Source organism: Psychrobacter sp. MES7-P7E, from assembly GCF_002863645.1.
Lineage (GTDB): Bacteria > Pseudomonadota > Gammaproteobacteria > Pseudomonadales > Moraxellaceae > Psychrobacter.
Map to the genome: position 1 here is coordinate 57,672 of NZ_PJBU01000113.1, position 57,671 is coordinate 115,342.

The 57,671-nt window shown below is 41.9% G+C and carries 48 protein-coding genes, 1 tRNA gene and 1 other RNA gene (2 of these 50 cut by a window edge); 35 read left to right on the top strand and 15 right to left on the bottom strand.

What is annotated here, in order from left to right; translation table 11 throughout:
- From coaD to CXF62_RS12360, 19 genes are all read left to right on the top strand, one after another.
- A protein-coding gene (coaD, locus tag CXF62_RS12270) for a pantetheine-phosphate adenylyltransferase (RefSeq protein WP_102094580.1) crosses the window boundary here: on the top strand, positions 1-467 show its 3' portion. Its footprint begins 52 nt before the window's first position; the window shows 467 of its 519 coding nt (coding positions 53-519); the start codon falls outside the window, past its left edge; it ends in the stop codon at positions 465-467.
- Between the two features lie 95 nt (positions 468-562).
- Positions 563-811 (top strand): YfhL family 4Fe-4S dicluster ferredoxin, encoded by a 249-nt coding sequence (locus CXF62_RS12275; protein ID WP_021814308.1) that lies wholly within the window; start codon positions 563-565, stop codon positions 809-811.
- 61 nt (positions 812-872) lie between these two features.
- Positions 873-2,207 carry an adenosylmethionine--8-amino-7-oxononanoate transaminase gene (gene bioA / locus CXF62_RS12280; RefSeq protein WP_102094637.1) on the top strand — a complete coding sequence of 445 codons (1,335 nt, stop codon included), beginning with the start codon at positions 873-875 and terminating at the stop codon, positions 2,205-2,207.
- Positions 2,204-2,920: a dethiobiotin synthase gene (gene bioD / locus CXF62_RS12285; RefSeq protein ID WP_102094581.1), complete on the top strand. Its 717-nt coding sequence runs from the start codon at positions 2,204-2,206 to the stop codon at positions 2,918-2,920. Before bioA ends, bioD begins: the two co-directional genes overlap by 4 nt.
- A gap of 74 nt (positions 2,921-2,994) precedes the next feature.
- An RNA gene (gene rnpB / locus CXF62_RS12290) (RNase P RNA component class A) lies at positions 2,995-3,361 on the top strand.
- Positions 3,362-3,482: 121 nt separating this feature from the next.
- Positions 3,483-3,559: transfer RNA gene (locus CXF62_RS12295), tRNA-Met, on the top strand.
- Between the two features lie 225 nt (positions 3,560-3,784).
- Complete coding sequence (locus CXF62_RS12300; protein WP_102094582.1) at positions 3,785-4,597, top strand: ABC transporter permease; 813 nt, start codon at positions 3,785-3,787, stop codon at positions 4,595-4,597.
- A 46-nt stretch (positions 4,598-4,643) separates the two neighbouring features.
- On the top strand, positions 4,644-5,315 hold the full coding sequence (locus tag CXF62_RS12305; RefSeq protein WP_101204273.1) for an ABC transporter ATP-binding protein: 672 nt from the start codon (positions 4,644-4,646) through the stop codon (positions 5,313-5,315).
- A complete protein-coding gene (locus CXF62_RS12310; RefSeq protein ID WP_102094583.1) occupies positions 5,284-6,399 on the top strand; it encodes a KpsE/RkpR family capsule polysaccharide export protein in 1,116 nt (371 codons plus the stop codon). Before CXF62_RS12305 ends, CXF62_RS12310 begins: the two co-directional genes overlap by 32 nt.
- Positions 6,400-6,454: 55 nt before the next feature.
- A complete protein-coding gene (locus CXF62_RS12315; protein ID WP_102094584.1) occupies positions 6,455-8,227 on the top strand; it encodes a polysaccharide biosynthesis/export family protein in 1,773 nt (590 codons plus the stop codon).
- A gap of 75 nt (positions 8,228-8,302) precedes the next feature.
- Positions 8,303-10,786 (top strand): capsular polysaccharide biosynthesis protein, encoded by a 2,484-nt coding sequence (locus CXF62_RS12320; RefSeq protein ID WP_228153235.1) that lies wholly within the window; start codon positions 8,303-8,305, stop codon positions 10,784-10,786.
- A gap of 145 nt (positions 10,787-10,931) precedes the next feature.
- Positions 10,932-12,173: a capsule biosynthesis protein gene (locus tag CXF62_RS12325; protein ID WP_180952664.1), complete on the top strand. Its 1,242-nt coding sequence runs from the start codon at positions 10,932-10,934 to the stop codon at positions 12,171-12,173.
- A 363-nt stretch (positions 12,174-12,536) separates the two neighbouring features.
- A complete protein-coding gene (lepA, locus tag CXF62_RS12330) occupies positions 12,537-14,336 on the top strand; it encodes a translation elongation factor 4 (RefSeq protein ID WP_101204270.1) in 1,800 nt (599 codons plus the stop codon).
- A gap of 102 nt (positions 14,337-14,438) precedes the next feature.
- On the top strand, positions 14,439-15,341 hold the full coding sequence (gene lepB / locus CXF62_RS12335; protein ID WP_102094585.1) for a signal peptidase I: 903 nt from the start codon (positions 14,439-14,441) through the stop codon (positions 15,339-15,341).
- Between the two features lie 131 nt (positions 15,342-15,472).
- Complete coding sequence (locus CXF62_RS12340; RefSeq protein WP_228153236.1) at positions 15,473-15,865, top strand: DUF4845 domain-containing protein; 393 nt, start codon at positions 15,473-15,475, stop codon at positions 15,863-15,865.
- 103 nt (positions 15,866-15,968) lie between these two features.
- On the top strand, positions 15,969-16,766 hold the full coding sequence (rnc, locus tag CXF62_RS12345; RefSeq protein WP_057758394.1) for a ribonuclease III: 798 nt from the start codon (positions 15,969-15,971) through the stop codon (positions 16,764-16,766).
- Between the two features lie 346 nt (positions 16,767-17,112).
- Positions 17,113-18,078, top strand: a complete 966-nt coding sequence (gene era, locus CXF62_RS12350) for a GTPase Era (protein ID WP_227526679.1) — start codon at positions 17,113-17,115, stop codon at positions 18,076-18,078.
- 63 nt (positions 18,079-18,141) lie between these two features.
- Positions 18,142-18,933 carry a DNA repair protein RecO gene (recO, locus tag CXF62_RS12355; protein ID WP_102094588.1) on the top strand — a complete coding sequence of 264 codons (792 nt, stop codon included), beginning with the start codon at positions 18,142-18,144 and terminating at the stop codon, positions 18,931-18,933.
- 66 nt (positions 18,934-18,999) lie between these two features.
- Positions 19,000-19,773, top strand: coding sequence for a pyridoxine 5'-phosphate synthase (locus CXF62_RS12360; RefSeq protein ID WP_102094589.1), 774 nt, complete (start codon positions 19,000-19,002; stop codon positions 19,771-19,773).
- A 20-nt stretch (positions 19,774-19,793) separates the two neighbouring features.
- Here the strand turns inward: CXF62_RS12360 and CXF62_RS12365 are convergent, their stop codons facing one another.
- Positions 19,794-20,522 carry a GspH/FimT family pseudopilin gene (locus CXF62_RS12365; RefSeq protein ID WP_102094590.1) on the bottom strand — a complete coding sequence of 243 codons (729 nt, stop codon included), beginning with the start codon at positions 20,520-20,522 and terminating at the stop codon, positions 19,794-19,796.
- A 584-nt stretch (positions 20,523-21,106) separates the two neighbouring features.
- On the opposite strand from CXF62_RS12365, the gene CXF62_RS12370 reads away from it, so the two are divergent.
- The 3 genes from CXF62_RS12370 to mscL all read left to right on the top strand — a co-directional run bounded on the left by CXF62_RS12370 (position 21,107) and on the right by mscL (position 25,315).
- On the top strand, positions 21,107-22,381 hold the full coding sequence (locus CXF62_RS12370) for an OmpA family protein (RefSeq protein WP_102094591.1): 1,275 nt from the start codon (positions 21,107-21,109) through the stop codon (positions 22,379-22,381).
- A 349-nt stretch (positions 22,382-22,730) separates the two neighbouring features.
- Positions 22,731-24,581, top strand: a complete 1,851-nt coding sequence (typA, locus tag CXF62_RS12375; protein WP_057758402.1) for a translational GTPase TypA — start codon at positions 22,731-22,733, stop codon at positions 24,579-24,581.
- 278 nt (positions 24,582-24,859) lie between these two features.
- Entirely contained in the window at positions 24,860-25,315 is a 456-nt protein-coding gene (gene mscL / locus CXF62_RS12380; protein ID WP_102094592.1) for a large conductance mechanosensitive channel protein MscL, read from the top strand.
- A gap of 110 nt (positions 25,316-25,425) precedes the next feature.
- Here mscL and CXF62_RS12385 read toward each other — a convergent pair whose 3' ends face one another.
- The 6 genes from CXF62_RS12385 to cysM all read right to left on the bottom strand — a co-directional run bounded on the left by CXF62_RS12385 (position 25,426) and on the right by cysM (position 33,674).
- Positions 25,426-25,866, bottom strand: a complete 441-nt coding sequence (locus tag CXF62_RS12385) for a hypothetical protein (RefSeq protein ID WP_102094593.1) — start codon at positions 25,864-25,866, stop codon at positions 25,426-25,428.
- Between the two features lie 289 nt (positions 25,867-26,155).
- Entirely contained in the window at positions 26,156-27,097 is a 942-nt protein-coding gene (gene mutM, locus CXF62_RS12390; RefSeq protein WP_102094594.1) for a bifunctional DNA-formamidopyrimidine glycosylase/DNA-(apurinic or apyrimidinic site) lyase, read from the bottom strand.
- Between the two features lie 55 nt (positions 27,098-27,152).
- On the bottom strand, positions 27,153-29,690 hold the full coding sequence (locus tag CXF62_RS12395; protein WP_102094595.1) for a RelA/SpoT family protein: 2,538 nt from the start codon (positions 29,688-29,690) through the stop codon (positions 27,153-27,155).
- A 423-nt stretch (positions 29,691-30,113) separates the two neighbouring features.
- On the bottom strand, positions 30,114-31,670 hold the full coding sequence (rlmD, locus tag CXF62_RS12400) for a 23S rRNA (uracil(1939)-C(5))-methyltransferase RlmD (protein WP_185156657.1): 1,557 nt from the start codon (positions 31,668-31,670) through the stop codon (positions 30,114-30,116).
- A gap of 62 nt (positions 31,671-31,732) precedes the next feature.
- Positions 31,733-32,557 (bottom strand): 3'-5' exonuclease, encoded by an 825-nt coding sequence (locus CXF62_RS12405; RefSeq protein WP_102094596.1) that lies wholly within the window; start codon positions 32,555-32,557, stop codon positions 31,733-31,735.
- A gap of 148 nt (positions 32,558-32,705) precedes the next feature.
- On the bottom strand, positions 32,706-33,674 hold the full coding sequence (cysM, locus tag CXF62_RS12410) for a cysteine synthase CysM (RefSeq protein WP_102094597.1): 969 nt from the start codon (positions 33,672-33,674) through the stop codon (positions 32,706-32,708).
- 591 nt (positions 33,675-34,265) lie between these two features.
- Between cysM and CXF62_RS12415 the strand changes: the two genes are divergently transcribed.
- The 10 genes from CXF62_RS12415 (at position 34,266) to tsf (ending at position 47,863) form a co-directional block, all read left to right on the top strand.
- On the top strand, positions 34,266-37,895 hold the full coding sequence (locus CXF62_RS12415) for an ATP-binding protein (RefSeq protein ID WP_102094598.1): 3,630 nt from the start codon (positions 34,266-34,268) through the stop codon (positions 37,893-37,895).
- 223 nt (positions 37,896-38,118) lie between these two features.
- Positions 38,119-38,931: a crotonase/enoyl-CoA hydratase family protein gene (locus CXF62_RS12420; protein WP_102094599.1), complete on the top strand. Its 813-nt coding sequence runs from the start codon at positions 38,119-38,121 to the stop codon at positions 38,929-38,931.
- 355 nt (positions 38,932-39,286) lie between these two features.
- Positions 39,287-40,546, top strand: a complete 1,260-nt coding sequence (locus tag CXF62_RS12425) for a multidrug effflux MFS transporter (protein WP_101204230.1) — start codon at positions 39,287-39,289, stop codon at positions 40,544-40,546.
- Positions 40,547-40,898: 352 nt separating this feature from the next.
- Positions 40,899-41,768: a transporter substrate-binding domain-containing protein gene (locus tag CXF62_RS12430; protein ID WP_102094600.1), complete on the top strand. Its 870-nt coding sequence runs from the start codon at positions 40,899-40,901 to the stop codon at positions 41,766-41,768.
- Between the two features lie 12 nt (positions 41,769-41,780).
- The gene (locus tag CXF62_RS12435) at positions 41,781-43,961 is read left to right on the top strand and encodes an ATP-binding protein (protein ID WP_102094601.1); all 2,181 of its coding nucleotides are present in this window, start codon (positions 41,781-41,783) and stop codon (positions 43,959-43,961) included.
- A gap of 61 nt (positions 43,962-44,022) precedes the next feature.
- Entirely contained in the window at positions 44,023-44,385 is a 363-nt protein-coding gene (locus CXF62_RS12440; RefSeq protein WP_102094602.1) for a response regulator, read from the top strand.
- Between the two features lie 30 nt (positions 44,386-44,415).
- Positions 44,416-44,865: a chemotaxis protein CheX gene (locus CXF62_RS12445; protein WP_057758427.1), complete on the top strand. Its 450-nt coding sequence runs from the start codon at positions 44,416-44,418 to the stop codon at positions 44,863-44,865.
- Positions 44,866-44,900: 35 nt separating this feature from the next.
- The gene (locus CXF62_RS12450) at positions 44,901-45,350 is read left to right on the top strand and encodes a chemotaxis protein CheX (protein ID WP_057758429.1); all 450 of its coding nucleotides are present in this window, start codon (positions 44,901-44,903) and stop codon (positions 45,348-45,350) included.
- A gap of 464 nt (positions 45,351-45,814) precedes the next feature.
- Positions 45,815-46,606, top strand: a complete 792-nt coding sequence (gene rpsB, locus CXF62_RS12455) for a 30S ribosomal protein S2 (protein WP_057758431.1) — start codon at positions 45,815-45,817, stop codon at positions 46,604-46,606.
- A 375-nt stretch (positions 46,607-46,981) separates the two neighbouring features.
- Entirely contained in the window at positions 46,982-47,863 is an 882-nt protein-coding gene (gene tsf / locus CXF62_RS12460) for a translation elongation factor Ts (protein ID WP_057758434.1), read from the top strand.
- A 171-nt stretch (positions 47,864-48,034) separates the two neighbouring features.
- Here tsf and CXF62_RS12465 read toward each other — a convergent pair whose 3' ends face one another.
- The 4 genes from CXF62_RS12465 to hflX form a co-directional block, all read right to left on the bottom strand.
- Entirely contained in the window at positions 48,035-48,841 is an 807-nt protein-coding gene (locus tag CXF62_RS12465) for a lytic transglycosylase domain-containing protein (RefSeq protein ID WP_102094603.1), read from the bottom strand.
- Between the two features lie 486 nt (positions 48,842-49,327).
- Complete coding sequence (locus CXF62_RS12470; RefSeq protein ID WP_102094604.1) at positions 49,328-50,017, bottom strand: LrgB family protein; 690 nt, start codon at positions 50,015-50,017, stop codon at positions 49,328-49,330.
- A 16-nt stretch (positions 50,018-50,033) separates the two neighbouring features.
- Entirely contained in the window at positions 50,034-50,468 is a 435-nt protein-coding gene (locus tag CXF62_RS12475; protein WP_102094605.1) for a CidA/LrgA family protein, read from the bottom strand.
- Between the two features lie 376 nt (positions 50,469-50,844).
- Positions 50,845-52,272 carry a ribosome rescue GTPase HflX gene (gene hflX / locus CXF62_RS12480; RefSeq protein ID WP_102094606.1) on the bottom strand — a complete coding sequence of 476 codons (1,428 nt, stop codon included), beginning with the start codon at positions 52,270-52,272 and terminating at the stop codon, positions 50,845-50,847.
- A 306-nt stretch (positions 52,273-52,578) separates the two neighbouring features.
- On the opposite strand from hflX, the gene CXF62_RS12485 reads away from it, so the two are divergent.
- Positions 52,579-53,379 (top strand): lysophospholipid acyltransferase family protein, encoded by an 801-nt coding sequence (locus CXF62_RS12485; RefSeq protein ID WP_102094607.1) that lies wholly within the window; start codon positions 52,579-52,581, stop codon positions 53,377-53,379.
- A 173-nt stretch (positions 53,380-53,552) separates the two neighbouring features.
- Here the strand turns inward: CXF62_RS12485 and CXF62_RS12490 are convergent, their stop codons facing one another.
- A complete protein-coding gene (locus tag CXF62_RS12490) occupies positions 53,553-54,593 on the bottom strand; it encodes an aldo/keto reductase (protein ID WP_102094608.1) in 1,041 nt (346 codons plus the stop codon).
- 65 nt (positions 54,594-54,658) lie between these two features.
- On the bottom strand, positions 54,659-55,156 hold the full coding sequence (locus CXF62_RS12495; protein WP_057758447.1) for an FKBP-type peptidyl-prolyl cis-trans isomerase: 498 nt from the start codon (positions 55,154-55,156) through the stop codon (positions 54,659-54,661).
- A 175-nt stretch (positions 55,157-55,331) separates the two neighbouring features.
- Here CXF62_RS12495 and CXF62_RS12500 point away from each other — a divergent pair, with 175 nt between their 5' ends.
- Positions 55,332-56,000, top strand: a complete 669-nt coding sequence (locus tag CXF62_RS12500; protein ID WP_228153237.1) for a DUF1294 domain-containing protein — start codon at positions 55,332-55,334, stop codon at positions 55,998-56,000.
- A 20-nt stretch (positions 56,001-56,020) separates the two neighbouring features.
- The gene (locus CXF62_RS12505; RefSeq protein ID WP_227543694.1) at positions 56,021-56,827 is read left to right on the top strand and encodes a Hint domain-containing protein; all 807 of its coding nucleotides are present in this window, start codon (positions 56,021-56,023) and stop codon (positions 56,825-56,827) included.
- 134 nt (positions 56,828-56,961) lie between these two features.
- On the opposite strand, the gene lspA is transcribed toward CXF62_RS12505, so the two are convergent.
- The gene (gene lspA / locus CXF62_RS12510) at positions 56,962-57,615 is read right to left on the bottom strand and encodes a signal peptidase II (RefSeq protein WP_102094610.1); all 654 of its coding nucleotides are present in this window, start codon (positions 57,613-57,615) and stop codon (positions 56,962-56,964) included.
- On the bottom strand, positions 57,608-57,671 hold the 3' end of the coding sequence (gene ileS, locus CXF62_RS12515; protein ID WP_102094611.1) for an isoleucine--tRNA ligase. 2,798 nt of this gene lie beyond the right edge of the window; the window shows 64 of its 2,862 coding nt (coding positions 2,799-2,862); its start codon lies off the right edge, out of view; the stop codon is at positions 57,608-57,610. Before ileS ends, lspA begins: the two co-directional genes overlap by 8 nt.

Sequence of the window (57,671 nt, forward strand, 5' to 3'; positions counted from 1 at the left end):
ACCCTGGTACCTTTGATCCTATTACCAATGGTCATGTAGATTTGGTCACACGCGCCGTCAAGCTATTTGATGAGGTCGTTATCGCGGTTGCCTCAGGCCACCATAAAAAACCCTTGTTTAATTTTGAAGAGCGCGTTGCTTTGGTCGAAACCGTATTTGCTGACTTACCGCAAGTATCCGTCATTGGATTTGAGGGACTATTGGTTGACTTTATGCGTGAAAAAAACGCGACGGCGGTGCTGCGAGGATTGCGAGCGATGTCAGATTTTGAGTATGAGTTTCAGTTGGCCAATATGAATCGTGAGCTTGATGAAAACTTTGAAGCGGTGTTTTTGACCCCGTCTCAAAATTATTCATTTATCTCTTCTACGATGATTCGTGAGATTGCTAAGCTTGGCGGTGACGTCAATAAATTCGTTCCACCCTGTGTTTTGCAAGCATTCGACAAAAAGTTAAATAGTAAATAAAAGACGCTGCATTAAAGATAAGCTGCTAGCACTTGCTAAAACAGTAAGGAGCAGCCATATATGACTGATATAAGCAAAAATATAAGGAACAGTTCATGGCACTATTAATCACTGATGAGTGCATCAACTGTGATGTGTGCGAGCCTGCTTGCCCCAATGAAGCCATCTCAGAAGGGGATGATATCTATGTCATCGACCCTGATCTATGTACAGAATGTGTTGGACATTTTGACGAGCCACAATGCGTTGTGATTTGTCCAGTCGATTGTATTCCTCACGATCCCAATCATGTCGAGACTGAAAGCGACCTGCTATCTAAATATAAACGTATTACGGGCCAATAGAGTATTTATAAGCGATTGATGACGTTTGGGTTTACAACGTTTTAGGGACAACACGATGACCATGGAAACAATAACCACGCAAACAACCACCACGCAATCCATCCAAGTCGTAAATGACTTTGATCAGCAACACCTTTGGCACCCTTATGCCAGCCTGCCACCCACTTATTCTAATATCGTAATCGATCGAGCTGAAGGTATTTATATCATCACTGAAAATGGTACGCGTCTGATCGATGGTATGTCATCCTGGTGGGCGAGCGTTCATGGTTATAATCATCCAAAACTGAATGAAGCATTGACTCAGCAATTGGGTAAAATGGCGCATGTCATGTTTGGTGGGTTAACCCATCAGCCAGCGATAGATTTGGGCAAAAAACTGCTCGACATTGTACCTACTGGTCTCGATGCGATTTTTTATGCAGATAGTGGCAGTATCGCGGTAGAAGTAGCGCTAAAAATGGCGCTGCAATATCAAGTGGCTGCCAAGCGTCCAAATAAGCAGCAGTTTGCCTCAACCCATTCAGGGTATTACGGAGACACGTGGCATGCCATGAGTGTCTGTGATCCTGTTAATGGAATGCATAGCCTATATGGCAAGCAGTTACCGATGCAGCATTTCGTCCCTGCGCCGCCACTTGGCTTTGATCGCGCCTTGACAGTAGATGAGCGTGAATCGTTGGCTCAGTTTTTTGTAAAGTATGGCGAGCAGCTGGCGGGGTTTATCATTGAGCCGATTATTCAGGGCGCAGGCGGGATGCGTTTTTATAGTCCTGAATACCTACAATTGCTGCGTCAACTGTGTGATGAGCATGATGTACTATTGGTTGCGGATGAAATCGCCACTGGGTTTGGTCGTAGTGGCAAATTATTTGCGTGTGAACATGCAGCTATTAGCCCTGATATCATGACCATTGGCAAGGCGCTGACGGGTGGCTATATGACTTTTGCCGCAACGTTATGTACCCGAAAGATTGCCGATACCATTCATAATAGTGACTATCCAGCGCTGATGCATGGCCCAACCTTTATGGGCAATCCACTGGCTTGTGCGGTTGCGTGTGCATCGATTGATTTGATTATGTCTTATGATATTGAAGCGCGTACCGCAAATATGCAATGTATTATGGAGCAACAACTAGCGCCTGCTGCTTTATTAGAAGGCGTTGCTGAAGTGCGCTGCTTGGGCGCGGTCGCTGTAATTGAGCTGCATGAAGCGGTCGATATGCCCATTTTTCAGTCTTTGTTGATTGATAACGGTATCTGGGTCAGACCATTTGGCAAGCTGGTGTATATCATGCCGCCTTACGTGATTACTGATGCTGAGCTGACTACCTTATCCCAATCATTGCTAAAAGTAGTGCGTACGTATTTAGAAAACCGAGGTCAACTATGAGTGTTTTATTTGTTTCTGGTATCGATACCGATATCGGTAAAACTTATGCTACTGGGCTGCTTGCTAAAGCGCTTATGCAGCAAGGCTTAAATGTCATCACTCAAAAGCTAGTACAAACGGGCGTATCGATCAATCCAGATAATGGTGAGATGAATATCGCTGATGATATTATTACGCATCGTCAACTTATGGACATTCCTTTACAGCAATGTGACCTCGATTTTACGACTTGTGCTCATCGTTATAAGAAGCCAGCGTCTCCTCATCTAGCTACTAAGTTATCAGGGGAAACACTTGATCCTGATATGATTACTAACGCTACCAAGCGACTGCAATCTGAGTATGAGCTGGTACTACTAGAAGGTGCAGGTGGCTTACTTGTGCCGATTACAGAGAATCTACTCACATTAGACTATATTGCTGAGCAAGGCTGTCCAGTTATTTTGGTCACCTCTGGTCAATTGGGCAGCATCAATCATACTTTGCTGAGTTTAGAAGCTATAAAATCGCGCGGATTAATAGTACATAGCGTAATTTATAATCATATCCATGATGATGCTGAGCAAACGGATACTGAGATCGCAAATAGCACTATTGAGTTTCTACGAAAATATTTGGACAATCATTATCCCGAAGCGCATTGGCTGCAGATACCGTATTTGAAGAATAAAGTGGTCAGTAATATTGAAACACTACCAGCAAATTTTGTTTAGCCTATTTATGTTGTCCACAAAAATAAATCCAAAAGACATGCGCAGGCAGTCATAAGTTTGCTATACTAGCGCGCTTGGTAGACTAGGCGATCGCCGCTGCACACTGGCAACAGATGAGCAGGGGAGGAAAGTCCGGGCTACATAGGGCAGCGTGCCAGCTAACGGCTGGGCAGGGTAACTTGACGACCAGTGCAGCAGAGAGTAGACCGCCTTTAGTATCTTAGGGTATTATCGGTAAGGGTGAAAGGGTGCGGTAAGAGCGCACCGCGTGGCTGGTAACAGTTCACGGCATGGTAAACTCCACGCGTAGCAAGACCAAATAGGCATCGGCATGGCGCGGCCCGCGTTCGATGCGGGTAGGTTGCTTGAGCGTATTAGCGATGATACGCCTAGAGGAATGATCGTCCACGACAGAACCCGGCTTATCGGTTTACCAAACCTTTTTTATTGTTTGTTGTAGTAATAGTTGCAATTAATCTGAATTAAATTCGTTTTTTTGCAAAAAATGCTTATTAGGGGTTGACGTTAGTCAACAGCTTAGGCATAATGTGCAGCCTAAAACGGCGATGTAGCTCAGCTGGTTAGAGCGCATGACTCATAATCGTGAGGTCAAGAGTTCAAGTCTCTTCATCGCCACCATATATAGCAGTACTAAAAAACCAATCTATCGAGATTGGTTTTTTTTTGCCCAAAATAAATGTTTTTATAAACTAGAAGCTGTTGATACATAGCATTTTAGGTGTGATTTACTTACAGATTTCTTACTAAATCATAGGTTTATCTGTCTATATACAGATTAATTCTTGTAACTTATGTCGCGCTTACTTATCATAGGGGCTGTTTTCGGTAAAGTCCTGTAACGCCATGTCTGTCCAACTACCTCCTTATCGTCCTATCAAGCATCGCAGTGGCCTTAAAGTCATGGGCGCAGCCTTTCATGCATTGCTCATGCGTGAGTTACAGACTCGCTTTGGTGGATATCGTTTAGGCTACCTTTGGGCACCGCTTGAAGTCCTCTTTCAGGTTCTGATTTTCTTAGTTATATTCGGGGCTATTAGAGAGCGTCTAGTTCCAGGTATGGATTTTTCCTTATTCCTAGTTGCTGGAATGGTTCCTTTTCGGATGTTTCAGAAGATAGCAACGAGAGCTTTAGGAGCTGTTGAGGCTAATAAAGGTTTGTTGATGTATCGGTCAATTAAGCATATTGATGTGATCATCGCACGCTCATTTCTAGAGCTGGTGATTTATTTCTTTACATCGATATTACTACTTTTAGGATTGGCTTTTTTTGATATCTATGCCAATTTGGAAAACCTGCACATTGTACTGTTTTGCTGGATAACGCTATTTATATTTAGCTTTGGTGTTGCTCTGATTATGATGGTTGTTGGCTATTATGGTGGCGAAATCAGTAAAGTAATTACTATATTGTTTACCATACTGTATTTCACATCCGGTATCATTTACCCGATTCATATTATTCCTGAACCATATTTTAGTTATTTACTTTATAACCCTTTTATTCATAATATTGAGCTGATTAGACACGCCTTCGCACCCAATTATCCAGCATATCATATTGATATTTGGTATTTTTTAGAATGGATGTTCGTTGTAAACTTTTTGGGACTTTTACTCTATAAGTATGCTGAACGTGACATGATTCGTTCTCGTTAAGGTGATATCAATAATTATGAGCACTAATATTAAGAAAGGTGAGTAAATGATTGAGATAAAGAATATTTCTAAGTCATTTATGACAAAGAAAGGCCGTCATTACTTGTTCAAAGATCTAAATCTGACTATTGGTGATAAACAAAGTGTAGGCTTGCTTGGTCGTAATGGTGCTGGTAAGTCAACATTGCTACGTATCATATGTGGACTTGATGAGCCAGATCATGGAGAGATTATTACCGACTCGACTATTTCTTGGCCTGTTGGGGTGGCAGGTGGTTTTCAAGGTAGTTTGACAGGTCGTCAAAACGTCCGTTTTGTTTGTCGTTTATATTCAAGCGGCCCTTATATTGATGAAAAAATTCGTTTTGTCGAAGAGTTTGCTGATATCGGTAGTTATTTTGATATGCCAGTAAAAAGCTATTCATCAGGAATGAAGGCGCGCTTAACGTTCGGTTTAAGCTTGGCCTTTGATTTTGATTACTATATGCTCGATGAAGCAGGTGCCGTTGGTGATGCAGCATTCCGTAAGCGTAGTGAAGAGATTTTAGCGGCCCGCCGCGCACAAGCAGGATTTTTAATAGTGTCGCACAATATTGGTGATATCAAACGAAACTGCGATATTGGTATTGTACTAATGGATCAAACAGCACACGTGTTTGACGATACAACAGAAGCGATTGAGGTTTATGAAAAGCATATCCACAAAGCAAAAAAGTAAGATAATTAACTTCTCGCTGTTTATCGGCTTGGTCATCCTTCCTTGGTTGCTCGTTATATACTATGTAATGACACTGGCGCATCCGCGTTTCGTTTCGACTGCTGACGTGGTAGTGAAGCAAGTCAGTGATTCGAGCGTACCATCTGGTGGCGGACTATCAGCTCTATTGGGCGTAAATAGTACCAGTAAAGAAGACGCGACTTATTTGACAGAGTATATTTTGTCGAATGATATGGTGAAGCGACTCGATAGTAAGTTTAAGTTCCGAGACGCTTACTATGTTGATGGTTCAGACCCTATTTATGAAATCGATCCTGATGCGACTCAGGAAGATTTACTTGAATACTTCAAAAAACGGGTTCACATTGATCTTGACGAGCAGAGCTATGTGCTTTCAGTATCAACAGAAGGTTTTGACTCAAAATATGCTTTCGAGCTGAACAAAGCTATCTTAGGAGAATCTGAGCGTTTTGTGAACCGTATTTCACAAGAAGTGGCTCGTGATCAATTGGCGTTTGCAGAGACCCAGTTAGACGAATCAGAAGAGCGTTTAAATGATGCCAAAGAGCAGTTATTAAACTATCAGAATGAAAACGAAATCTATGACCCACAAGCCAATGCGCAAATCGTCAATCAGTTGATTGGCAGCTTGCAAGCGCAATTAAGTTCGTTGCGTACCGAAGAGCGTCAGTTACTCAGTTATCTAAATCCAGATGCGCCGCAAGTGGTTTCACTAAGAAGCCAGATAAAGGCTGTTGAAGAGCAAATCACTCAAGAACAAACCAAGTTGACCTCGCCAAATACAACCAAATTAAACCGTCAAGCGGTACAGTTTGAGACCATCAAGGCAGATGTGGATTTTGCTACCGAGTTGTATAAGTTGTCGTTGTCATCGCTTGAGAAATCAAGACTAGAAGCATTCAAGAAAATGAAAAACTTGATTGTGATCTCAACGCCCTATGAAGCTGAAGATGCAACATATCCGCGCCAAGCATATCTCATTTGGACATCGCTTGCGTTGCTCTTAATGCTATACGGATTTGTGCGTTTGGTAATGGCAGTTGTCCGTGATCACCGTAGCTAATCTTGAAAAACCAGATATCAGTAATGATCGATAGATCAGGAAAGGAATATAACTCATGAATATGAAACCACGTTCTATCGTGATAGCGACAAGCTTGGCAATGGCGGCGACTAGTATGTCTGCAACAGCTGCAAGCAGTTATGCAGATCAAATATCAGGTTCAGGCTTTGGCACAAGCAACAATAACATGAGCCAATCTCAGAACCAGAGCAATATTAACGTTTCTACCCAAGCATTTTCTGGGGCAGTGCCAGGGCAAGCAACGACTCAAGAAGCGGTTAACGCAGCAAGCTTACCAAGCCAGTCAGTTATCAATACAACGCGTCCTTATCAAGATATCAAAACTCAAGATATGATGTTCGGTGAGCAATTGTTCCGTGGAGCATTTTCGACGACTTCAGGCTCTACCTTTAATGATAGTTATGTGATTAACCCTGGTGATAACGTCCAAGTAAGAATGTGGGGCGCTTATCAGTACGCTGCTACCATGACCGTCGATCCACAGGGTAATATTTTCTTACCGAACGTTGGGCCAGTACGTGTCTCTGGTGTGCAAAATGGTAGCTTACAGAATGTGGTAAAAAGTGCCGTCAGCCGTATTTACCGCTCGAATGTAGGGGTTTATGCTTCATTAGAGCAGGCGCAACCCGTTAAGGTGTTCGTCACAGGTTTTGTTAAGCAGCCAGGCTATTACGGTGGTCTAGCAGCAGACTCGGTATTGTCTTATTTAGATAGAGCAGGCGGCGTTGACCCAACACGTGGTAGTTATATCGACATTCAAATTAAGCGTAACGGTCAAATGCTACAGCAAGTCAATTTATATGACTTTTTGCTAGCAGGTAAATTACAGGCATTTTCATTCCGTGATGGTGATGTCATCACTGTGGCACCACAGAAAAAGACATTTGTGGTAAGCGGTCAAGTTCAAAACGAATATACCTTTGAGTTTGATGTGAATGATCTGACTATTGGTGATGTGTTACAAGTGTCTAATCCGGCAGCCAATGCTACTAATATCAGTATCACTCGCAGTGCAGGACGTGCACAAACGGCAGAATACTACTCATTAAGTGAAGCCCAAAATGTTCCCGTCTATAACGGCGATCAAATGGTAGTAACGTCAGATCGTTACGCAGGTACCATCGCGGTGCAGGTAAAAGGTGCACATACTGGTAATGGCGCAATGGTTGTGCCATATGGCGCGCGTCTAAAAGATATCGTGCCACAATTACAGCCAAGTCCGCTGGCAAAATTAACGCATCTAACCATCTATCGTGAATCTGTTGCTGAGCAACAAAAACGCATGATTAACGAGTCACTCGATCGTCTAGAAGAATTGACACTTGCCACTCAGTCAACGACTCGTGAAGAAGCCGCATTGCGTCAAGATGATGCAGCATTGGTTAAGCAGTTCGTCGCTAAAGCTCGCAATGTTCAGACGGACGGTCAAATCGTTGTTGTGCCAAATTCGTGGCAGGATATTATTCTGCAACAAGGCGACATCATTGAGATACCAGCACAAACGTCAGTCATTACAGTCAATGGTCAAGTACGAGCACAAGGCGCACTTACCTTTAATCCAGACTACACCGTTGGCGATTATGTGGCTAATTCTGGTGGTTTCTCTGATAATGCTGATACAAAAGATATCTTAATTATTCATCAAAATGGAGCGAGCCAAGTGGTCAATACTGCGTATCGTATCCAGCAGGGTGACGAGATTATGGTATTACCGAAAGTTAAAACTAAGCGTGTGGAGATTGCTCGCGGTCTATCACAGATTGTTTATCAGTTAGCAATTGCTGCCAAGGTAGTTCTAGACCTATAACGGTTAACTATTCATGATGTAACGATGTCGGCTGAATAGATTTAACCAAAATTAACGAATAAAGGTATTAAAGATATGGCAAAAGAAGTAGCGAATGAAGTCAAGGTATCTACTATGTCTACCTCTGATCATGCGCTACTTTCGCCTTCGTCACAGTACCAATCACCAAAGCAACTGGCAGTGATTGGTAAAGGTATGTGCCGCAATAACTTGCTACTCTCGCAAGTGTTGCAAGCTGATATTCAGCGCTGGTATCCGTGGTCAGGTTTGCAGCAAAGTGTAGTAAATCGCAAGAAAAAACCACAACCTGAGGCATTTATTGGATGGGGGCACAAGAAAAGCTTCCAACGAGCTGATAAAGCTGCCACCCGTCAGGACGTAAATACCTTAAGTATTGAAGATGGATTTTTGCGTTCATTGGATTCAGGTATTAGTAGTCGCCATGGTTTGAGCGTGGTTGTCGATGATATTGGCATCTACTTTGATATGGCGCATCACTCGCGCCTTGAGCAGCTGATTGTTGAGCGTACCAAGAGTACTAGCAATGATCGCGCAGCAGGCGAGGCACGTGCTCGTCATCTGATGGCACGTATATGCGAAGAAAAACTGAGTAAATATAATTCTATAATCGATTGTCCGTCGTTGGATAAATTGATTAATGAAGAAAATATTAACGAAAAAGAAAGCGCTTCACAATTCCATGTCCTATTGATTGACCAAGTAGCAGGTGATGCCTCTGTTAAAGGCGCTGGTGCGAATAAACGTCAATTTAAGAAGATGCTAAAATTTGCATGCCACAACCATCCTAACGCCCATATTTGGATAAAGGCTCATCCTGCGTCAAAATCAGGCTATTTATCCAACTTAAAACTGCCTAAAAACGTTAGGTTATTGACAGAGTTTCTCAATCCTATTGAACTGCTCAAACAAGTAAGTGAGGTCTATACCGTCAGCTCACATATGGGCTTTGAAGCATTGATGCTAGGAAAAAAAGTGTATTGCTTTGGAGTTAGCTGGTACAGTGGCTGGGGGCTGACCGATGACACTAATGCACCTAGAAATCTACTTAAATCAGTTCAGAAGCGTCGTTTAGCATCAGCTAAGATAATCCTCAATAATAGAGATACGTCAAACTTAGCAGTGTTTCCTGCAACTTCACATAAAACGCTTGAAACGTCATTAGAAACATTATTTTATAGTGCTTATATTGATTACAGTCGTTATGTAGATCCAGTAACGAAACAAGCTTGTGATATCGATACAGCCATTGAGTGGTTGGTGACCAATCGGTGGTGGCAAGCGCGTCTTGAAGGCGATTTGACGATATATGAATTTAGTCGTTGGAAGCTGCCATTTGTCAAAGCCTTTATAGACCTACCGCGTACGACATTATTCGTTAAACCAAAACCGCGTCTAAAAAATCTTCTACATCCAGACCATTTCCGTGTCAATTTCAGCCAGCCTTTATTGGTATGGGGTTTGGCCAAACGTCAGCAAGTACAGAAGAAGCTACAGAGTAAACTTGCTGAACAAAGCTCGGACATGCCAGCTATTTATTGTATGGAAGATGGGTTTATCCGATCAAATGGTTTAGGTGCTACTTTACTCGCACCACTGTCTGTTGTCATAGACAAACAAGGTATTTATTACGATGCGACCCAGCCTTCAGACTTAGAAACATTGCTGCAAAATTGTCAGCCACTGAGTTCTGAACAGCGTCTTCGCGTAAAAAAACTGCAAGATAAACTGCTGAATCAGCGGGTAAGTAAATACAATGTTGGGGCTGGTATAGATGTTTCTAGCATCCAAAATAATTCGTGGATGCAGGATGCCAAAATATCTGGGAGACGACGCGTTCTTATTATCGGTCAGGTAGAGGACGATTTGTCAGTACAGTACTGCGGTTCCACAATAAAGACAAACAGTGGTTTGATCGAACGTGTACGACAAGATAACCCAGACGCTTATTTGATTTATAAGCCGCATCCTGATGTTGAGGCAGGACTGCGAGCAGGTAAAGTATCAGAAACTCATCTACAACAAGTTCAAGCGGTTGCCTACGATACTGCCATGCCTGATTGTTTAGAATGGGTGGATGAGGTTCATACGATCAGCTCACTGACTGGTTTTGAAGCGTTGCTGCGTGGATTGGACGTCACCTGCTATGGTTTACCATTTTATGCAGGTTGGGGGTTGACCACAGATATTGACGGGCAGTCGCTACCGAAATATACCTATCTAAAAAGGCGTCAACGAGATATACCTTTGACTCTTGAGCAGCTAATATATGGCGCGCTTATATGTTACCCGTTGTATCGTCTGCCTGATGGCTATGGATTAGCACAAGTAGAACAGGTGATCGATTATTTATACCCTCTCAAAGACTCGCATCTGCTTGCGAATAGTGAAGAATCGCAATCTGAAATGGCTAGTACTTCAAATAGTTCAGCTAAGACTGTGAACTCGTCTTTATCTACAAAGTTTAAACGTCACGCGACCACACGTTTTATGCAGCAACGTCACCAGTGGCAACAGAAATTGCGTAAAATGTCTCGTTAATTTATTAGAGTAGCACCGTATAATTGCATTGCGACAAATAGATGCTTTTTCGGTATAATCACTTTTACGCTATGTGTTTTCACACGGTTGCACGACCTTTCTCATTTTTATTTCTTATTTTCTCATTTAATGGTAGCCCTGTATTATGGCAGCTTCGATGTCTCACTTGCTTACTCATCGACATGTCTTGCTACTACAAGGGAAAATGGGTGGGTTTTTTAATCGCTTTTCGTCATTCTTGCAAACTCAAGATATTAAAGTAAGTAAAATCAATTTTAATGCAGGCGATGCCTTTTTTTATCATCACGACAATACCTACGAATATACCAATACATTAGCGCAATTTTCCTCTTGGTTGCAGGCGTTCATTAAAGAAAATGCCATTGATGCGATTGTATGCTTTGGCGATTGTCGACCGCATCATACTCAAGCAGCGTGTATCAGTGAGAAGCTAGGTATTTCATTTTTTGTCTTTGAAGAAGGGTACTTGCGTCCTGATTACATTACCTTACAAGAGCATGGGATTAATGGCTATTCACGTCTAAACACTGCTGAGATTAAAGCACTTAAGAAAGCCAATGATCAGCCTTTATACACACATAATCGATTTTATCGCTTAAGTATCGCGGCCATCGTCTATTACATCATTGCTTGGCTTTATAAAAGTCGTTATCCACATTATTCGCATTATCGTGGTATGACCGCTTGGCAAGAGGCCATCGCTTGGTTAAAAGCACCGTGGCGGAAGCTACGAGGATATTTGCCAGATAAACAATTGCAAAATAGACTGATCAAGCAAGAAAGTAACAATTACTTTTTGATTAGTTTGCAAGTACATAATGACTCACAGATTACCCATCATAGTGATTATCGTGATGTGGTACAGTTCATTGATGAGTCTATCGCAAGCTTTGCCAAATTTGCTAAGCAAAAACAGTTACTTGTGTTTAAGCATCATCCATTGGATCGTGGTCATAGAGACTATCGGGAGCTGGTAGCTAGCCTAGCTGAGCGCTATCAAGTGTCTCATCGTGTTTTCTATGGTTGCGATATGCACCTGCCAACTTTGATGAAATATAGTATTGGCATGGTGACTATTAACAGTACGACAGGCTTGCAGTCGGTTTATCATAAGAAACCTACTAAGGTTATGGGTCGTGCAATTTACGATATTCCTAAGCTAACAGATCAAAAGCCGCTTGATGATTTTTGGCAGCAGCCTAAGGGCCCAGATAATGAATTTTATTTGAGATTTCGTGAGTACTTGATAGAGCAAACTCAAATAAATGGTGCTTTTTATGGCAGATCGCCATGGATGTATAAGTATCTGTACCAAAATGGCAGTGAAACGACAGACGTAGATATGTCTAAAACCAATTTACCCTAGTCATTTATTCGCTTTTGTTTCTAAGAAGTCATAGTAATTATAATAGTATCTATATAAAGAAACGAAGTTCAACAAGTGTAACGATTGTTGCGTTATCCTTTTTTAGCTTGTCATTTCATCTGTAAGTCACATCTCTTCTAACAAAATCGCCTTACTTTGCAGTGGAAAACTGCTAGAATACTCTTTTATGTCTGCGTATAAGAGTTAATGTGCTTGGCTATGGATTTTAGACGGTAGTATTAGCCGAATTGACTTGTTATAACGGTTGACCTTCAAAGAAGTACAAGCATCTTATCAATTGCATCTGACAATATTTATTTTTTAGTTTTATTATTCTATCACCCTTAATTTAGTAGGCGCTTTGTGACTGCATTAGCCAATATTCGTAACTTTTCAATCATTGCCCACATTGATCATGGTAAGTCGACCCTTGCCGATCGTTTTATTCAGATGTGCGGTGCCTTGCAAGATCGCGAGATGCAGGCGCAGGTACTCGACTCAATGGATATTGAGCGTGAGCGCGGTATCACTATCAAAGCACAGTCAGTAACACTGTTTTATGATCATCCAAATGGTGAGCGCTATCAGCTTAACTTTATTGATACCCCGGGTCACGTCGACTTTTCATATGAAGTGTCGCGTTCATTAGCAGCTTGTGAAGGTGCGCTATTGGTGGTTGATGCCGCTCAAGGCGTAGAAGCGCAGTCAGTAGCCAATTGCTACACAGCCGTTGATCAAGGCTTAGAAGTCATGGCGGTGTTAAATAAGATTGATTTGCCACAAGTTGAGCCTGAACGCGTCATTCAAGAAATTGAAGATATTATCGGTATCGATGCCGTTGATGCACCGCGAGTATCAGCCAAATCTGGTCTTGGTGTTGATAAGCTGCTAGAAGCGTTGGTCGAATTTATCCCGGCACCAACTGGTGACCGTGAAGCACCACTGCAAGCACTAATTATTGACTCTTGGTTCGATAATTATTTGGGCGTGGTCTCATTGGTACGGGTGCGTGAAGGTACTATACGTAAAGGTGACAAATTATATATCAAGTCGACTCAAGAGGCACATCTGGTTGGCTCGATTGGTGTCTTTACCCCTAAGCCTGTAGATACGGGTGTTTTAGAAGCAGGGGAAGTCGGCTTTGTTATTGCGGGTATTAAGGATATTGCCGGAGCACCAGTAGGCGACACTATCACTCATGCTAAGACCCCTGATGTGGATCGTATCCCAGGCTTTAAACAAGTCACGCCACAAGTCTATTCTGGTATGTTCCCAGTAGATTCGAGTGATTTTGAAAAATTCCGTGAAGCTTTGCAAAAACTGCAAATTAACGATGCTTCGCTGTTTTTTGAGCCAGATACGTCGGATGCGCTTGGCTTTGGTTTCCGCTGTGGCTTCTTGGGTATGCTGCACATGGAGATTATCCAAGAGCGTCTAGAGCGTGAATATGATCTGGATTTGATTACTACAGCGCCGTCAGTTATCTATGAAATTGAGAAAAAGAACGGTGATGTAATCTATGTAGATAACCCCTCACATCTACCTGAGCCAAACAATATTGAAGAGTTCCGTGAGCCAATTGCCCGCTGTCAGATTTTAGTACCGCAAGAATTCTTAGGCAATGTAATGACGCTATGTATTGAGCGTCGTGGCGTTCAGGTTGATATGCGTTTTATGGGTCGACAAGTACAGCTTATATTTGATATCCCAATGGGCGAAGTGGTCATGGATTTCTTTGATCGCCTAAAGTCAGTCTCACGTGGTTTTGCATCGCTAGACTATAATTTTGAACGTTATCAAGCCGATAAGTTGGTGAGAGTTGATGTACTAATCAATGGCGATAAAGTTGATGCCTTAGCGATGATCGTGCACGAAACCCAATCACGTTATCGTGGTAATGCTCTAGTTACTAAGATGAAAGAGTTGATTCCACGTCAAATGTTTGATGTCGCCATTCAAGCGGCTATCGGTAGCCAAATCATTGGTCGTAGTACGGTAAAAGCCATGCGTAAAGACGTATTAGCAAAATGCTATGGTGGCGATGTGTCACGTAAGAAAAAGCTACTGTCTAAGCAAAAAGCTGGTAAAAAACGTATGAAGCAAGTAGGTAATGTGGAAATTCCACAAGAAGCCTTCTTAGCTGTGTTGCAAGTTGATAGCTAATCGCTAAACGTAACCTAAGATAGTCATTGTAGATAACAGTCAAATGTAGTGAGTCTTATCGTAAAGGTGTTAGATAAGCCGCTCGTTAATAGGCAATTTGGTATGGATTTTGATTTTAATTTAATTTTAGTGCCGTTAACTATAGTCCTAGGAATTGTTTGGCTGTTAGATAAGCTAGCGCTCAAACAGCGCAAAACTCGTGGTCGAGGTCAGGAAGGCTTACTGGTCCGCTGGGCTTATGACTTTTTTCCTGTGTTAGCAGTGGTATTGATAGTACGCTCATTTTTAATTGAGCCATTTAATATCCCATCATCGTCTATGGTGCCGACGCTATATACGGGTGACTTTATTGCTGTCAATAAGTATGCATATGGCGTGCGCCTGCCGTTAACCTATAATAAGGTGCTGGATACTGGTGAACCTGAGCATGGTGATGTGGCAGTGTTTCGCTATCCTGAGAACCCGAGCATTTATTATATTAAACGCGTTATCGGTTTGCCTGGTGACACCGTAAGCTATAGCCAAGGCACGTTATCTATCAATGATGTACCTGTTGAGACTAAGTCTGTAGATTTCGCGGCAAATGCTGAACTGACCTCACAGCTATACTTACCAGGTCAGGTTGGTCCAGGGCAAGTACTGACTGAGGAGAGTGCTTCTGCAATGGGTCAGCAAGAAGAAGATGTGGCACAATATTTTGAAGAAGTACAAGGTGACAACAAGCATCTCGTGCGCTATTTAGACGGTATGAACAGTTCACAATACGCGCCATTTTTGCAGCAACAATCACCAGAAGTGGTGGAGTCAGAAGGTACTGAGTGGCGTATTGATGTGCCAGAAGATCAGTATTTTGTGATGGGTGATAACCGCGATCGCAGCGCAGACGGTAGATTTTGGGGCTTCGTTCCTGATGAAAACCTAGCAGGTAAGGCTGTTTATATCTGGATGCATAAACCACCTGGTCTTAATCTACCGACCTTTGAACGTAATGGTACTATCAATTAAGATTATGAGATTGTCTAGAGATTGATTGGTTGATAATAGTTTTATGCTAATATCGTTGCTAAATAATTAATAGCTATTTATTATTTATACACTTATTCGAAATAGTCGTTTATCTTTAGAAGGATATCATAATGCAGCAATTATCTGGTTTGGCTATGCAGCGCGGCGCCAGTGTGACAAATGTTGTTCTTATTATTATACTTTTGGGTATTGCGACTAAGTTGACAGTAGCCATCGTACCGGCTCAGATTGGTGACTATCAATTGACCAAAGTATTAAGTGCACAGTTAAAAGAAGCCAATAATAATAAAGAGACAGCCAAACAATTTGTTGAACGTGTCAACAAACAGTTATCTATCAATGCTGACTATGATACCAAGGCAGAAGAAGTATTTACCTTTACTGATAAAAAAACAGGTCAATTGGCTATCTATAAAGAATATGCAGTAACTAATAACTTTTTTAGCAATGTCGATATCGTGAATCGTTTCGAAGGTAACATCGAGATGACGATAGCAGAGTAAGTCGCAATAGTACGACATAGCACCTTCATTATATTCATAAAATATATCAAATAATATTATTAAACTAAATCTGTCAAGCAGAAGGGATAACCACAAACCACGCATGAAACCAACTTCGCACCATTCCCAAGCGGTTCCTACTTCCCAAAAAAATAGTACGTCTGTTGACACGCTTGTTGTTAGCTCAGAATTTATTCAGCGGTTAGCAGTATTAACGCGTAAGTTAGGCTACGAGTTCAATGACTTGAGCCTTCCTAAACTTGCATTAACGCATCGCTCATTTGATAGCAAAAAAAACTATGAGCGCCTAGAGTTTTTAGGTGATGCACTGTTAGGGATGATTGTGGGTGAAGCTTTATATCATCGTTATCCTAGTCAAAATGAAGGGCGCTTAACGCGTATGCGTGCGACATTGGTGCGCCAAGAGTCGTTGGTAATTATCGCTCAAAACTTAGAGCTGTCTAACCATCTTATATTAGGAGTAGGTGAGCGCAAAGGTGGCGGTCGCAATCGTGCTTCCATACTGGCCGATGCCGTAGAATCTCTGATCGGTGCTATTTATTTAGACAGTCAAGATATGGATATTACTCGCAAATGTGTTCTCTCTTGGTATGGTGATCTGATTGATAATGTTAATGACCAAAAAGCATTGAAGGACGCCAAGAGTCGGCTGCAAGAATGGCTACAATCTAAACAGTTTGACTTACCTAATTACGAGCTCATGGAAACGCGTGGTAATGCACCGCATCAAATTTTCGTTGTACGTTGTCATGTCAATATCAATAACTGCCCTGATATTACTGAATCTGGTGAGAGCCGCCGTATCGCTGAACAAAAAGCAGCAGAGCTTATGATTAACCAATTACATAAATTGCCAGGATCTGCCAAAAAACGTGTATAGCCGATGTCTATTTAATGCATTTTTAGATGCAGAGTATTAGCTTAGATTGGTTGTAACTTGGCAAACATACATTAAAACTACCTCACATATTATTTATTTTAAAACTTTAAATGTTTCTAGCTCGTTTTTAATGGTGACTAAATAAATTTAGCATCAACGACTGTTCGGCTAGACACAAACCCTATAGGATTAACTTATGAGCAATCATACTGATTTGCCATCAAACAATGAAGACAGCACCCAAAGTTTGGGTGAAAACACAGATATCGATTTAAGCCAAAACAATATCGAAGTTACCGAAGAGACTGATAGTATTGATGCAGAAGATATTGCATTAGACAATGATATGGCTATTGAAGAATTTTTTGCGCCAAGTGGCAATACTCGGATGGCTGATGATTTTAGAGCAGGTTATGTGGCCATTGTTGGACGACCAAATGTGGGCAAGTCAACTTTGATGAATCACTTATTAGGTCAAAAGCTGTCTATTACTTCACGCAAACCACAAACCACCCGTCATCGTATTCATGGCATTTTGTCAAACCATGAAATGCAAGCGGTGTTTGTTGATACACCAGGTATTCACCGTAACGAAGTACGTGCTATTAACGAACGTATGAATAAAGCGGCGGTATCGGCGTTAGTAGATGTAGATTTAGTACTGTTTGTTGTTGATTCAGATCAATGGCGTGACGATGATTTATTGACCTTGCAAAAGCTCGGTGAGACCAATCTAACAGTCGTATTGGTTATCAATAAGTCAGATACTCTAAAAGATAAAGGCAGCGTGCTACCACTTATCGAAACTTTCAACGATAGTTTCGATTTTGCTGATATCGTTCCTGTATCTGCACTAAAAAATCAAAACTTAGATCGTTTGCAAGAAGTGATTGCCTCACATTTACCAGTGGCTGCTCCTATTTATGATACAGAGCAAATCACTGATCGCTCTGAGCGATTTTTAGCCAGTGAAATTATTCGCGAAAAAATCATGCGTAGTGCAGGCGATGAAGTACCATATGATTTAACCGTACAGATTGATGAGTTTAAAGACGAACCTGCACATACTGATCCAAAAACAGGGCGTCCACGCAAAGCTTGTACTTTCATCGATGCGACTATCTATGTTGAACGTGGTGGTCAAAAAGCCATCGTTATCGGTGACAAAGGTCAGCGTATCAAACAAGTTGGTATGGATGCTCGTAAAGATATGGAGCAGTTGTTCGGTAAAAAAATCATGTTAACTTTGTGGGTCAAAGTGAAACGTGGTTGGTCTGATGACGAACGTGCGTTGACCAGTTTGGGCTATTGATAGCGGTTAAAAACAAACGCTTCAAAAGCACTGCCTGCCTTTTAGCTATTTAGGTAATAAAAAATGCGTAATGAAGCGCTCGTCGGGTATTTATTGCATCAGCGTCCTTATCAAGAAAAGCGCGCTTTGTATTATCTTTTTTCTCAACAACACGGTGTGATACATGGTGTTGGGAAAAAAGGCGCGCCACTATTTATGCCGTTACAGCTTTTTGCTACTGGCAAACGCGACCTAAAAACTTTCAGTCAAATTAATATTGCCTCGCAAGATACGACTCAAGCTGACAGTGTTCAAAAAGACGGTGTTAAAAAAGATAGTAAACCTGCTGTCTTAGAAGCCGTACCTTACGCCAATATCAGCGGTCAACATCAGTATGCCGCACTATATATAAACGAGATTCTGTGGCGGTTGTTACCTACTGAAGACCCAATGCCTGTATTATGGCAGCATTATCAAATCAGTCTACAACAACTCAAACAACCTCTAAGTAATAACGAGCTTCGTCTCTGTCTACGTCAGTTTGAGCAGTATCTATTTACCGAATTAGGATTCACTTTAACGTTAACGCATGACAATGTTGAAAACCCCATCGAGTCTGATTGTACTTACCGCTTTTTACCGGATGTGGGTTTGCTCCCTGTATTGGTACATAATGAAGAATCTGAGCATTTAGCCAGTGAGTCTGGACAGACCGTCTTTAAGGGTGCAGATATCATAGAAATGGCACGCTTAGGTATTACTGAGCAAACGCTGAGCCATTGGTCCAAACTACATCGACATCTTATTGATCATTTGCTTGATTATCAGCCGCTACAAAGCCGTCTGTTATGGCAGCAGCAGCAGCGTTATCAATAACTGCATTCTCAAATATCATCGTAGTATCAACTATATAAGTTAGGCTTAATTGTCCAAAGGATTTTTATGAGTATCTCTGTATCTACCTCATCTGAAAACAATTCAAAAAAACCTTTGTTAGGCGTGAATATTGATCACGTGGCAACATTGCGTCAAGCGCGCGGTGTGAGTTATCCAAGTCCTTTGGCTGCTGCATTATTGTGCGAAAAGGCAGGGGCAGACGGTATCACTATACATTTACGCGAAGATCGTCGTCATATACAAGATGCAGATGTTTATGAAATGGCAGGTCAGTTGTCGACGAGAATGAATCTAGAGATGGCCGCAACTGATGAGATGCTTGCAATAGCCTGCGAAGTTAAACCTTTTTGGGTATGTCTAGTACCTGAAAAGCGTGCAGAGTTAACGACAGAAGGTGGTCTTGATGTTGCAGGGCAAGTCACGTCTCTAAAAGAGTATGTTCATAAACTACAAGCCTCTAATATTAAAGTTTCTTTGTTTATTGATCCTGATGACAAGCAGATTGCAGCCGCGATAGAGTGTGGTGCAGACGCGGTAGAGTTGCATACGGGTGCTTATGCCGAAGCAGGATTAGCAAATGATACTGACGTACAGTTGGCTGAACTTAAAAGAATCGAACATGCAGTAGCTACAGCACAGAGCCTAGACGATAAATTGCTTATTAACGCGGGTCATGGTCTAACGTGTGACAATGTGAATGCCATTGCAAAGATTGATGGTATATATGAATTAAATATCGGTCATGCACTTATTGCAGATGCCGTATTTGTAGGACTAGAAAGCGCTGTAACAATGATGAAAGAGGCCATGTATAAATAGGTTTACATATATGGTATTTATTAACCGCTACATTTCGTAGGGTGGTCTGCATTAAGTTTGTGTTTGACGATGCCAGATTGGTTAAAAGAGATTTGGTACATTGACTTGTTATAAGAAGAGGTAGGGCAGTATTTTATATGGCCGAAGTGTCCTCGCGGTCTGCCACTATCACCCCAAAATTTAGTATAGTGACGCCTACCGCCAACTCGTAACTTCACTGTACTATATCTTAGGTTTAAGGATTGCTGTGTTAATAAGGTATCTACTTGAGAATCAAAATGCTTATTGTTATTTTTATCTACGAATAGCAGAAGCGTTTTATCGCTGTTCCTATGACATTGCTGTGCATCATTCGATAAACAAACCAAGACATCCTGTCGACTTATATAACTTTCGGCCTTTGCTAAGGATAAAGTGTTCTCTAACTGATGCTTGACCCGTTGGGCTTCCATTCGTGCTAAGTGCGTTAAGATACTTGGCGCTGCAATAGCTGCGATAATTCCTAATACCATTGTCGTCACAGTTAGCTCAACGAGAGTAAAGCCGTTTGATTGCTTAGCACTGAGAATATTATTGTTCTGAAGGGATAGTTTCCTATAACTGACTAACTTCAGTAGTTTATTGAATAACCTAGATACAATAGCTACAAGCTTATCAATTCCATACCTGCCTTTTCTGCAAATAGGCAAACAAAAGGTAAAAATGACTATTCTCTTATAATGGGCCAGTACCTTACTAAATAAGTTCATAATGCGCTACATCCTATAGCTATTTGTCATTCAAGTAGAAAACAACGTCTCACACATCCTTGTATTGACTATCTTTTAAGCAGACCAATTGTCCAAATTCTTTAAACTTTCTCTTATTCTACTGTATATAAAACACATACAACACCTAATTACTTGATTTCCAGAAGAATATTGGTTTTTTACAATATATATGTAATATATAGCGACTGTCAAAAAATGTTTCAATTAGTGAAAGAACGACATTAGCAATAGAGAAAAAATTCTAATTGTAATAAAATGCTTCAAGAAAATAGCTATCAATAGACTATTCATCTATCGCAAACTTATGTGTAAAAGATAAGAAGCGTAAGGTGTGTTAGTTCTGGGTAACTTAGACTATTTATTGTGTTTTAGTTACAACATTATCGTGTAATAATGTGTAGCTCGTTAACGAAAAAAGTTGTAAACTGAATTAATAATCGCTAAGCTACTCCTTAATTGGTTTTGCTTTGTAACTTAAAATGCGTAAGAGATGTCTATCTTAGTACGTCTTGAGAATCGGTTTTGCTTAATGCATCACTAAAATTATCCTTTGGAGGAAGTCCATGAAATTGAATAAAATAGCTCTAGCCCTTGTTGCTGTAGCGGCTGCACCGATGGCAGCTAATGCTGGCGTTACTATCAGCCCATTGTTACTTGGTTATCACATGACTGAAGAATTCAGTGATACCTCTGACAAACAGCGTGAAGTTCTTACTACTGGTAAGAACCTGCAAAACAATACAGATCGTGCCGGTAACGACAACGGTGGCGTAGCCAAAGAAAGTAGTTTATACACTGGTGCAGCACTAGGTATCGAACTTACTCCTTCTACTCAGTTCCAAGTAGAATATGGCGTATCTGATGCAAACGGTGAAGCTTCTGAAGATTCAGCGAAGTCTGGCGCTAACCGTTTTGATATCGAACAAGAAATGATTTCTGGTAACTTCTTGATCGGTACTGAAGAATTCACTGGTTATACTGATAGCGCACTTAAGCCATACGTACTAATAGGTGCTGGTCAGTCTAAAATCAAAGTAGAGAACCAAGAACAGTATACTAATTCTAACGGTGAAGTAGTTGCTGCTGGTACTGAAGTATCAAACTCTAAAGACACTATCGGTAACCTAGGTCTAGGTGCTATGTATCGCATCAATGACGCGCTAAGCCTACGTGGTGAAGCTCGTGCGATTCATAACTTTGACAACAACTGGTGGGAAGGCATGGCTTTGGCCGGTCTAGAAGTAGTACTAGGTGGCCATTTAGCACCTACAGTAGCAGTACCACCTATGCAAGAGCCAGTAGTTGACAACACTCCAGTAGTTGTTGTTGAAGCTGATCTTGACTCTGACGGTGATGGCGTACCTGATAGCATCGATGCATGCCCAGGCACTCCAATGAACGTTGTAGTTGATGAGCGCGGTTGCCCAGTACCAGTAGACATTACTGACGAACTGAAAATGGAACTACGTGTATTCTTTGATAACGACAAGTCAGCTATCAAAAACCAGTACAAGCCAGAAATCGCTAAAGTAGCAGAGAAGATGCGTGAGTATCCTAACTCTACCGCTCGTGTAGAAGGTCATGCTTCTAAGACTGGTCCTTCAGCACGTTATAACCAACGTCTATCTGAAGCTCGTGCCGTTGCTGTTAAATCTATGCTAACTAACGAATTCGGTATCGCTCCAAACCGTCTATCAACTGTAGGCTATGGTTACAACAACCCAATCGCTTCAAACGACACTGAAGAAGGTCGTGCTATGAACCGTCGTGTTTATGCCATCATCACTGGTGACAAAACAATGACTGTTGAACAAACTAAAGATATGGTTGTTCAATAAGTATTAGCAAAATAACCGTATAGTTAAATATACAGTTACAAAAAAAGCCACCCAATGGGTGGCTTTTTTTTATTTATGTATTGAGAAAAGTGAGTTATTACATAAATTTATGAATCAATAATGTTATACTACCCACCCAAACATTCTGTAAATTAACAGTATGTACATTAGCATAGCAATCTGTATGATGAATTCGTCAGTATAGATATTTGATTGTATTGAACTTTTTTATTTGATAGCATTCTTTTCTGCGTCATCTTAGATTCAATATCTATCTGATTGATGATGAAAGTTTATTCAGCAGCGCTTACTGCTACTGCATTTTTTTAAGACGAAACGAGCATTTTATATGGCGAACGATATCAAACACCTGCGTAACATTGCAATTATTGCCCACGTTGACCACGGTAAGACAACTTTGGTTGATAAGTTATTACATCAGTCTGGTACTTTTGGCGACCGTGCAAACATTGCTGAGCGTGCAATGGACTCAGGTGATATTGAGCAAGAACGTGGTATTACCATTTTGGCTAAAAACACAGCTATCCGCTGGACAGATAAAACTTCAGAAACTGAATACCGTATCAACATTGTTGACACCCCAGGTCACGCCGATTTCGGTGGTGAAGTTGAGCGTGTAATGTCTATGGTTGATTGCGTACTTTTGGTTGTTGACGCTGTTGATGGCCCAATGCCTCAGACTCGTTTTGTGACGCAAAAAGCATTCGAACAAGGTCTAAAGCCGATCGTTGTTATTAACAAAATCGATCGTCCTGGCTCACGTCCTGACTGGGTAATGGATCAAATCTTTGATTTGTTTGACAACCTAGGTGCAAACGATGAGCAGCTTGATTTCCCAGTTGTTTATGCTTCGGCATTGAATGGTATCGCAGGTCTAGAAGCAGATGATTTAGCTGATGACATGACGCCATTGTTCAAAACTATCGTTGACGTTGTTCAGCCTCCACAGGTTGATGCTGACGCTCCATTCCGTATGCAAATTTCAAGCCTTGACTACAACAGCTTTGTTGGTGTTATCGGTATTGGCCGTATTCAGCGTGGTAAAGTTAAACTTAACACGCCAGTGACTGTCATTGATAAGCATGGCAAAACGCGTAACGGCCGTATCCTAAAAATCATGGGTTACCATGGTCTTGATCGTATTGACGTTGAAGATGCACAAGCAGGTGATATCGTTTGTATCACAGGTATCGATGCGCTAAACATCTCTGATACTATTTGTGATCCTAACAACGTTGAAGCACTACCAGCACTAACGGTAGATCAACCTACAGTATCTATGAACTTCCAAGTAAACAATTCACCATTTGCTGGTCGTGAAGGTAAGTTTGTGACTTCACGTAACATTCGTGAGCGTCTTGAGCGTGAGTTGATTCATAACGTAGCATTGCGTGTAGAAGACACTGAGTCTCCGGATAAATTCAAAGTATCAGGCCGTGGTGAGCTTCATTTATCAGTACTTATCGAAAACATGCGCCGTGAAGGTTTTGAGCTAGGTGTTTCTGGTCCAGAAGTTATCGTTAAAGAAGTTGATGGTAAGCTACAAGAGCCGTATGAAAACGTTGTCTTCGATATCGAAGAAGAGCATCAAGGTTCTATCATGGAGCAAGTTGGTCTACGCAAAGGCGAGATGACTAACATGGAGCTGGACGGTAAAGGCCGTATGCGTATCGAGGCGACCATACCAGCGCGTGGCTTGATCGGTTTCCGTTCTGAGTTCCTAACCCTGACTTCAGGTAGTGGTATCATGACGTCGAGCTTCTCACATTACGGTCCACAGAAGATCGGTGATGTTGGTGGTCGTTCTAACGGCGTATTGGTTTCTATGGCAAATGGTACTTGCCTAGGTTTTGCTCTGTTTAACCTACAGAAACGTGGTAAATTGTTTGCTGAGCCACAGCTTGAAGTTTATGAAGGTATGATTGTTGGTCTTAACTCTCGTAACGATGATATGACTGTTAACCCGACGACTGCTAAACAGTTAACTAACGTACGTGCTAGTGGTACTGACGAAGCATTGACATTGACGCCAGCAGTGAAATTCACTCTTGAGCAAGCGCTTGAATTTATTCAAGATGATGAGCTAGTCGAAGTAACGCCAAAAGCGGTACGTATTCGTAAGCGCTACTTGACTGAAAGTGAGCGTAAGCGTCATGGCCGTGGTAAGAAAGGTGCTTAATATAAATAAGTGAGTTACTGAGTAATTCATTATATTAATGTTTGACGCAAACACTTAGTGTCAGTAGTTTTGCTGGCACTAAGTGATTCAAAAATGAGCAGTATAAGGTGAGCTATTAGTGGTTCACTTTATACTGCTTTTTTTGTGTTGTAATCTTGGAAAAATAGGGACAGAATGAATAGTGGCATTAATGTATTCAATTATTAACATGAAAGCTAAATGTGACACTAATTATATAAATATCTATTGGTTTATAGATAAATTTTGAGGAAAAAACAATGAGTATGGTTTCAGAGTTTAAAGAGTTTGCTGTTAAGGGTAATGTGATGGATTTGGCAGTCGGTGTCATCATTGGCGGGGCTTTTGCTACCATCACAAAATCTCTGGTAGATGATATTATTATGCCGATTGTCGCTTTTATCTTTGGCGGCGAGATTAATTTTGAGAATATGTTCTTAGTTTTAGGCGATGCACCTGATGGTATTGCGATGACCTATGACGCGCTTAAAGAAGCAGGTGTTCCTGTATTGGCTTACGGTAGTTTTATTACCGTACTTATTAACTTCCTAATCTTAGCTTTCATCATCTTTATGATGGTTAGAGGTGTCAATAAAATGCGCCGTGCTGAAGAAGTAGAGGAAGTTATAGAAGAAGCAATAGAAGAGCCATCAGAAGAAGTGAAGTTGCTGCGTGAAATCAGTGCCAAATTAAGTAATACCAGTATTACGAAATAAATTATCAAATCGTTGACAATAAAAAAGGCTAACTCTCGTTAGCCTTTTTGCTATGAAATAGTCACAGTCATTCTTGTAAACTATTTGATGTGCCTACTAAAAGCAAATGGTTACGGAGTGACCACTACATAGTCATTGGTATTGATCAAAATTTCTGATGGTTGATCGACAACGATACGTACTACGTTATTATCAACGACTTGAGATTTGTAATAGTTGTCTTCTGCAACTGTACAGCCTAAACAACGTCCCATAGCATCCCAAGGTTCAACAAATAGCTTCTGCTGTGCTTGGTCTGCATTACCACCAATAAGTGAGAAAGGTAGGCTTACGATATAAGCTGCCGTACCAGCTACCGCATTCACGAGTTGCAGTGGTTTACCAACAATCGTATCAACTACCATCGTCTCGTATGAAGGCCCAAAATCAGTTTCATCAATTTCTATAGCTGCAAAAGTAGGCTTGATAGTTGCAGCTACCAATCCTAGAGTTGCCAATACAGTAAAAATTCTCTGCTTAACTGTGCGTTGAGTTTTTGCTTTAACAGTCATAACGATATCCTGAAACTCATAGTAGTATGATTAATGGCTGCTGCTATCTTCACACAGGAATCTTGCGGCAACAATAGTTAATCTAAATATTACAGAAAAATAAATGATACGCACTATTTATGTAAGCGCTAGCACTATTAAAGCAAGATGTGCGCTAATAAGCAACAAAAATGAGAACAATCTAGTTATAGCTTTGGCAATATTTAATTCTTTTAGAGTAAATACTCTGTTCAAATATTGTCTTCATTTAATCTAAACGCAGCACAAGTAAGCGGATATCAGTTATTAGCTATTTTAACGGCTGACAATTTGGACAATAAACACTGGCTCTACCAGTAAGCTTGATGTTTTCTAGTGTCATACTGCAATGTAGACAGCTTTCTCCTTGTCTGCCATACACATTTAGAGTTTGTTGAAAGTAACCAGTCTGACCGCTTGCTACTGTGAAATCTCGTAGTGTCGAACCGCCCAGTTTTATCGCTTTCTTTAAAATTTCTTTAATATGATTCACTAAAATGACAATCTGTTCGTGCGAAATTTGATTGGCTGGTGTAGCAGGGTGGATGCCGGACAAGTACAGACTTTCAGTCGCATAGATATTGCCAACACCGACCACGACTTCTTGTTCCATGATGACAGATTTAATCGCTCGGGAGATGGGTTTTAGTCGCTTATTCGTTTTAGTACTATCTGACAATGCCCCATTGCCATCTTGGCTAGATAAATCTATACGTTGGATTAAACTGTACAAATAGTCTGCGGTAAAATCTTTTGAAAGCGGCTCAGGACCTAGATGGTCTAGTAGTTTATTGCCGTAATCTTTATGCCATAGTACTGAACCAAAGCGTCTTGGATCATAATAGTGTAGCTGAGACTTTTTATTAGCAGTATCATTAAAAACGACGACCAGATGGTCATGTTTACGCTTATCAGTACCATAGCTGTGCTGTTGTAAGCTACCTGACATTCCTAAGTGAATAAGAAGCTGACGTGGTTCAACTTTGCTGGCTGACATGGGAGCGTTATTCTGTGCAGCTACTGGCAGAAAATTAAGAATCAGATACTTTGCTCGGCGCTCAACACTCTCTAATGTATAATTAACCAGCTCGTCCAAGTTGTCTGGCATCATCCATCGCAGCTTTGGTTGAAATACTTTAACATCAACGACCTGTTGCCCCATCAATGGAGCAAGACTGGCTTTAGTGGTTTCTACTTCAGGTAATTCAGGCATAGTATTTTTTGACAACTCTATTGTGGAATAAACAACGACTGGCTTAAGGTTTTATTTACACGACTGCACGGCGTGCGTGCAAAATACCATGTTGCTGCTCTAATTTTGCGAGCAACTTAGATAGATGTGCTAAGCCTGAGACTTCAATATGGAACTTTAAAAAAGCAATATTGTCGTCATTACTTAACGTTTGAACTTGGCGAATATTGACGTTTTCTTTATCAATTATCTGTGTCAAATCACGTAGCAAACCGCGTCTGTCATATGCTTCGACATGAATATCAACAGGCTGATAACGACCAATCTGTACTTGCCAAGCGGCTTCTATCTTGCGCTCAGGATCACGCTCGACCAGACGTAAGTACTCTGGGCAGCCTCGATTATGCACGCTAACGCCACGCGATAAAGTGATGTAGCCAGCTATCGGTTCGCCATGCACAGGATGACAACAACCTGCCAAATTGATTTCGATATTATCCAAACCATCGATATGGATTTTATACGCATCGAGCTTACCTGTATCTCTGTTATCTACATGAGGTACAAAGCTCTCTGGTGGTATCTCAGGTTCAAGGTGTAGCTGACGAGAGATATGACTGGTTAACTGATTAAGGCCAATATCACCTGTCACCAGCCCTACAATAATATCGTCGGTCGTATTGACATGAAAATGCTGAATATAGTCGTTCAGATCAATACTATTAGGATGAACAGATAGGCGCTCAAGCTCTTTGCTAAGCATTTGGCGACCTATTTCAATATTCTTATCACGGTCTTGCTTGTTAAACCACTGGCGCAGTTTTGAACGGGCCCGATTGGTATGAATATAACCTAGCGATGCTACCAACCAATCGCGATTGGGCTCACGCGATGCCTTGGTGATAATCTCAACTTGCTCGCCTGTTTTCAACTGATAGGTCAGTGGCACATAGCGCTGATTGACGCGGGCTGCCTGCGCGCGGTTGCCAACTTGAGTATGCACATAGTAGGCAAAATCAAGAACGGTCGCGCCTTTTGGTAGTTCGGTAATATCACCATCCCGACTAAAGATATAAATACGTTCTAGCTCATCAAAATCAACGAGTTGCTCTTCTTCATCAAACTCGATATCGCCTATCTCTTCGCCCGCTACCACAGCTGAGCGTGGTTGATTACGTGTCTCATTGTTGATAGATAATAATTGGCGTAGTGAGCTGATTCTTTGATTCAGATAATTGTCTTTCTTATTCTTTAGACCTTCTTTGTAGTTAACGTGCGCACACATGCCAAGCTCGGCCTCAAAGTGCATCTCATGAGTACGAATTTGGACTTCAAGTGATTTATTTTCTGCAATTACAGCCGTATGTAGCGAGCGATAGCCATTGGACTTAGGGTTAGTAATATAGTCATCAAACTGCTCAGGAATATAACGCCATAAGCCATGTACTAGGCCTAAAACGTGATAACAGTCAGAAGGGCTATTGACCAACACACGTAAGGCGCGAATGTCATAAAGCTGATCGAACGATAAGCCTTTGAGCTTCATTTTTCGATAAATAGAGTAGATATGTTTGACGCGCCCAGATACTTCGCCTTCGATACTGGCATCTGCTAATGATTCATTTAGCTTGTCTTGTACGCGCTGAATATAGGACTCACGTTCGCTACGTTTTTCTGACAGCAGCTTAGCAATTTCTTTATAGCGGTCAGGCGCAAGATAACGGAAAGCTAAATCTTCGAGCTCCCATTTTAGCTGTGCAATACCTAAACGATGGGCTAATGGCGCATAAATAGTCATGACTTCACGTGCGACACGCGTTTGACGCTCTGGCCTAGAAAAAGTCAATTCACGCATGGCGAACGTACGTTCAGCCAGTTTTATAAGTACCACGCGCACGTCGTTGGTGACAGAGATGAGCATGCTATAAATATTTGATAGCTGATCACGCTGATTATTGACGAAATGATCTTCTAAGCGCTTGTTACTCTCAATAATCTCCGACAGCTTACCCATTGCAAGGGTGTCTTTAACAAGCGTAAAAATATCTGGACCAAAGTTTTTTTCAACTTCAGCGAGACTAATGATTGATTTGCGCGCACTGCGATACAGCATGGCCGCGACCAATGCGTCTTCATCTTGATAAAGATAGGTCAAGATATCAGTCATACCAATACCGGTCACATAAGCACCTGAACGCTCAGATTCACTGGTATTCATATGACTGCGAATAAATTCGCAAGCTGCACTTAGGTTGGGTACTGACTCTTGTCCAATACGCTTGGCCACATTATCTAACCAAGTCGGTACGTCGATATTGGCCTGGTCTAAGCCGACCGCCTCAAGCTCTTTGTTTGATAGCGCATTGGTATCATCCAAATACTCGTCTTCAGTATGAGGGTCATGCAAATGATAAGTGTGTGCAGCTGAGCGATCAAAAGTAGTATGTAGCTTGTGGGTTGCCAACTGGTATTTGATGTCGAGGGGAATTTGGGCATAGCTATTGGCTGACTGGTGAGAGCGTTGGCTCGCCACCAGTTGTGCCGCAAGTGTTGCACTATCGGCCTGAGTGGTCTGTCCATCCACCAGCGGTAATCCTTCACGAATTTTTACCATAGCCGACTCCTCTTAGCTATTTTGAATTGATTATAACCTCATCTACTATGCACACACTCTGAATTAACGATCCATAAAGTGTCAGCTATAAACCAATACAACTGCTAAAAATTTTATTTTTAGCAGCTATAAAATGCGCGTAAAATATATAAAGCTATGAGTGCAAATGCTTGCTATGTAGCGATTGGAAACATCATCAAAAACATAGGAAGATTGTTTACTATTATCTCATTTTAAAGTGACAAATCAAGCGAGCCTCTGTACGGCTGTGGTCAATTACGCTAAATAATGGATATTTATTAGCACAAACTTATCAAAGCTTTGAGTTAACTTAGATAATTGTAATAACGCTTAATTGTCTCTTTAATCAGGTTCAACTATCAGTCATTTTCAGCCATTAATCGTTTTTAAAGATTAATAATGTTAAACCGCTACTTTTTCAAAGCGAGCGATAGATTCAACATGACCCGTATGGCAGAACATATCCATCACGCCAGCATGAGTCAGACGATAGCCTTGTTCTAACAATGCTTTTGTATCACGAGCAAGAGTAGCTGGATTACAAGACACATAAACAATGCGCTCAGCATTAAATTTTGGCAAATATTGCATAATTTCCCAAGCACCAGAGCGCGGCGGATCAATCAATAGTGCGTCAAAGCCTTGGTTGGCCCATGGCTTATCAGTACAGTCTTGAGTCAAATCTTGACTATAAAACTCAGTATTGTTGATACCGTTGCGACGGGCATTGTCAGCAGCACGTTCGGTCATGGCCTCACTGCCTTCGACACCGACTACTGAGCCTGTCTCGCCAACGAGGCGCGCTAATGGTAAGCTAAAATTGCCCAAACCACTGAATAAGTCTAGTACGCGTTCGCCTGCTTTTAAGTCCAATAAGTCACAGGCAAGCTTGGTCATCTGACGGTTCACCGATAGATTTACTTGAGTAAAGTCTGTAGGGATAAATTCAAAAGTCAGATCATACTCTGGCAATTGATAATATAAACGCCCAAATTGCTCGCTCAAATCATCAGCGTCTGTCAACGCAATACGTTGGATGCTATCAACGCCTTTCGACTGCAAATATAGCTGCCAATTACGCGCCGCGAAAAAGACTTTTAGTTTGTCTATATCGGCATCTGACAACGGTTCTAAGTTACGTACGATGAGCGCAACTGGCTGATTGCCATCAGGTAGTTCTGGCAGTTGCTCACCCATTGCAAGCTCAAGCTGAGCAATCTTGTCACGGCTCTCTAAGGTGCTAATAAGCGTTTTTAGGTTTTCAATCTCAAAACCAATACGTGGATCTAGGATATGACACTCATTTAGCTCTGCTAAGAAATTACTTGAACGCTCGCGGAAGCCGACAAGCGCGGTTTCTTTTTTAACGACATAGCGTACGCCCAAACGTGCTTTGGTACGATAACCAAGACGATCACCGACCACAGGAGGGAGCCAATTTTCAGGTTCCGCGTTGGCTTGATGCATTAGCATTTCAGCCAGTACCGACTGCTTAAAGTTTATTTGACCATTTGGTTGCCAATGTTGCAAGTTACAACCGCCGCAGGTACCGAAATGCGGGCAGGGTGGTACAGCACGTTCAGGGTTTGGGTTGGCAGTTATACTAATGGCATCGCCTTCTTCAAAGCTAGCACGGCTGTTGGTTATTTTTACTAAGGCGCTTTCACCGGGTAGAGCAAAGCTAACAAAGATTTTTTTACCATGCTTGTCTTCAGCATGACCTTCAGCAACGTCAAAACCATTACCATACACAGCAACACCGCGACCATCATGTGATAAGCCATCTATATTGAATGGAATTGGCTCTGCGTCTTTTAGGCGACGACGTGTCTTTGATGATGGCTTTGATTTTTTCTTACTCGGCGGAATGACAATCGTTTGGGTGTCGTTTGTTTGAGCGTTACTGCTCTGCTCTGCCATATTAGATGCTGTAAATGTTTTTGAATCGGTGGGTTGCATAAACCTGCCTTAATAATAAATAACTAGAAGAGGGGAATAAAGAACTACTAATAATGCGAATTCTATAATTCAGGTGCAGATGACCAGTCAGCGATAAATTCTTGATGTCGCGGACTACCGTCAGCTTGGGTATACTTTGCCAGATAGTCATAGCTCTGCTGCTGCCAGGCATCAAAATCTTGTGAAGACAACTGTCCTGTTAGACGTAACCAGCGTAAATAAATAAGCCAAGTATTCATGACATCAGACTCACAGTATATAGATAGGGTCTGCCAGTCACCGCTACTAACAAGCGCGCCGACCATGCTACCATCTACGTCAGTTTTACCGGGTAATCCGTACAGACTTGCGACGACATCCATGGCTTCTCGGCGACTAGCACCATACTGGCTAAACCGATCCATCAAGTCCAGATGACGCGTATGAAAGCGATTAACATAGTTATCAAAGCGCATGTTTTTAATACGCTCGCCTTCTTCGAACAGCCATGGTGCTGACAAATCATATTGCATAGCACGATATATCAGTACAGGTATGTCAAAGCCCGAGCCATTCCAACTAATAAGTTGCGGCAATGTCTCAATGTCATTAAATGCTCTAAAGAACTTGGCTAGGATTTCTTTTTCACTAAATTTATCGGCAGTCAAAGAAAATAGCGATAACTTACCATCCTTGATGTACAGAGCTGAGATACAGACAATACGCTGTAGTGGCAGGCGCATAAAGTCGTGCCCTGCCTCTTGTGTACGTATGGCTGTCAGCGCGCTTAAGGCATCTGCATCGTTGAGATCGGCCAATTGCGGATAGATACGGCGTGCTGCATCGACATCGGCGACAGTCTCGATATCAAAAACCAATATAGGGTCGGATGGTAGCGCTTGTGACATAGATAATCCTGACTATTTATGAGCTTATAGTTAATTCATTATAAAAGAATAACAACACTGACCTTGCTTGAAGTATTACGTTTATATCTGCACTTGGCCGCTTTGCACTTCTTTTAAATTAACGATACTAAATGGTATTTCTTATGCATTAATTAACTTCTGCGTCATTGTCCGTATTGCTATCGTCAACGTTATATAAACCCGTTGATAAATAACGATCGCCACGATCGCAGACAATAAAGGCAATAACAGCATTAGGATTTGCTTTTGCCACTTGAGTCGCTGCCCATGCAGCTGCGCCCGAAGATACCCCAGCGAAAATACCTTCAGTTTTAGCCAATTTACGCATATATACTTCGGCAATACGCTGATCGATATCCATCACTTCGTCAATCAAATCTGCATCAAAAATACCTGGCATATAAGCTGCCGGCCAACGGCGAATACCAGCAATCGAAGCTTCTTCGTCAGGCTGTAAGCCGATGATTTTGACGTCTGGATTTTGCTCTTTTAAATAGCGCGACACACCGGTAATCGTACCTGTCGTGCCCATTGAACTTATAAAATGCGTAATTTTACCTTCTGTCTGTGCCCATAGCTCCGGGCCTGTAGCCAGGTAATGTGCTTGGCTATTATCAGGATTATTAAACTGATCCAATACCACCCCTTTGCCATCTGCTTGCATCTGCAATGCCAAATCACGCGCAGCTTCCATACCTTCGTCTACTTCAATCAGCGTTGCGCCATAAGCAATCATGGCATCTTTACGCTCTTGGGTAGAGTTGGTCGGCATCAGCAACGTTATCGGGTAGCCACGCATCGCAGCGACCATGGCCAATGCAATACCAGTATTGCCGCTAGTGGCTTCAATCAACATATCGCCAGGCTTGATATCACCGCGCTGTTCTGCTTGATAAATCATATTAAAAGCAGGACGGTCTTTTACAGAGCCCGCTGGATTATTACCTTCAAGCTTAGCTAGTACTGTGGCACCATTGGCAATTTGCTCTTGCTCAGGCAGACGTTGCAGTTTTACCAGCGGCGTTTGACCAACGCAATCAGCGAGGGTAGTGATTTGAGTGATAAAGTTAGCATTTGACATGGCCGTAGTGGACATAAATTATCCTTTTCTATTTTTTAAATATGTTTTTAATGACTTATTTTTGATGGAAGCGCTGTTTTTATTGTTTGATCATAATTTTAGACAGTCGCTTGGGTTATAGGTTTACAGTGATAAGCGAGCTAAAAACGAAAGGCATTAGAGTGCGCTCTCATATGTTATGACTATGAGCGATATATTGTGGTAAATAAAAAGTGGCTTTATTATATCATTTTGTTTTCAGCTGCGCTTATCGCATCAAGGATTAATAGTCACTGTATCAGGTCAATATCAATGTTACGTTGAAGGTTGCAAAAGTAGGACCATTGCTTAAAGCCATATTCTCTTTAACACAGAGTGGTTGGCACTCTAATTATAACGTTATTCATCACATGGAATGCCTAACCAGAACTTATAGAATCCTGTTAAGATAATCTTGAGCTGTATATCAATTGTCTTATCAGAACCAATTACTTTATTAACAATTAGTGGCTTCATTAAAAATAGCGCCTTACCCAGATGCTCTGAGATGATGCGCTGCAAGTATCACAAATACTGACATTATTACGAAAATTCACGGCAAGAACCTTAGTAGAGAGTAGACCTAGCATGGCATATAAAAAACGTTTCGATACCAGTAGTGCTTATGGTCAGCTGATCATACTGGTGTTTTTGCCTATCTGTGTGTTGGCAGCAGTAGGCGGCATTTTGGTATTTCACGAAACCATGCGTGCAAGCGACTCGGAGCAAGAAGTATTGGCCGAAGCGGTACTTATTCGTTATACACCAGTCATAGCTGAACTGATTCCTGAGCTGCTAGAACAAGAGCGCCAGCAAGTAGGGAGTAGTGCTGAGAGGACCCAGCAAGCGGCAATGACGACGCTAGAGGGTATCCAAGATAAGCTTGGACGTATGCAATCCGAGCAGCATGTACAGCGCATTGCCATTATTAATGAAGGAAATCAAATATTAGCAACAGTCGGCTATGGTCTCAATGAAGAATGGCCGCTAATCAGTGATTCCGCAAGCTTTTTATCACAACGCCCAACGCCTGTAGGCACAGCGTATGGCAGTGTATTGGGAGAGTTTGAAGGGCAGACATTGTGGTTGCTCGTGGATATGGATAATGAGCCGCTTTATATTGCACGCTACCGTATTGCGATGGCGTTAGTGATTACTGGCTTGTTTACTATCTTGATTCTACTACTGAGCTTAAATATCTATTCGAAACGTTGGATTGCCCCCATTTATGAGCTGCGGTTGCAGTTGCAGCGTACCCATGTCGATAATTTATACCAACCTGTACCCGTTGAGTCAGATGGTGAGCTGAATTTATTACAGCAAGATCTAGTCAGAACATTGCGCCGCCTACATAGAAGCTTTCAAGAGCTCAAAGACCATGCAGAGCAAACGGAAGATGATTTACGTTTGGCATTTGATGAGATGGAGATGCAAAACATTTCTATTCGAAATGCGCGCGATGCGGCAATTTCAACCAGTCAAGCCAAGTCTGCATTTTTAGCCAATATCAGTCATGAACTGCGTACACCATTGAATAGTATCGATGGCTTTATTAACTTGCTGGCACGTCACGGTGAGCTTAATCCTGAGCAGGACTTGTATGTACAGACCATACGTAAGTCCTCAGCACACTTGCTCGCTTTGGTAAATGATGTCTTAGATTTTTCTAAAATTGAGGCAGGCAAGCTGGTATTGGATCGTCATGAGTTCGATCTCTATGACACTATTTATGATGTGGTCGATATGCTATCTCCTGTTTCTGCGGAGAAGGGTTTGCGCATGGCAGTGCTGTTTTACAATGATGTGCCGATGCGTATCAATGGCGATGCGTTACGTCTTAAGCAAGTACTGACCAATATCGTTGGTAATGCCATTAAGTTCACGGATAGTGGTGATGTGGTGGTGCGTGTGAGCTTAGATGACCACCGTGATAATTATCTGATGATTAGCGTGCAAGATAGCGGAAAAGGCATTTCTCTGGCAGATCAAAAAATGCTGTTCCAAAGCTTTAGCCAAGGTGACCCATCAATCACACGTCAGTATGGCGGTACAGGGTTGGGTCTGGTTATCTCCAAACAGTTAACACGCTTGATGGGCGGTGATATTGGGTTTTATGATAATGCTCAAGAAAATATTGCCAACCAAGGTGCGACGTTTTGGTTTCGCATGCCGGCCCATGTCGATGTGCTAGAGGCAGCCACTGGTCAAACGATTGAATTACCAGTATTAGCGCCACTGGCAAGCGAGACCGATGAATTTAATGTACTGGTTTGGATCAATCATACTGCTTCAATACAAGTGCTCAAGGCTAGCTTGCAGTATTTGCCAATTAAGCTAACTCAAGCCAACTCATTACCGGGTGTGCTGGAGTCATTAAAAGAGCATGGTAATTATTGGGATTGGGTCATCGTTGATGATGACACGCAAGACGATATGATGGCGCTTCTCAAACAAATTCGTCTGCATTATCAAGGCAAGCTTGCTGTATTTGGCTACCAAGTAGCTGCCGATCAAGCGCTACTCAACCGCTATCATGCCAACATACTGTATGAGCCATTAGACAAAAGACAGCTATATGCGATGCTCGATACGCAAAGCCGTAGTAAACCGCAAAGCCTGCAAGAACCACGCTGGAAAGGTGTCACGGTACTGGCAGTTGATGACCATTTGCCCAATTTACTAGTGCTTGATGCTCTATTAAGCGAGCTGGGTATTCAGGTAGTCACGGCGAGCAGTGGGTTTGATGCTATCGAGATTATCAGTAAACAGCAAACCAAAAACATCAAAACTGCCAAGAGCGATAAGCAAAGCCTATCGAATAAAACGCAACTTTCTAAAGCAGAAACACGTGATGAGATAAATAAGAAAACAAACAGCGCGTTCTATCATGAGGACACGAGCGCTGACGATAAGGCGGCTACTCAAGACAGAGATAATATTGATTTGATATTTATGGATATTCAAATGCCGCGTATGTCAGGTCATGAGGCGGCTAAGCAGATTCGAAATATCGAAAATGTGGACAGCCGCATTCCTATTATCGCTCTGACAGCTCACGGGTTAGCAGATGAACGAGACAAACTTATAGCCAGCGGTATCAATGACTATGTCGGCAAACCGATTAGCCAACCTCAGTTATTGCAAGTGCTACAGAAATGGCTTGGTCGTAAGAGTACCACACCACAATTGACCGCATTGCCCGATACAGATTTGCAAAGCTTTGGCTTACAGCATTCTGATTTGCAGAGTGATAATTTACAAGGTGCTAATGTACAAGGTGCTAATGTACAGAGTATCGACTCATCAGAAGCTGAGCTAACTGCTATTGACTCGTTGCGTGGTTACTCAATCAATGACAATGATTTATCGAACGACTTGCTCTCCAACAATGTAAATGGGCAAGAGACTCAAGCCAGTTCAGATATGTCTTCAGATACATTAACCGCTACTTATCCAATAATAAGAGGAGACGGGGTAGATCGTAATAGTACTTCTGTCAGTAGCGAGCCGAAAATTACCCGTCCACTATCCCTGAAAAAAATCCGTGATGACTATCTACGCGATAGTCAGCCTCGTGAAGGCTATAGACGAGATACTGCGCGTGATATTCAACCGCGCTATGAGAGCTTACGTCTACAAAAACAAGGTCAGTCACCACTACTACAATTAACAACAAAATCTATCGACAACTCTCCAGATAGAAGCTCTCAAGACCAAAGCTCTCATGATAGTGCAACTAACGCTAATTCGACTCTACACGAGCAAATCAACAATGACCTTAGCCAAAATAATATAAGCAAAAGCGATACCTCAAACATTTTAGATTGGCAAGATGCGCTCACTCGTTCAGCGAATAAACCTGAATTGGCGGCCAAGCTTATTATCATGATGATCGATACTATCAATGATGAAAAGCAGGCACTCATTCAGGCATGGGAAGCGCATGACCGCAATATGTTGGCACAAATTGCCCATCGTATATTGGGTGGGAGTCGATATACAGGTGTACCACAATTGCGTCAGGCTAGCCAAGATTTGGAAGATAAGTGCTTGCTGAATGTACAGCATACGACACCTGTGCAATTTGCAATGATTGAGCCATATTATGAGGCATTATTAACGGCGCTAGACAACTTGCAAAAGGTGGATTTATCTTCTTATCCGCAGCTTAATTATCATCGCTTAAGCGAAAATGACATGACGTGGAAAATGATATAAGTTGAAGATGAGGTAATAAGGTCAGAATCATTTAGGTCCAGAGAGCGATAGGTAGCCTCGTTAGATTTGCTTATCGCTATCAGCTAGACAAACTGTGTGTGCTGTATATGAAACTGACTATAGTATCGTGGCAGTCAGTTATTACTACGGTACAACAAAGACAAGCCTGCTAATATTGTGAATATCAGCACCATATTTATTTTATTCATTAATAAGGATTGTTATGAACGCGATTGCAAGTTACCAGTATGAGACCTTACAAGTTAGTATTACAGACAACATACTGACGGTTACCTTAAATCGTCCACATAAAAAAAATGCCATGAGTTTTCAGGTAATCAATGAGCTGATTAAGCTGGCAGGTCGTATTAGCAAAGACAGAACCATACGCGCGGTCATTCTAAATGGGGCAGAGGGGACGTTTTGTGCAGGGATCGACTTAGGGGACTTAAATCATCCAAAGAATACAGCATTTGCGCTTTGGGAGTTGATTAAGCCATGGCAAAGTGCGTTCCAACGGGTGTGCTTGGTATGGCGTGATCTACCAGTACCTGTCATAGCAGTATTGGAAGGGTATTGTATCGGCGCTGGGTTGCAGTTGGCGTTGGCTTGTGACATACGTATCAGCCATCCTGACTGTCAACTATCTATTATGGAAGCTAAATGGGGGTTAGTGCCAGATATGGGACTGACCCAATCGGCATTTGGAGTTCTAAGAGAAGACACTTTAAAAGAGCTCGCCATGAGCGCTCGTATCATCGATGCTAATGAAGGCAAAGAATTAGGCTTGATTAGCCATTGTAGTGAAGCACCTCTTGAACAGGCACAAAAGCTTGCTGCCGAGTTTGCAGAGCGCTCTCCTGATGCGGTTCTAGCAAGCAAACGCGTGATAAATGCGATGTACGATCAACCTGCTAAGACTTTATATAAAGAAAAAGCATGGCAGCTTAAAATGATGCTTGGTCGCAATCGTAAGCTTGCTCTTAGAAAAGCAAAGCAGGCCAGCACCTTATTTGGCAAACGTCAATTCCGCTAAATTTTTGCTATCAGTAAATTTTCTAGTGTTATTTTCGTTTGATTCATTCTAATAAAAGAAATTGCTACCTAAGAAAACCAGACATATTTTGATAAATTATTTTGACGATTTTTAATTGTTAACGGTTGTTTCGCCATTATCTTATAGCCATTGAAATGCAAGCAGATAGCACGATATAGCATTGTCTGCTTGCACCGATGTGGGTAAAGATGCACTATTGTTGTTAAAGGTATCTATTTTGATTACTGGATAAGCCAGTAAAACGAGAAGAGCCTAATTAATAACTTGTACAAGCAATTAAACGTCGAAAAATAAAATATCAAAAATAATAGCCACTATATAAAACGGTCTAAATATGTCTGCTTCAAAACCCTCCCTTCCAAACAAACCTATCGCTTCTGAACGAGTGCGCTCTGCTGATTTGCCTGTTGCATGGATTATGATGCTTGGGCTGATGGTTGCGGTGGGCCCATTATCCATTGATATGTATCTGCCAGCGCTACCATCGATGGCCGATGATTTCGGTGTTTCAACGGCCTTTATGGCCAACTCTGTCCCTGCATACTTTTTAGGTTTGGTATTTGGGCAACTATTTTACGGACCCTTCAGTGATCGTGTTGGCCGTGTCAAACCCTTATATATAGGTATGACGTTATACGTTATCGCTTCTATCCTTTGTGCGACCACTGACAATGAGTACGTGCTTTTTGCAGGCCGTACTTTACAAGCATTGGGCGCATGTGTCGGTGCAGTAGTTACTCGCGCTGCGATTCGAGATCGTCTCACTGCCAAACAAACGGCAAAAGCTTTTTCCATCATGATTTTAGTGATGGGCTTAGCACCCATATTGGCACCATCGCTTGGCGCGCTATTCTTACAGTTTTTTGATTGGCACTCTATCTTTTGGTTCTTAGCTGCATTTGGCGCTCTAAACTTGCTACTTACTAAGTTTTTCTTTTTTGAAACTTTGACAGAAGAAAATCGCAACGTACGCCCTGCAAGAGAAGTGCTCAGTCAATATTGGGATTTATTAAAAGACCCGACTTTTAACTATCCAGCAATTGGTGGCGGGTTGTTAATGGGAGCGATGTTTGTCTATATCAGCTCCGCTTCAGAGCTAATCATGGATACTTATGGCGTCTCAGCGACACATTTCGCTTGGTTGTTCGGAATGAATGCGGCGGGTTTTGTCGGTTTGACTCAGTTGAACCAATGGCTTACCAACCGCTTTCGAATACTAAGTATTTTGCGATTTGGGGCAATGATGCAGGTTATCTCCGCGGGCGTGCTATTTGTGACTGGCTTACTTTTAGGGACGGATGCTTGGTTGCCACTGGTGCTGGCTTGTATTTTCTTTTGTATCGCAGGACTGGGTCTGACTCAGCCTAATGCTTCTGCAATTGCGCTCGCTTTTCAGAAACGCCGTGCTGGTATGGCAAGTGCACTACAAGGTTCGCTAATGTTTTCAGTCGGTATCTTTGGCGGGTTATTATTGAACCTGTTTCCAGTCAATCCAGTCCTCAAGGTCGGTATTGCTCTGTTCTCACTAATGAGTTTCGGTTCTTTCCTGATTTGGAAGATTGATCGTAATCTAAATTTGGACGATGCAGAGTAAAAGCATCTCTATTTTAAGTTAACTGTATTTTGAGAAGCACTCATACGTTCACAGCGTATAAGTGCTTTTTTTGTGTTGAATAATTATTCAGTTAAGGATCAAGTCTTATAGAGACTTTAAGTAGCAACGGTTATCAGACTTTAGTAAACATAAGTTGTTCCGAATTATATGCTGTATTTTTTATATATAACTAACTCTAAATAATGACCAAACATAATTATTGCAATCATGAAATTAGGCAAGTACTATCTAGCGTAACTTTCTGTAAGTTAATATGTATAGACATTGCTTAACCTTGCTAGAATGTCAATTAATTAAAATGTAAAACAACGTTAGGTTTCAAGGATAGATTATGAAGCAGTTATATCGAGCGTTACCGATTTTATTGAGTGTGGGCCTATTTGGCTGTGGTAATTCTGCTACTCAAGAAAATGCAAGCGCCCCAGTAAAGGAAAATACAGATAGCTTTGTGAGTAAGCTACCTGATACAGCGCCAACATTGAAAGTTGCCATGACTGGTGATTTGCCGCCTTTTTCGTTCCAAGATGACTATGGCAATATGCAGGGCACTGATGTTGATTCAATTCGTGCTATTGGTGAAGAGCAGGGGTTCAAAGTCGAGTTTTATAAGGAAACTTGGCAAGACATGTTCGATAGCGTCGAAACAGGAAAGCGTGATCTAGCGATTTCTGGTATTTCTTACAAAGACGATCGGGCAGTGAGATATGGTCTATCAACACCATACTTTTTCAACCCAGCTACTATCATGTATTTGGAAGGTAAGTTCGATATAAAAGGCTTAAACGATATAAAAGGTCTAAAAGCAGGTACGTTAGAAGGCTCTAAAGAAGAAGACACACTAAAAGAGATGGGTAGTTCAGTGGAGCTAATTTCGAGATCTACAGCATTTTTGGCGTATCAGGATTTGGTTCAAGGTAATACGGATGTCTTCTTGTACGATATGCCAGTCTTGCAATATATCGTCAAAGGCTATCCTGAGCATAAAGTGAAAATTGTACCCTATGAAGCTGCAGATGCACCTTCAGCCCAACAAGTGGTGCTCATGGCAAAAGAAAATACTCAGCTTATCAAAACGGTTAATGAAGGTATTGCCAAACTAAAAGAAAAAGGGACATTTAAAGAAATTGAGGCGCGCTGGTTGGGTGAAGCTGACCCTGCTGAAAAGAGCGACTCTGACACCAATACTAAGCAATTGAACTAAGGAATTCTGAAGATGGCAACCGTACCTAATGTCGACAATAAGCGCTATCAAGGTCTGATTATTTCAATTGCACTATTTTTATCTCTAATCGGTGCTTTGCTAGCGTTCACGTTTTATACCTCAAACTTATTAGAACGAAACACGGCTTTAATTGACCAAACTAACCAAGTGGCAAACAGTGCACAGGCAGTAATTAAAGATCTTTTCGATTTAGACAGTAGTTATGGTGAGGATACTAACTCTCCACACATACAACGAGTGCTAAGCCGTTTAGAACAAAATACTGCGCTAATCACTAGCTCGATTGCTGCTATTGAGCAAGGCAGTACAATCACAGATGCAGAAGGTAATAGCTATGACTTGCCAAAAATTGATAGTCAAGCACAAACCAATATTGCTGCGGCCAATGAGCAATGGAAAGCGCTAGAGCCTAAGATTCAAACATATCTAAAAGATGCTGATAATATCATGGTAACGTCTGCTGATGAATTGACGCAGGCCGTTGAACAGGCGAAAACATCAAGTTTGTTTATTAACGATTCTTTGGATAATTTGACAAAAGACGTGTTCGATAGTGCACAACGTCAAGCAACTACCATTCGTCTTATTCAGGTGCTTGGTGTTGCCGCTATCTTTACCTACTTCCTAATCTTCGTATTCTTCTTTGTACGTCGTCTACGTGAGACGGATGCTGAAGCACTTGCCGCTCGCCAAGAAACGCAAGAGATTATGGAAACGGTAAATACAGGTCTTTTCCTACTGGATAAAGACTTGAATATTGGTCAACAGCATTCTCGAGCGCTGAACAATATCATCGGTTCTGATAGCTTGGCAGGGGAAAACTTTACCAATGTTTTGCGTGGCCGTATCTCTGATAAAGACCTCAAGACCACCCAGCAATTCATTGAACAGCTCTATAACCCTCGCGTTAAAGAAAAGCTGGTAGATTCACTTAACCCGTTAAACAAGGTCATGCTGCATAACTTATCTGACGACAAGAGTCTTGATAATCGCTTCTTGGATTTTAAATTCTCACGTGTTTATGACAATAAAGACATTGCCCGTATCTTGGTCAACGTGAACGATGTATCAGATGCAGTCTACTTAGAACAGCGCCTAGAAAAAGAGCGTTCGCAAAACGATATGCAGATTGAGATGTTAACGACTATCTTGAATGTGAATCCAAAGATTATTAATGAGTTTATTGGTAATACCCAAGCACATATCGAGAAGATGAATAATATCTTAAAAAATCCTGGTAGCTCACAATATGAGCTTGAAGGTAAATTAAAAGCTATTTATCGTGAAATGCATAGCTTAAAAGGTGAAGCATCAGCACTAAAACTACACAGCTTTACGAAGATTGCTTCTGATGCTGAAGACAAGTTGCATGCATTGCAAAACCAAGGTCAGTTGTCTGGTAATGACTTCTTACCATTGGCGGTACATTTGGATGATTTGCTTAGCTTATCGAATACAATTGCGACATTGGGTGAGCGTATCAACCGCTCAGCACCGACAGCAGCTAAGTCGTCAACCGTACAAGCACCAGTCGCTACTCAAAGTCCAGTAGCAGACCATGCAGCTAGCAATGCTGACTTCGATGGTGGGCTAGATATCGACTTAGACAATGAAGCAGATGACGATTTATTGTCTTTTTACAATGAGTTTACAAAAGAGATTGCTGCCAGACAAGGCAAGCGAGTACAGCTAAAAAGTACGACGCTGACCCAAACCAGCATTCCGGCGCATCTTGCAAAGCCAATCAAAGAAATCAGTATTCAGTTGCTGCGTAATGCGGTAGTCCATGGTATCGAGTCGCCAAGTGTGCGTCATGCTACTGGCAAAACTGACATTGGGACCATTGATTTGGAAGTACAGGACAACGGTTCAAACTTTATGTTGGTTGTGCAAGACGACGGACAAGGCATCAACTACGACAGCATCCGTAATAAGCTGATTGAAGAAGGTCGTTTCGGTACGGAAGAGGCAAATCAGCTTAGCAAAGGTGACTTGCTCAAACAGCTGTTCTCTTCTGGATTCTCTACCAAAGAGCACGCAGATGAAGATGGTGGTCGCGGTGTTGGACTTGATATCATTAAAGCAAAAGTAAAAGAGTATGATGGCAAACTTAACGTAAATAGCGAGCTGGGTCAGATGACGCGGTTTGTCATTACTTTACCTAAAGCTTAATCAAAATAGTAATTATATTGTCAGGGACGACAAGCATTTCATTAAAGGTAGTAGATAAGTTATGCATAAGTTAATGATTGTTGATGATTCAAATATTATTAGAAACCGTATTCAGCGCGCATACGATTCAGGAAAGTTCATGTTGGTTGCGACAGCGACCAGCGGTGTTCAAGCCATCGAAAAGTTCAATGTCCATCGTCCTGATGTGATCACTATGGACCTAACCATGCCACAAATGGATGGGCTAGAGTGTATTGAAAAAATCATCGCGATTTATCCTGAAGTACGCATTTTAGTGGTATCAGCGTTATCGGATAAAGCCACCGGCATTGAAGCACTGTCGTTAGGTGCTAGCGGATTTTTGTGCAAGCCTTTTTCGGAAGAGAAGCTTGTAGAGTCTTTGTATGAGCTGATACAAGACTAATACCATTCATCGACCAAAGCAGATGTCATTATGAAAGAGCAAAAGCTACAGATTTTTTTAAGTATTATTAGTAATTATTTTGACCAGTTTGGTGGAGAAGAGCTTATTGCTGATACTCCTTACTTACTAGAAAACAAACAGCCAAAAGTCCACGATTATACGGGCGTGATTGGTATATCTGGTGGCCAAAAAGGCGTGGTGTATTTTTCGGCGACGCGTGACTTGCTGTCTTCAATATTAGACAGCATGGGCGAAACCGATAAAAGTGAAGAGAACTATGTAGATCTGGCTGGGGAAGTGGCCAATACCATCGCAGGCAATGCACGCAAAGAGTTTGGCTCAGAGTTTCATATCTCTGTACCATTTGTGTTCAAAGGTGCGCCGCAAAGTATTGTATTGCCGAACGATGAGCGTTCTTTTATCATCCCCATCACTTGGCATTCTCAAGTAGGCGAGATTGTGGTTTGCTTGCAAGACTAATGCTGCTACGTAATACAGATGGATATTAATATATTATGGTTAAAGTAGAAAAATTGGGTGTGTTTCTAAGCTCGATCAATGCGTTTTTTGCGCAAATCGATGGCTCGGAAGTGTCAATTGATACCCCTTACTTGAACAACAACAAAAGCGCGATTGGCTTTGATTATAGCGGTGTCATTAAGATATCAGGGCCTTTGGAAGGCTGCGTCTATGTCAGTGCACCAAGCGTGATGTTGCGAGAAGTCATCAAAGTGATGGGCGAGCCTGACTCTTCAATCACGATGATGAAAGATTTGTTGGGTGAAATGGCCAATACAATCTCAGGTAACGCTCGTACAGAGTTTGGTTCAGAGTTTATTATCTCTCCGCCGCACATTGTAGAGAGTGCGCCAAGCGTGTCTTATTTACCTAAAGACCGTCAAAGCTACATCACACCATTTACGTGGCGTGGTTACAAGGCGGTCATTGGTATTTGCATTGCATAAGTTATAGTCAATCACTCTGTAAACGAGTGATAACTATAAAAGAGTGACGGCGGTAACCCTGCTTGAAAAATAGCTGTTAAAAAGACAATCATGAAAAAAGCGATGCAAATGTGTCGCTTTTTTTGTTTTATTATCGCCATAGTTTGTTTTTATCTTATTGATACGCTACGAATAAACTGCTGGAGATTCTAAGACGTTATGTGATAAAATACAGCGCAGCTATTTTTTATAATTCACTTTATAGTTTAGATTTGGGCATTTGCTTCAATCTAGCGATAGCTTCTTTTTTAAACCAACCAATGACACACACATCATGGCAAAAAATTGCTGGGTGTTTGGCGACTTGATTAATTTGTGATCTGTTAGTGCATTACTAATGAAAACTAACTGGTAGCAGATGCGTGTCGCTAAATAGGCTGTTTTTGTGATGTGGAGGCATAACCCAACCAATAGGATATATTCTCATGGCTACAAAGAATCCAACCAAAATCGAAATGCGCGACTTACTACAAGCAGGCGCTCACTTTGGTCACCAAACACGTTTTTGGAACCCAAAAATGGGTCCATACATCTTTGGCGCACGTAACAAAATCCATATCATCAACTTAGAGCACACCGTAAAAGCGTTCAACGAAGCGTTGACTTACGTAAACGGCCTAGCTGCTAAGAAAAACAAAGTATTATTTGTTGGTACTAAACGCGCTGCAAGCGGTATCGTACGTGAGCAAGCAGCTCGCGCTGGCATGCCATACGTTGACCATCGCTGGTTAGGTGGTATGTTGACTAACTGGAAAACTCTACGCCAGTCAATCAACCGTCTAAAAGAGCTAGAAAAGCAAGCAGAAGACGGTACTTTCGCTAAGCTAACTAAGCGTGAAGCGCTAGAGCGTACTCGCGATATGGAAAAACTTGAGCGTTCACTAGGTGGTATCAAAGACATGGGCGGCCTACCTGACGCTATCTTCGTAGTAGACGTAGATCACGAAGCTATCGCTATTAAAGAAGCCAAGAACTTGGGTATCCCAGTTATCGGTATCGTTGATACTAACTCTAGCCCAGACAACGTTGACTACATCATCCCAGCTAACGATGATGCTATCCGTGCTGTGACTTTGTACGTAACTTCTATGGCTGATGCTATCATCGCTGGTAAAGAATACGCACAAACTCAAGCTGGTGGTAAAGCTGAGCAAGCACCTGCTGCAACTGAAGAAGCGCCAGCTGCAGAAGAAGCTGCTGCAACTCCAGCAGAATAAGTAGCTGACTTAAAAAGTTTAACTTTGTAAGGATGTCTTGATAGTGTATCTATCAGCATCCATATAATGTTTTGAACAGCGTATAAGCTCATAATAGGCATGATGTAGTTTTACTCGTCATGCCTTGTTATTGAATAAAGCCTTATTAATAATGCCATGCGTATAAGCGAGTAGCTATTGGGCGAGTATTATCGCTCCTACTGGTCATATCGCTATATTGTAGAGATGTTATTTATTTGACATCATTGATGGCTATATTAGTAATCGTTCAAAACGAGCTGTCTGCTAGATTTTAAGTAATACGAAGATATCGAATAGAAATACAGCATTTAGAAATACAGCACTCCTATACATAACTATACTAAGGTGACTCTTATGACAGAAGTAAAAGTATCTGCCAAAATGGTAAAAGAATTGCGTGACCGTACTGGTCTTGGCATGATGGAATGTAAAAAAGCGTTAGAAGAATCAAACGGTGATGTTGAAGTTGCCATTGATAACCTACGTAAATCTGGTCAAGCTAAAGCAGCTAAAAAAGCGGGTAACATCGCAGCTGACGGCGCTATCATCATCGCTCAAGGCGAGAACAAAGCATTCTTGTTAGAAGTTAACTGCCAGACTGATTTCGTTGCAAAAGATGACAGCTTCACTGCATTTGCAGAAAAAGTTGCTAACCTTGCACTAGAAAACAACGTAACTGACGTTGCTGCTATCTCTGAATTGTCTTATGGCGAAGGTCAGACTGTTGAAGAAGCACGTGTATCTCTAGTACAGAAAATCGGTGAAAACATCCAGATTCGCCGTGTTGAAACCCTTGAAGGTGCTAACATTGCTGCATACCGTCATGGTCTACGTATCGGTGTAGTTGTATCTTTTGAAGGTGGCGACGCTGACACTGGTAAAAACCTTGCTATGCATATCGCTGCATTCAACCCTGTTGCTGTAGATGACGAAGATGTTGCTGCTGATGTATTGGCACGCGAAAAAGACATTATCGAAGCAAAAGCTCGTGAGTCTGGCAAGCCTGACAACATCGTTGAAAAAATGATCGAAGGTGGCCTACGTAAGTACCTAGACGAAGTAACTTTACTACGTCAGCCATACGTTATGGACAACGACAAAAAAGTTGGTGAAGTCCTAAAAGCTGAAGGCGTAAAAGTACTTGGCTTCAAACGTCTAGAAGTTGGTGAAGGCATCGAGAAGAAGCAAGAAGACTTCGCTGCTGAAGTTGCTGCAACTCAGGCTGCTAACAAGTAAGTACCAAATAGTGTTGGATCAGGCTGTGAGTCCTTGATTGTAGCTCACAGTTTGGCTTTATTACTCTTAATGCATCAAGATATAAAGCATCACGATATAAAGCATCCAGACATAAAAAAGCCCATTAATTCGTTAATGGGCTTTTTTATGTCTGACTTTTAGATAACTGGCTTAGCGTAAAGCAGCATAGGCTGAGTTGGCATAGCTGGCACTATTCACATTGCTGCTAGTGCCATAACTGACATTTTGTAAGCCATTATTGGTACTGGTGCTACTGGTTTGATTGTTAGCACTGATACTTGCACCAAAAAGCCCTGCATCGTTCTTATACAAGCTATGATAACGGCTCATTACTCTTTGAACATAGTTACGTGTTTCTTTGAATGGAGGGATGCCACCATATTTATCGACATTGCCTTCGCCCGCATTGTAGCCTGCGACAGCATGTTCGACATTGTTATTGAAGCGGCGCATGAGCCACGCGATATATTTGGCTGATCCTTCGATATTATCTGCAGGGTTCCAAGGGTTGCTCACATTGAAGCGGCGCGCAGTTGCTGGCATCAACTGCATCAGACCTTGTGCGCCTACTGGTGAACGTGCATTTGGATTGAAAGCTGATTCAGTATGCATCATCGCTTTCATTAGGGCAGGGTCCACACCGTTGCGCTCAGCGGACGCACGAATGTAGCTGTCGTAAGAGTTGCGACTTCCACTGTTGCTAGCGGCACTGCTACCATAGCTATCGCTGCTTCCGTCATACATCTTAGAGTCTTTATAATAAGTTACTTTTACTTTTTTCGTGAACTTATCAAAATTTCCACTAGGATTGACGTTGGTCAACAGCACTTGTCCACCTTTGTCTTTGTAGATATACATGTTGCCTGCATTGGCAGCGACAGAAAAGGTCGAAAGAGCAATGGCACTTAGTAAAAGGGGAGATAAGCAGCGAGTCATCAAAGTAGCCGTATTTATCATAGTAAAATCACTTTTTATCGAATAACAGCAAATTATTTTGCCTACATATGCGTTGATTTAGGCGCTTAAGCGGTTACTGATTTTGCAGAATTATTTAGCCCACTGTGAGAGCAGCAGCTGAGCAATTATTACTTTCAATAAGGAACCACTTGCAATAGATACAAAAAATAATAGTTGCTTACTATAACATATAATAACTTTTTGACGCATCAGATTGACAAACTAAGTTGTAAAATCAGATTTTTATTATTAAATAACCTTAGATAAATCAATATGCTAACTTTTCTAAGTGATTTAATGAGCCATTTGTAGTAGGTTTTTTGAGTTGATAAATTTAGACAAATAAAGTGTCTCAATGTTTTAAGAAATAATAATGACATTTGAATAATCGAGGTGATTTTCAATCTGACATTAACAGTAGATAAGCCTATTAATGGTTAGGTTTTTAAAAATATAAGAGTAGTTTAGGTAGGCTTTCAGTGATGACTAGATACCGATAGCACTGATAAAAATAGGCACCCAAACCGCGGTAACCAACCCGTTCACTGCCAAACCAAATGCAGCATAACGTCCTGCTGTATGACTGATTTGCCAAGCTTCTACTGTACCAAACGCGTGAGCCGCTAACCCCAGTGCTAGACCTTTAGCACGGTCGTCATTGATACCGCGGAACAAAAAGCGAGCGACCGTACCACCTATCAGACCTGAGACGATGATAATTAGGTTAGCCATTGCCAGTGGTGCTTTGATTAAATCTGCGACACTCAAGCCAATAGGCGTCGTAACAGAACGGGTAGCGAAAGCCAATAGGGTCTCATGACTGAGCGAAAATAAATAGGCCAGTGACATAGGCAATAATGCGCCAACGACACTAGCAATAGCGACAATTAGAGTGAGTTTTTTGACTGGTAAGCCTTTAAAATTCATCGCCGCCAATGGCACAGCCAAGAGTACTGTCACATATCCCAACAGATGATCAAATACAGGTTTTGCCGCGCTGTAATAGTTGTTGTAATCCCACTGCAGTAAAAATAGGAAAACAAGTACTAGGACAAGTGCGGTAATGACCATCGGTAGCCATGATAATTTACGTGCCAATACACGTGCAATTACGTGTGCTGCTAATGTCAATAATATTGCGGCTAGGGTTGCCATAAACACGCTGTCAAAAGTCATAATATTTCTCCGCAGCTCACGGCTGTCCCTTTTGCTCAGTGGTAGTCGTACTATCAGTGTTTGCAGCGTGATTGAGCCAACGATTGGCCAATAATGCTAGTCCCCACAGCGGTATGAGCGTACTAACGATCATCGTTATCATCACACCCAATAGCTCATCTCCTAGAGCAAATAGCAACAAGCCTGCACCAGCAGAAACGGGTAAGAAGGCAAACCCACTATCGACTAGTAAAGTATTACTGGCCTGTGTGAGCCAGATCGGTAATCCCTTGAGCAATCGCCACGCCATCAAAATAACAAACATCGCAACCAAACCGACAATATTGGCCGCTTTTTCGATGCCTGCCATTTGACAGAGAACAACCGCTGTTTCTCGGACAACGATAACCATGGTCAACGTTAGAATTAACGCAAGCCATAGTGGGAGATGGGGAGAGTGAGCAGACTTCATAAGCAATTCTGGCCAAGTCAGATATAAATGGATGGTGTACCAAACAAAGTATGTGATCACACCAAGAACACAACGTAAAAAATGATGCTATGCATACTGATGGTAGCAATGATTCACTTTCGAGAGATTAGCGCTATCTATCAATATTTGTTGAATGTATAACAGGCGATTATATAGAGAGTGGGGCAACTAATAAAGCCTATGCACCGTGACTGGTCATATCTAAAAAAAATAGACGATATCAATGGATATCGTCTATTCTATTTTAACGTACTATATAAGGGTCTGTGGGCTAACAGTATGAATCAAACGTTCATTCAACTACTGTCGCAAATGACTCACTTTAACAATAGTTCTTATTTTGCAGAAATGATCATTATTTTTCTGAATCAGCTTTTTCTGAGTGTAATGCATCAAACTCATCAAATGCTTTTTCCTCAGCCTCTGTCATAGTCGGCTCTTCAACGTCATCAACTTTTTCAAACTCTTCGAGTACCGGCATCAGTAGTGTTGCTTGTGCAAGCGGCAACACATCGATAGGTTTCAAGTTAGCTTGACCCAGTAGCTGTCTTAGACGGTCACTTGGCAAACGAATCGTCAGACATTCACGACCCGTATCGTCATAGCTTTCTTCTTCAATAACACCTAATTCATATAGAGTGTTTTTGAACTGTCCAGCATCATACGGCAAGGTCAAATCAAACGTCGTCAGTTTACCTGTCAACAGTTGCTGTACGGCAAGCGTTAGCTCTTCCATACCGAGATTCTGTCTAGAAGAAACATAGACGCGGTTTGGCTGACCTTCGCTAGCATAGCCGATATGTGCAGGCTCATCAGTCAAATCAATCTTGTTGTAGACATTGAGCACAGGTACATCGTTATCGATTTCTGCCAATACCTCTTTGACCGCCTGAATCTGCTCGTGCATGTCTTCGCTAGAGGAGTCAATGACGTGCAATAACAAATCTGCTTCTAGCGTTTCTTCTAGGGTTGCATGAAAAGACTCAACCAGCTCATGCGGCAGATGACGGACAAAACCAACCGTATCGACCAAGACGACACGACCAACTCCCTGCCAGTCCAGACGGCGTAGAGTAGGGTCTAGCGTCGCAAATAGTTTGTCAGCAGCGTAGATGTTTTCATCGACCAAACGGTTGAACAAAGTAGATTTGCCCGCATTGGTATAGCCGACCAGTGAGATGGTCGGTACGTCTGATTTTTGGCGACGGGCACGACCTTGCGCACGGGTCTGACGGACTTTTTCTAGTTTGCTCTTTAGCTGATTGACTCGCGTCTGTAGTAGACGACGATCGGTCTCAAGCTGGGTCTCACCAGGTCCACGCAGACCAATACCACCTTTTTGACGTTCCAAATGCGTCCAACCACGTACCAGACGTGTTGATAGATGGTTAAGCTGAGCCAGCTCTACTTGCAGCTTACCTTCGTAGGTACGGGCACGCTGCGCAAAAATATCCAAAATTAAACCAGTACGATCCAACACGCGGCACTTCACTAGCGCTTCGATATTACGCTCTTGTGATGGCGACAGGCTGTGGTTAAACAGTACGATATCTGCTTCGTGTTCGCGCACTAGTTCTGCGATTTCTTCTGCTTTTCCGCTACCAACGAAGTATTTGGCGTCAGGGCGCGAGCGTGATCCAGTAACTAATGCCAAACGATCGGCTCCTGCTGAATCAGCCAACAGCTCAAATTCACTAAGATCATCAGGATCTTGAATTTGGCGGATGTCTAAATGTACTAAAATGGCGCGTTCGCCACCTTCATGTCTTTCAAAATAATCCAAAGAGTATCACCTATTTAATAAAGTAAATGTCTCGCTATAATCAGCTCAATAAGCTTTGACGTAGCGTTCATATGATTATCTATATATGGTCTTATCACTTGATATTAAAGCGTATTAGCATAATTAGCGATGGTTTTATGTTACAGCGTTTGCTGCGGATAATTTTTTATAAATCTGCTTTATTACCCGTTTGTATAAAAGTCGGCACTCACTGAGTGAACAAGCTATCACTGAGTGTGCGAACTTTGTTATACTGGGCTCGTTTTTTGACTATTAAACACCCGTTATTTAATCATGAGGGCGAAGATGAGCCAAGCTAAATCAAGCTTTTCACTCAGACGACAGTTGAGCCGAGGTAGACAGGTTGCTGGTATGACCACGACTATGGTCGGCGGCATACGCGCGGCGAAGCGTATCGGTGCCTTTAAGCAGCCACCACGCGAAACCCTACCACGCTATATCCAGACATTCTGCCGCAAGATGGCAGGCTCTTTTGGGGTAAAAGTGGTAGAAGTGGAACCTGTAGAGCAGTTCCATGGCTTATGGGTATCGAATCACGTGTCATGGATGGATATTCCTGTCGTTGGTACTGTGAGCCCAGCGTTCTTTTTATCTAAGGCTGAAATCGGTGAATGGCCTGTGTTTGGCAAACTTGCCCATGCCGCAGGGACGCTTTTCATCGAGCGTGGCTCCGGTGATGCAAGCTCAGTATCGGTACAGATTGCTGACTTTTTAGCCAAAGGTTTTTCGATTATTTTCTTCCCTGAGGCGACCACCACCAGTGGCAAAAAAATCAAGCGTATTCATGGGACATTGCTCCAGTCAGCGATAGATGCTGATGTGCCTATCAGACCGATCATCATCGCTTATGTCAATAAAGACGGCACACTAAGCGACGCATTGCCATACTATGGTAAGCTGACGATGAAAGAAAGTATGAAAAAAGTGCTCGATAGCAAAAACGTGACCGCTTATGTATTGCCACTCGCGCCTATAGATCCAGAGGGTCGTAACAAAAGCGAGCTGACCAATTTATTGCAAGCACGCATGAATGAAGGGTTGGCTGAGCTGCACTCAAGAGTCCTTAGCGCACCAGTTGAAGACTGATTACTTAGAGTTGAGCTAGTTAGAGTTGAACTAGTGCAGCTAATCTCAGCCAGTTAATAAAAGGGCGCAAATCGAAACGATTTGCGCCCTTTCTTATAGGAGATTTAATAGAGCGAACTTAATATTATTTATCCAGCAGGCTCTATTAACATCCAGTCTCTATAAAATACCAACTATGGTGATGGATTAGGTTGCTGTGTATGCACCGCTTCAATCGCTTCTAATACATCTGCTGTTAGCTCCACATTGACACTATCGATGTTTGATTTGAGTTGCTCGGTCGTCGTCGCTCCAATGATGTTGCTGGTGACAAAGTGACGAGAGTTTACAAAAGCCAATGACATCTGCGCCATGTCCAGACCTGCATCAGCAGCTATCTTGGCATATTGCTCAGTGGCTGATTTGGCTTGCTCATTCACATAACGACCGAAACGATCATACATAGTCAGACGCGCACCAGTTGGACGTTTACCATCAAGATATTTACCAGACAATACACCAAAACCAAGCGGAGAATACGCCAGTAGACCAACGTTTTCACGATGGGCAATCTCAGCCATACCGACTTCGTATAAACGGTTCAATAGGCTATATGGGTTTTGCACGGTAAGTGGTGGAATTAGGCCGTTTTTATCTGCTTCCCATAGATAACGCATGAGTCCCCACGCGGTATCATTCGATAAACCATAAGCACGAATACGACCTTTTTTGATCTCATCATTTAAGGCCTGAATGGTCTCTAAAAACGGGGTTAAATCGTCTAATGACTGTGCTGCCATCTCTTCATCATAGCCGCGCTGACCAAAAAAATTCGCCTGACGCTCTGGCCAATGCAGCTGATAGATATCGATATAGTCTGTTTGTAGACGTTCCAAATTACCATCGATAGCGCTACTAATATGCTCGGCGTTAAAGCGCGTTTGTCCATCACGCAAAAAGTTCATTGGCGATATTTTACTAGCGAGAATGACTTTGTCACGCTGTTTGGTCTTGTTAAACCAAGTGCCCATAAAGCGCTCGGTATCACCTTGTTTGTCTTTATCTGGCGGTGACGGGTACATCTCGGCAGTATCCCAAAAGTTCACACCTTCACTGAGTGCCATGTCCATTTGCTCATGTGCTTGAACTTCTGTATTTTGCTGTCCCCATGTCATCGTGCCTAGACAGATTTTAGATACTTTTTCATCGAGTTGCGGTAACGTTTGATACTGCATATAAGTCTCCCTTTTAACTGTTTTTTATCAATATTTATTTTTAGATGAGTTGTATTTATTGATGTTTACATCAATTTGATACCAGTGACACCGGGTGGTGTGACTTTAAAGATTTTCACTTTGAATAATACGTCTTGTCCTGCCAATGGGTGGTTAAAGTCTACTTCGACTTGGTCTTCATCGATGGCGCTAATCGTACCGGGCAGCGTGTTTTTACCTTTATCTTCGAACTCAACCATCATGCCGATTTCTGGATTGTCAGCGACTAGCGCAAACTGAGTACGGCTAAAATGTTGGATGTTTTCAGGATTCCACTCACCAAAAGCTTGCTCTGGCTCAAGGTGTGCGGTACGGGTATCACCGGCGCGTAGATTCATCAGTACTTGCTCAAAACCAGGTAACAAGCTCTCATCACCAATGGTCAAAGACACAGGTGCATCACGATTAAAGGTTGAGTCGATGATGGTGCCGTTCTCTAGTGAAACTTCAAAGTGCAACTTCACAAGGCTACCATGAGCGATACGAGTGTCTTCGTTTGGGTTAATAAATTGAGATTGAGTCATAATAAAAAGCCATCGGTTGCTAGAATAGAAAATAATGAGTTTGATTAAAGTGTTTTTAATTGCAGTATTATAGTGTAAGAAATAATAAGCCATCTAAGACCAGATGTAAGCGTCAATAATGTAACGCAGATGGTGTACTATAATTGGCAATTCTAAAAGATATGAGGTGTCGGTAGTGAATAAACAACAAGGCACTGTCAAAAAATGGCAGGACGATAAAGGGTTTGGCTTTATTGAAACTGAAGCAGGCGAGTCTGTTTTCTTTCATGTGAGTGAGTTTAAGGCTAAGCGCCGTCCTGATATCGGTGAGGTAGTGGTCTTTAGCATTGGACAGGATGCGGAGGGACGCAAGCGAGCCACGCAAGTACAAGAGCTTGGGTTTGTGCAGCAAAAAATGGCACAAAAAAATCAGCAGATCCGTCAGCGCAATCAGAAACGGAGCCATCAGGCAGAGTTTGAAGCGGGCCAAAAGAAACGCTCGTTCCTTGGACTGGCTTTTTATGGTGTTTTAGCTTTATTAGCAGCGACAGATAAATTGAGCTGGCTAGTGTTCGGCTGGTACGTCGTGCTAGGGATTATTACTTATGGTATGTATGCCAAAGACAAAGCTGCTGCGCAAAGTGGCGACTGGCGTACGCCTGAGTCTACATTACATATACTAAGCGCGCTTGGCGGTTGGGTAGGAGCATTGCTCGCCCAAACGTATTTACGTCACAAATCACAAAAGTCTGAGTTTCGAGTGACTTATTATTTGACCGTCGTTGTGAATATGGCAGGGTTGCTATTTTTATTAGCAGGTGGCGGCTTAGAGACTGTGACTGATTTATTATCAGAGTTGCTATAAATGAGAACTAAGACACACATATGGATAATGTGATTATGAATACGTCAGGCTTCGTTGGTGGCACATTAGTACATACTGAAAAAGGTTTAGTACCAATAGAACAACTAAAAATTGGCGATAAAGTGTTGTCTAAGGCAGCTGATGGCTTAGGTGAGCTAGTTTATAAAGCAGTAACGAATACTATGGTTACTCAAAGCGTGTTGGTGAATTTGTTAGAATTATCGATTGCAATTGATTCTTCATTACCAATGAAGGAACAAATTGAACTTCAGAGGTTAGTCGATGATCAACCCTCAACTCGATTATTGATAACAAAAAACCACCCGCTATGGACTGAAGGCTCAAAGTGGACTCAAGCGAAGGAGGTAAAATCTCAAGATATTTTAATTAACAAAGACTTGATTAAATATTCGGCTGAGTCTGGCAATAATCCCTATGACACTACATCATTAAGACAAATTTATAGAACGGATAGATCCAATATTGGTTTCGTACCAAAATTCGATGAAGACGTTCCTGCTCAATATGGCAGTCTAATTGATTTAACAACAGGCGAGGAGCTTCAGAATAGCGTCACTTATCAAGCAGTGACAGACAAGTTATATGAGCATGATGAGGAGTGGGAGCAACGCCTATTAGAACAAACACCTGAAGACGAACGTGAACATGCTGAGTTCTTTGGCTTCCGCCAAGGCGAATGGAAAGATCCTGATACTATAGATTGGGAAGAGGGCGAAGGTTCTCTTACTATGACGGTATATAACATTGAGGTAGCAGATACTCATACTTACTTTGTCGGTGAGGCTGGTATTTGGGTGCATGAATAGAAATTGTGCAGATAGGTCAAATTAGCATACATATTCAATCGTCAGAAATAGTAAATAAAAAAGGTGGATTACGACTGCGTAACCCACCTTTTTATTTATAAGCTGAACGATATTAATAATAGTATTTAGAATTATTACCGTGGCATTTCACGCTTCTTTTCCAAAAACAGCATATCAATGACAATCAATAGTACACCGATAGATATACCGATATCCGCGATATTAAAAATCGGATAATGCCAAACATCAGCATAATGCACATGGATAAAATCAATCACATGACCATGTAGTAAGCGGTCGATTAAATTACCAACTGCACCGCCCAATACTAAGGCTAGGCCAAAAGATAACAGCGTGGCTTTGCGAGGCGCTTTAATCAGATAAATGATTAGAAACAGCGACATGAGTAAAGCCAGTCCTGAAAAAAACCACTTCTGCCAACCGCCAGCATCTGCCAAAAAGCTAAAAGCTGCGCCATAGTTGTAAGCCAATGTCCAATTGAGAAATGGCTCAATCACCGGCACTGGATCATGAAAGGTCAGCTTAGTTTCTGCCAGCCATTTAGTCCACTGATCGATAATGACAACAACCAATGCCAATACATACCATACAAAAGCACGACTGCCATTTGCCACCAGCTTTGGTGTCCTATTTGTTGACTTGGTCAGGCGACTTCTAGGCGTAGTCGAGCTGCCTGTGGTTGCATGAGCAGGCTTAGGCGAATGGTCAATCTCAATCTGCGGCTGCTGGTCATGCTGGCTTTCAGGTGAATCCGTTGGGTTAGGCATAATGACGTACCTCGCCAGCACCACTGACGTTGGTCACGCAGCGCGCGCATAGTTCA

Bases quoted from the DNA above. Each gene is read 5' to 3' on its own strand.
- CXF62_RS12275 (WP_021814308.1), top strand. From the start codon at position 563: ATGGCACTATTAATCACTGATGAGTGCATCAACTGTGATGTGTGCGAG.
- bioA (WP_102094637.1), top strand. From the start codon at position 873: ATGGAAACAATAACCACGCAAACAACCACCACGCAATCCATCCAAGTC.
- bioD (WP_102094581.1), top strand. From the start codon at position 2,204: ATGAGTGTTTTATTTGTTTCTGGTATCGATACCGATATCGGTAAAACT.
- CXF62_RS12300 (WP_102094582.1), top strand. From the start codon at position 3,785: ATGTCTGTCCAACTACCTCCTTATCGTCCTATCAAGCATCGCAGTGGC.
- CXF62_RS12305 (WP_101204273.1), top strand. From the start codon at position 4,644: ATGATTGAGATAAAGAATATTTCTAAGTCATTTATGACAAAGAAAGGC.
- CXF62_RS12310 (WP_102094583.1), top strand. From the start codon at position 5,284: ATGAAAAGCATATCCACAAAGCAAAAAAGTAAGATAATTAACTTCTCG.
- CXF62_RS12315 (WP_102094584.1), top strand. From the start codon at position 6,455: ATGAATATGAAACCACGTTCTATCGTGATAGCGACAAGCTTGGCAATG.
- CXF62_RS12320 (WP_228153235.1), top strand. From the start codon at position 8,303: ATGGCAAAAGAAGTAGCGAATGAAGTCAAGGTATCTACTATGTCTACC.
- CXF62_RS12325 (WP_180952664.1), top strand. From the start codon at position 10,932: ATGGCAGCTTCGATGTCTCACTTGCTTACTCATCGACATGTCTTGCTA.
- lepB (WP_102094585.1), top strand. From the start codon at position 14,439: ATGGATTTTGATTTTAATTTAATTTTAGTGCCGTTAACTATAGTCCTA.
- CXF62_RS12340 (WP_228153236.1), top strand. From the start codon at position 15,473: ATGCAGCAATTATCTGGTTTGGCTATGCAGCGCGGCGCCAGTGTGACA.
- rnc (WP_057758394.1), top strand. From the start codon at position 15,969: ATGAAACCAACTTCGCACCATTCCCAAGCGGTTCCTACTTCCCAAAAA.
- era (WP_227526679.1), top strand. From the start codon at position 17,113: ATGGCTATTGAAGAATTTTTTGCGCCAAGTGGCAATACTCGGATGGCT.
- recO (WP_102094588.1), top strand. From the start codon at position 18,142: ATGCGTAATGAAGCGCTCGTCGGGTATTTATTGCATCAGCGTCCTTAT.
- CXF62_RS12360 (WP_102094589.1), top strand. From the start codon at position 19,000: ATGAGTATCTCTGTATCTACCTCATCTGAAAACAATTCAAAAAAACCT.
- CXF62_RS12365 (WP_102094590.1), bottom strand. From the start codon at position 20,522: ATGAACTTATTTAGTAAGGTACTGGCCCATTATAAGAGAATAGTCATT.
- CXF62_RS12370 (WP_102094591.1), top strand. From the start codon at position 21,107: ATGAAATTGAATAAAATAGCTCTAGCCCTTGTTGCTGTAGCGGCTGCA.
- typA (WP_057758402.1), top strand. From the start codon at position 22,731: ATGGCGAACGATATCAAACACCTGCGTAACATTGCAATTATTGCCCAC.
- mscL (WP_102094592.1), top strand. From the start codon at position 24,860: ATGAGTATGGTTTCAGAGTTTAAAGAGTTTGCTGTTAAGGGTAATGTG.
- CXF62_RS12385 (WP_102094593.1), bottom strand. From the start codon at position 25,866: ATGACTGTTAAAGCAAAAACTCAACGCACAGTTAAGCAGAGAATTTTT.
- mutM (WP_102094594.1), bottom strand. From the start codon at position 27,097: ATGCCTGAATTACCTGAAGTAGAAACCACTAAAGCCAGTCTTGCTCCA.
- CXF62_RS12395 (WP_102094595.1), bottom strand. From the start codon at position 29,690: ATGGTAAAAATTCGTGAAGGATTACCGCTGGTGGATGGACAGACCACT.
- rlmD (WP_185156657.1), bottom strand. From the start codon at position 31,670: ATGCAACCCACCGATTCAAAAACATTTACAGCATCTAATATGGCAGAG.
- CXF62_RS12405 (WP_102094596.1), bottom strand. From the start codon at position 32,557: ATGTCACAAGCGCTACCATCCGACCCTATATTGGTTTTTGATATCGAG.
- cysM (WP_102094597.1), bottom strand. From the start codon at position 33,674: ATGTCCACTACGGCCATGTCAAATGCTAACTTTATCACTCAAATCACT.
- CXF62_RS12415 (WP_102094598.1), top strand. From the start codon at position 34,266: ATGGCATATAAAAAACGTTTCGATACCAGTAGTGCTTATGGTCAGCTG.
- CXF62_RS12420 (WP_102094599.1), top strand. From the start codon at position 38,119: ATGAACGCGATTGCAAGTTACCAGTATGAGACCTTACAAGTTAGTATT.
- CXF62_RS12425 (WP_101204230.1), top strand. From the start codon at position 39,287: ATGTCTGCTTCAAAACCCTCCCTTCCAAACAAACCTATCGCTTCTGAA.
- CXF62_RS12430 (WP_102094600.1), top strand. From the start codon at position 40,899: ATGAAGCAGTTATATCGAGCGTTACCGATTTTATTGAGTGTGGGCCTA.
- CXF62_RS12435 (WP_102094601.1), top strand. From the start codon at position 41,781: ATGGCAACCGTACCTAATGTCGACAATAAGCGCTATCAAGGTCTGATT.
- CXF62_RS12440 (WP_102094602.1), top strand. From the start codon at position 44,023: ATGCATAAGTTAATGATTGTTGATGATTCAAATATTATTAGAAACCGT.
- CXF62_RS12445 (WP_057758427.1), top strand. From the start codon at position 44,416: ATGAAAGAGCAAAAGCTACAGATTTTTTTAAGTATTATTAGTAATTAT.
- CXF62_RS12450 (WP_057758429.1), top strand. From the start codon at position 44,901: ATGGTTAAAGTAGAAAAATTGGGTGTGTTTCTAAGCTCGATCAATGCG.
- rpsB (WP_057758431.1), top strand. From the start codon at position 45,815: ATGGCTACAAAGAATCCAACCAAAATCGAAATGCGCGACTTACTACAA.
- tsf (WP_057758434.1), top strand. From the start codon at position 46,982: ATGACAGAAGTAAAAGTATCTGCCAAAATGGTAAAAGAATTGCGTGAC.
- CXF62_RS12465 (WP_102094603.1), bottom strand. From the start codon at position 48,841: ATGATAAATACGGCTACTTTGATGACTCGCTGCTTATCTCCCCTTTTA.
- CXF62_RS12470 (WP_102094604.1), bottom strand. From the start codon at position 50,017: ATGACTTTTGACAGCGTGTTTATGGCAACCCTAGCCGCAATATTATTG.
- CXF62_RS12475 (WP_102094605.1), bottom strand. From the start codon at position 50,468: ATGAAGTCTGCTCACTCTCCCCATCTCCCACTATGGCTTGCGTTAATT.
- CXF62_RS12485 (WP_102094607.1), top strand. From the start codon at position 52,579: ATGAGCCAAGCTAAATCAAGCTTTTCACTCAGACGACAGTTGAGCCGA.
- CXF62_RS12490 (WP_102094608.1), bottom strand. From the start codon at position 54,593: ATGCAGTATCAAACGTTACCGCAACTCGATGAAAAAGTATCTAAAATC.
- CXF62_RS12495 (WP_057758447.1), bottom strand. From the start codon at position 55,156: ATGACTCAATCTCAATTTATTAACCCAAACGAAGACACTCGTATCGCT.
- CXF62_RS12505 (WP_227543694.1), top strand. From the start codon at position 56,021: ATGGATAATGTGATTATGAATACGTCAGGCTTCGTTGGTGGCACATTA.
- lspA (WP_102094610.1), bottom strand. From the start codon at position 57,615: ATGCCTAACCCAACGGATTCACCTGAAAGCCAGCATGACCAGCAGCCG.